Origin of the sequence: Nostoc sp., from assembly GCF_036917755.1 — a bacterium.
GTDB lineage: Bacteria > Cyanobacteriota > Cyanobacteriia > Cyanobacteriales > Nostocaceae > Nostoc.
Genome location: NZ_JBALFC010000015.1, coordinates 1 through 57,671, shown reverse-complemented (window position 1 = coordinate 57,671; position 57,671 = coordinate 1). Strand labels below are relative to the sequence as shown.

59 protein-coding genes (1 of these 59 running past the window's edge) are annotated in these 57,671 nt (G+C 41.9%); 38 read left to right on the top strand and 21 right to left on the bottom strand.

Annotated elements, in window-relative coordinates:
* The 4 genes from V7L05_RS05305 to V7L05_RS05290 form a co-directional block, all read left to right on the top strand.
* Positions 1-231, top strand: the 3' portion of a protein-coding gene (locus V7L05_RS05305) for an element excision factor XisH family protein (RefSeq protein WP_335162475.1). It extends 189 nt beyond the left edge of the window; the window shows 231 of its 420 coding nt (coding positions 190-420); the start codon falls outside the window, past its left edge; the stop codon is at positions 229-231.
* Complete coding sequence (locus V7L05_RS05300; RefSeq protein WP_335162473.1) at positions 219-554, top strand: XisI protein; 336 nt, start codon at positions 219-221, stop codon at positions 552-554. The genes V7L05_RS05305 and V7L05_RS05300 overlap by 13 nt, the downstream gene beginning before the upstream one ends.
* A 73-nt stretch (positions 555-627) precedes the next feature.
* Complete coding sequence (locus tag V7L05_RS05295) at positions 628-2,004, top strand: DNA cytosine methyltransferase (protein ID WP_335162471.1); 1,377 nt, start codon at positions 628-630, stop codon at positions 2,002-2,004.
* Positions 2,005-2,012: 8 nt separating this feature from the next.
* Entirely contained in the window at positions 2,013-2,852 is an 840-nt protein-coding gene (locus V7L05_RS05290) for a TdeIII family type II restriction endonuclease (RefSeq protein ID WP_335162469.1), read from the top strand.
* Between the two features lie 89 nt (positions 2,853-2,941).
* Here V7L05_RS05290 and V7L05_RS05285 read toward each other — a convergent pair whose 3' ends face one another.
* The gene (locus V7L05_RS05285; protein WP_335162467.1) at positions 2,942-3,145 is read right to left on the bottom strand and encodes a hypothetical protein; all 204 of its coding nucleotides are present in this window, start codon (positions 3,143-3,145) and stop codon (positions 2,942-2,944) included.
* A gap of 79 nt (positions 3,146-3,224) precedes the next feature.
* On the opposite strand from V7L05_RS05285, the gene V7L05_RS05280 reads away from it, so the two are divergent.
* Positions 3,225-3,800 (top strand): Uma2 family endonuclease, encoded by a 576-nt coding sequence (locus V7L05_RS05280; protein WP_335162465.1) that lies wholly within the window; start codon positions 3,225-3,227, stop codon positions 3,798-3,800.
* A gap of 57 nt (positions 3,801-3,857) precedes the next feature.
* On the top strand, positions 3,858-4,160 hold the full coding sequence (locus V7L05_RS05275) for a HigA family addiction module antitoxin (RefSeq protein WP_335162463.1): 303 nt from the start codon (positions 3,858-3,860) through the stop codon (positions 4,158-4,160).
* On the opposite strand, the gene V7L05_RS05270 is transcribed toward V7L05_RS05275, so the two are convergent.
* Entirely contained in the window at positions 4,087-4,458 is a 372-nt protein-coding gene (locus tag V7L05_RS05270) for a hypothetical protein (RefSeq protein WP_335162461.1), read from the bottom strand. The two genes, V7L05_RS05275 and V7L05_RS05270, sit on opposite strands and share 74 nt — an antisense overlap.
* Before the next feature lie 140 nt (positions 4,459-4,598).
* Complete coding sequence (locus V7L05_RS05265) at positions 4,599-4,796, bottom strand: hypothetical protein (protein ID WP_335162459.1); 198 nt, start codon at positions 4,794-4,796, stop codon at positions 4,599-4,601.
* A gap of 67 nt (positions 4,797-4,863) precedes the next feature.
* Here V7L05_RS05265 and V7L05_RS05260 point away from each other — a divergent pair, with 67 nt between their 5' ends.
* Both V7L05_RS05260 and V7L05_RS05255 read left to right on the top strand, forming a co-directional pair.
* Positions 4,864-5,064: a hypothetical protein gene (locus tag V7L05_RS05260; protein ID WP_335162457.1), complete on the top strand. Its 201-nt coding sequence runs from the start codon at positions 4,864-4,866 to the stop codon at positions 5,062-5,064.
* Positions 5,064-5,324, top strand: a complete 261-nt coding sequence (locus V7L05_RS05255; protein WP_229462057.1) for a ParE family toxin-like protein — start codon at positions 5,064-5,066, stop codon at positions 5,322-5,324. The genes V7L05_RS05260 and V7L05_RS05255 overlap by 1 nt, the downstream gene beginning before the upstream one ends.
* A gap of 336 nt (positions 5,325-5,660) precedes the next feature.
* Here the strand turns inward: V7L05_RS05255 and V7L05_RS05250 are convergent, their stop codons facing one another.
* Together V7L05_RS05250 and V7L05_RS05245 are read right to left on the bottom strand one after the other, a co-directional pair.
* On the bottom strand, positions 5,661-5,885 hold the full coding sequence (locus V7L05_RS05250) for a hypothetical protein (RefSeq protein ID WP_335162455.1): 225 nt from the start codon (positions 5,883-5,885) through the stop codon (positions 5,661-5,663).
* Positions 5,886-5,939: 54 nt separating this feature from the next.
* Positions 5,940-6,461 carry a hypothetical protein gene (locus V7L05_RS05245; RefSeq protein ID WP_335162453.1) on the bottom strand — a complete coding sequence of 174 codons (522 nt, stop codon included), beginning with the start codon at positions 6,459-6,461 and terminating at the stop codon, positions 5,940-5,942.
* 160 nt (positions 6,462-6,621) lie between these two features.
* Here V7L05_RS05245 and V7L05_RS05240 point away from each other — a divergent pair, with 160 nt between their 5' ends.
* Positions 6,622-6,840, top strand: coding sequence for a hypothetical protein (locus V7L05_RS05240; RefSeq protein ID WP_335162451.1), 219 nt, complete (start codon positions 6,622-6,624; stop codon positions 6,838-6,840).
* A complete protein-coding gene (locus V7L05_RS05235) occupies positions 6,824-7,153 on the top strand; it encodes a type II toxin-antitoxin system PemK/MazF family toxin (RefSeq protein WP_335162449.1) in 330 nt (109 codons plus the stop codon). The genes V7L05_RS05240 and V7L05_RS05235 overlap by 17 nt, the downstream gene beginning before the upstream one ends.
* Before the next feature lie 37 nt (positions 7,154-7,190).
* Here the strand turns inward: V7L05_RS05235 and V7L05_RS05230 are convergent, their stop codons facing one another.
* Positions 7,191-7,583, bottom strand: a complete 393-nt coding sequence (locus tag V7L05_RS05230; RefSeq protein WP_335162447.1) for a hypothetical protein — start codon at positions 7,581-7,583, stop codon at positions 7,191-7,193.
* Positions 7,584-7,718: 135 nt separating this feature from the next.
* Between V7L05_RS05230 and V7L05_RS05225 the strand changes: the two genes are divergently transcribed.
* The 5 genes from V7L05_RS05225 to V7L05_RS05205 all read left to right on the top strand — a co-directional run bounded on the left by V7L05_RS05225 (position 7,719) and on the right by V7L05_RS05205 (position 13,401).
* Positions 7,719-7,982 (top strand): XisI protein, encoded by a 264-nt coding sequence (locus V7L05_RS05225; protein WP_335162445.1) that lies wholly within the window; start codon positions 7,719-7,721, stop codon positions 7,980-7,982.
* 648 nt (positions 7,983-8,630) lie between these two features.
* A complete protein-coding gene (locus tag V7L05_RS05220) occupies positions 8,631-9,185 on the top strand; it encodes a DUF2808 domain-containing protein (protein WP_335162443.1) in 555 nt (184 codons plus the stop codon).
* Positions 9,186-10,249: 1,064 nt separating this feature from the next.
* The gene (locus tag V7L05_RS05215) at positions 10,250-10,456 is read left to right on the top strand and encodes a hypothetical protein (RefSeq protein WP_335162441.1); all 207 of its coding nucleotides are present in this window, start codon (positions 10,250-10,252) and stop codon (positions 10,454-10,456) included.
* A 167-nt stretch (positions 10,457-10,623) separates the two neighbouring features.
* Positions 10,624-11,691, top strand: coding sequence for an NADPH dehydrogenase NamA (gene namA, locus V7L05_RS05210; RefSeq protein WP_335162439.1), 1,068 nt, complete (start codon positions 10,624-10,626; stop codon positions 11,689-11,691).
* Positions 11,692-12,030: 339 nt separating this feature from the next.
* On the top strand, positions 12,031-13,401 hold the full coding sequence (locus V7L05_RS05205) for an MFS transporter (protein ID WP_335162438.1): 1,371 nt from the start codon (positions 12,031-12,033) through the stop codon (positions 13,399-13,401).
* A 105-nt stretch (positions 13,402-13,506) separates the two neighbouring features.
* On the opposite strand, the gene V7L05_RS05200 is transcribed toward V7L05_RS05205, so the two are convergent.
* From V7L05_RS05200 to V7L05_RS05185, 4 genes are all read right to left on the bottom strand, one after another.
* On the bottom strand, positions 13,507-14,331 hold the full coding sequence (locus V7L05_RS05200) for an ABC transporter permease (protein WP_335162435.1): 825 nt from the start codon (positions 14,329-14,331) through the stop codon (positions 13,507-13,509).
* 5 nt (positions 14,332-14,336) lie between these two features.
* Complete coding sequence (locus V7L05_RS05195; RefSeq protein WP_335162434.1) at positions 14,337-15,119, bottom strand: ABC transporter ATP-binding protein; 783 nt, start codon at positions 15,117-15,119, stop codon at positions 14,337-14,339.
* 4 nt (positions 15,120-15,123) lie between these two features.
* Positions 15,124-16,119 (bottom strand): ABC transporter substrate-binding protein, encoded by a 996-nt coding sequence (locus V7L05_RS05190; protein ID WP_335162432.1) that lies wholly within the window; start codon positions 16,117-16,119, stop codon positions 15,124-15,126.
* Between the two features lie 638 nt (positions 16,120-16,757).
* Positions 16,758-17,753 (bottom strand): ABC transporter substrate-binding protein, encoded by a 996-nt coding sequence (locus tag V7L05_RS05185; RefSeq protein WP_335162430.1) that lies wholly within the window; start codon positions 17,751-17,753, stop codon positions 16,758-16,760.
* 613 nt (positions 17,754-18,366) lie between these two features.
* Between V7L05_RS05185 and V7L05_RS05180 the strand changes: the two genes are divergently transcribed.
* The 5 genes from V7L05_RS05180 to V7L05_RS05160 all read left to right on the top strand — a co-directional run bounded on the left by V7L05_RS05180 (position 18,367) and on the right by V7L05_RS05160 (position 22,885).
* Positions 18,367-20,175, top strand: a complete 1,809-nt coding sequence (locus tag V7L05_RS05180) for a vanadium-dependent haloperoxidase (protein ID WP_335162428.1) — start codon at positions 18,367-18,369, stop codon at positions 20,173-20,175.
* 262 nt (positions 20,176-20,437) lie between these two features.
* Positions 20,438-20,608, top strand: a complete 171-nt coding sequence (locus V7L05_RS05175) for a hypothetical protein (protein ID WP_335162426.1) — start codon at positions 20,438-20,440, stop codon at positions 20,606-20,608.
* Positions 20,605-20,772, top strand: a complete 168-nt coding sequence (locus tag V7L05_RS05170) for a hypothetical protein (RefSeq protein WP_335162424.1) — start codon at positions 20,605-20,607, stop codon at positions 20,770-20,772. The genes V7L05_RS05175 and V7L05_RS05170 overlap by 4 nt, the downstream gene beginning before the upstream one ends.
* Positions 20,769-21,779 carry an aldo/keto reductase gene (locus tag V7L05_RS05165; protein WP_335162422.1) on the top strand — a complete coding sequence of 337 codons (1,011 nt, stop codon included), beginning with the start codon at positions 20,769-20,771 and terminating at the stop codon, positions 21,777-21,779. Before V7L05_RS05170 ends, V7L05_RS05165 begins: the two co-directional genes overlap by 4 nt.
* Before the next feature lie 119 nt (positions 21,780-21,898).
* Complete coding sequence (locus V7L05_RS05160; protein WP_335162420.1) at positions 21,899-22,885, top strand: aldo/keto reductase; 987 nt, start codon at positions 21,899-21,901, stop codon at positions 22,883-22,885.
* A 290-nt stretch (positions 22,886-23,175) separates the two neighbouring features.
* On the opposite strand, the gene V7L05_RS05155 is transcribed toward V7L05_RS05160, so the two are convergent.
* The 3 genes from V7L05_RS05155 to V7L05_RS05145 all read right to left on the bottom strand — a co-directional run bounded on the left by V7L05_RS05155 (position 23,176) and on the right by V7L05_RS05145 (position 26,696).
* Entirely contained in the window at positions 23,176-23,631 is a 456-nt protein-coding gene (locus V7L05_RS05155) for a GNAT family N-acetyltransferase (RefSeq protein ID WP_335162418.1), read from the bottom strand.
* A gap of 54 nt (positions 23,632-23,685) precedes the next feature.
* The gene (locus tag V7L05_RS05150) at positions 23,686-25,134 is read right to left on the bottom strand and encodes a PQQ-dependent sugar dehydrogenase (protein ID WP_335162416.1); all 1,449 of its coding nucleotides are present in this window, start codon (positions 25,132-25,134) and stop codon (positions 23,686-23,688) included.
* 218 nt (positions 25,135-25,352) lie between these two features.
* Positions 25,353-26,696 (bottom strand): DVUA0089 family protein, encoded by a 1,344-nt coding sequence (locus V7L05_RS05145; protein WP_335162414.1) that lies wholly within the window; start codon positions 26,694-26,696, stop codon positions 25,353-25,355.
* A gap of 1,023 nt (positions 26,697-27,719) precedes the next feature.
* On the opposite strand from V7L05_RS05145, the gene V7L05_RS05140 reads away from it, so the two are divergent.
* From V7L05_RS05140 to V7L05_RS05130, 3 genes are all read left to right on the top strand, one after another.
* Entirely contained in the window at positions 27,720-28,205 is a 486-nt protein-coding gene (locus V7L05_RS05140) for a lasso peptide biosynthesis B2 protein (protein ID WP_335162412.1), read from the top strand.
* Positions 28,206-28,348: 143 nt separating this feature from the next.
* A complete protein-coding gene (locus V7L05_RS05135; RefSeq protein ID WP_335162410.1) occupies positions 28,349-29,962 on the top strand; it encodes a nucleotidyltransferase family protein in 1,614 nt (537 codons plus the stop codon).
* Between the two features lie 22 nt (positions 29,963-29,984).
* Positions 29,985-30,737, top strand: a complete 753-nt coding sequence (locus tag V7L05_RS05130; protein WP_335162408.1) for a class I SAM-dependent methyltransferase — start codon at positions 29,985-29,987, stop codon at positions 30,735-30,737.
* Between the two features lie 216 nt (positions 30,738-30,953).
* On the opposite strand, the gene V7L05_RS05125 is transcribed toward V7L05_RS05130, so the two are convergent.
* Positions 30,954-31,181, bottom strand: a complete 228-nt coding sequence (locus V7L05_RS05125; protein ID WP_335162406.1) for a Nif11-like leader peptide family natural product precursor — start codon at positions 31,179-31,181, stop codon at positions 30,954-30,956.
* A 45-nt stretch (positions 31,182-31,226) separates the two neighbouring features.
* On the opposite strand from V7L05_RS05125, the gene V7L05_RS05120 reads away from it, so the two are divergent.
* The gene (locus V7L05_RS05120; RefSeq protein WP_335162403.1) at positions 31,227-33,053 is read left to right on the top strand and encodes an ABC transporter ATP-binding protein; all 1,827 of its coding nucleotides are present in this window, start codon (positions 31,227-31,229) and stop codon (positions 33,051-33,053) included.
* A 154-nt stretch (positions 33,054-33,207) separates the two neighbouring features.
* Here the strand turns inward: V7L05_RS05120 and V7L05_RS05115 are convergent, their stop codons facing one another.
* The 3 genes from V7L05_RS05115 to V7L05_RS05105 form a co-directional block, all read right to left on the bottom strand.
* Positions 33,208-34,014, bottom strand: a complete 807-nt coding sequence (locus tag V7L05_RS05115) for a pentapeptide repeat-containing protein (RefSeq protein ID WP_335162401.1) — start codon at positions 34,012-34,014, stop codon at positions 33,208-33,210.
* A 10-nt stretch (positions 34,015-34,024) separates the two neighbouring features.
* Positions 34,025-34,666, bottom strand: coding sequence for a hypothetical protein (locus V7L05_RS05110; RefSeq protein WP_334780948.1), 642 nt, complete (start codon positions 34,664-34,666; stop codon positions 34,025-34,027).
* 69 nt (positions 34,667-34,735) lie between these two features.
* Positions 34,736-34,999: a hypothetical protein gene (locus V7L05_RS05105; protein WP_335162399.1), complete on the bottom strand. Its 264-nt coding sequence runs from the start codon at positions 34,997-34,999 to the stop codon at positions 34,736-34,738.
* A 453-nt stretch (positions 35,000-35,452) separates the two neighbouring features.
* Between V7L05_RS05105 and dnaK the strand changes: the two genes are divergently transcribed.
* Complete coding sequence (dnaK, locus tag V7L05_RS05100) at positions 35,453-37,357, top strand: molecular chaperone DnaK (protein ID WP_335162397.1); 1,905 nt, start codon at positions 35,453-35,455, stop codon at positions 37,355-37,357.
* A gap of 280 nt (positions 37,358-37,637) precedes the next feature.
* On the opposite strand, the gene V7L05_RS05095 is transcribed toward dnaK, so the two are convergent.
* Positions 37,638-39,518, bottom strand: coding sequence for an ABC transporter ATP-binding protein (locus V7L05_RS05095; protein ID WP_335162395.1), 1,881 nt, complete (start codon positions 39,516-39,518; stop codon positions 37,638-37,640).
* Between the two features lie 494 nt (positions 39,519-40,012).
* Here V7L05_RS05095 and V7L05_RS05090 point away from each other — a divergent pair, with 494 nt between their 5' ends.
* The 9 genes from V7L05_RS05090 to V7L05_RS05050 all read left to right on the top strand — a co-directional run bounded on the left by V7L05_RS05090 (position 40,013) and on the right by V7L05_RS05050 (position 49,439).
* Positions 40,013-40,546, top strand: coding sequence for a GNAT family N-acetyltransferase (locus V7L05_RS05090; protein WP_335162393.1), 534 nt, complete (start codon positions 40,013-40,015; stop codon positions 40,544-40,546).
* 302 nt (positions 40,547-40,848) lie between these two features.
* The gene (locus tag V7L05_RS05085; protein ID WP_335162391.1) at positions 40,849-41,871 is read left to right on the top strand and encodes a tetratricopeptide repeat protein; all 1,023 of its coding nucleotides are present in this window, start codon (positions 40,849-40,851) and stop codon (positions 41,869-41,871) included.
* Between the two features lie 169 nt (positions 41,872-42,040).
* On the top strand, positions 42,041-42,259 hold the full coding sequence (locus V7L05_RS05080) for a hypothetical protein (RefSeq protein WP_335162389.1): 219 nt from the start codon (positions 42,041-42,043) through the stop codon (positions 42,257-42,259).
* Positions 42,260-42,368: 109 nt separating this feature from the next.
* Complete coding sequence (locus V7L05_RS05075; protein WP_335162387.1) at positions 42,369-43,538, top strand: pyridoxal phosphate-dependent aminotransferase; 1,170 nt, start codon at positions 42,369-42,371, stop codon at positions 43,536-43,538.
* A 197-nt stretch (positions 43,539-43,735) separates the two neighbouring features.
* The gene (locus tag V7L05_RS05070; protein WP_335162385.1) at positions 43,736-44,173 is read left to right on the top strand and encodes a secondary thiamine-phosphate synthase enzyme YjbQ; all 438 of its coding nucleotides are present in this window, start codon (positions 43,736-43,738) and stop codon (positions 44,171-44,173) included.
* A gap of 303 nt (positions 44,174-44,476) precedes the next feature.
* On the top strand, positions 44,477-45,550 hold the full coding sequence (locus tag V7L05_RS05065) for an aromatic ring-hydroxylating dioxygenase subunit alpha (RefSeq protein ID WP_335162383.1): 1,074 nt from the start codon (positions 44,477-44,479) through the stop codon (positions 45,548-45,550).
* A gap of 72 nt (positions 45,551-45,622) precedes the next feature.
* Complete coding sequence (locus V7L05_RS05060; protein WP_335162381.1) at positions 45,623-46,336, top strand: 2Fe-2S iron-sulfur cluster-binding protein; 714 nt, start codon at positions 45,623-45,625, stop codon at positions 46,334-46,336.
* On the top strand, positions 46,333-47,328 hold the full coding sequence (locus tag V7L05_RS05055; protein WP_335162379.1) for an FAD binding domain-containing protein: 996 nt from the start codon (positions 46,333-46,335) through the stop codon (positions 47,326-47,328). The genes V7L05_RS05060 and V7L05_RS05055 overlap by 4 nt, the downstream gene beginning before the upstream one ends.
* Positions 47,325-49,439: a xanthine dehydrogenase family protein molybdopterin-binding subunit gene (locus V7L05_RS05050; protein WP_335162377.1), complete on the top strand. Its 2,115-nt coding sequence runs from the start codon at positions 47,325-47,327 to the stop codon at positions 49,437-49,439. Before V7L05_RS05055 ends, V7L05_RS05050 begins: the two co-directional genes overlap by 4 nt.
* A 35-nt stretch (positions 49,440-49,474) precedes the next feature.
* Here the strand turns inward: V7L05_RS05050 and V7L05_RS05045 are convergent, their stop codons facing one another.
* Positions 49,475-50,152, bottom strand: coding sequence for an SDR family oxidoreductase (locus V7L05_RS05045; RefSeq protein ID WP_335162375.1), 678 nt, complete (start codon positions 50,150-50,152; stop codon positions 49,475-49,477).
* Positions 50,153-50,181: 29 nt separating this feature from the next.
* Positions 50,182-51,162, bottom strand: a complete 981-nt coding sequence (locus tag V7L05_RS05040) for an alpha/beta hydrolase family protein (protein ID WP_335162374.1) — start codon at positions 51,160-51,162, stop codon at positions 50,182-50,184.
* 298 nt (positions 51,163-51,460) lie between these two features.
* Here V7L05_RS05040 and V7L05_RS05035 point away from each other — a divergent pair, with 298 nt between their 5' ends.
* On the top strand, positions 51,461-51,856 hold the full coding sequence (locus V7L05_RS05035) for a hypothetical protein (RefSeq protein ID WP_335162372.1): 396 nt from the start codon (positions 51,461-51,463) through the stop codon (positions 51,854-51,856).
* A 529-nt stretch (positions 51,857-52,385) separates the two neighbouring features.
* Positions 52,386-54,149 (top strand): WD40 repeat domain-containing protein, encoded by a 1,764-nt coding sequence (locus V7L05_RS05030; protein WP_335162370.1) that lies wholly within the window; start codon positions 52,386-52,388, stop codon positions 54,147-54,149.
* Between the two features lie 398 nt (positions 54,150-54,547).
* On the opposite strand, the gene V7L05_RS05025 is transcribed toward V7L05_RS05030, so the two are convergent.
* Positions 54,548-55,993: an alpha-L-fucosidase gene (locus V7L05_RS05025; protein ID WP_335162368.1), complete on the bottom strand. Its 1,446-nt coding sequence runs from the start codon at positions 55,991-55,993 to the stop codon at positions 54,548-54,550.
* A 166-nt stretch (positions 55,994-56,159) separates the two neighbouring features.
* On the opposite strand from V7L05_RS05025, the gene V7L05_RS34610 reads away from it, so the two are divergent.
* Positions 56,160-56,438, top strand: a complete 279-nt coding sequence (locus V7L05_RS34610) for a hypothetical protein (RefSeq protein ID WP_442937076.1) — start codon at positions 56,160-56,162, stop codon at positions 56,436-56,438.
* A 694-nt stretch (positions 56,439-57,132) separates the two neighbouring features.
* Positions 57,133-57,561 carry a hypothetical protein gene (locus V7L05_RS05015; protein ID WP_335162366.1) on the top strand — a complete coding sequence of 143 codons (429 nt, stop codon included), beginning with the start codon at positions 57,133-57,135 and terminating at the stop codon, positions 57,559-57,561.
* Positions 57,562-57,671 lie beyond the last annotated feature (110 nt).

The window sequence follows — 57,671 nt, the reverse complement described above, 5'->3', positions numbered from 1 at the left end:
GAAAGGTCGTCTGCTATTTCAGAATTTCATACAGCATTAGGACAGTTTATTAATTATAGAGGTGCATTACGACGGGGGCAACCAGAGCGTGTTTTGTATTTAGCAGTACCTTTAACAACTTACAAAACATTTTTTAAACTTGATTTTCCTAAAGAGATGATAGCAGAAAATCAAGTGAAAATGCTTATTTATGATGTAGAACAAGAGGTGATTTTCCAATGGATAAATTAACTCGATATCGCCAGCTTGTACAACAGATATTACATGATTATAGTGAGCAAAAACCAGCTAACGGAAATATAGAAGTTGAAACAATTTTTGATACAGAACGTGACCATTATCAAATAGTTCATGTAGGGTGGGAAGCTCAAGACTGGGTACATAGTTGTATTATTCATATTGATATTAAAGGTAGTAAAATTTGGCTTCAGTGGAATGGTACAGAAGATGATATTGCAGCTAATTTGGTAGCTGCGGGAGTTTCCAAGGAAGACATTGTGTTAGGTTTTCAGTCTCCTTTTATGAGACAGTTTACAGAATATGCAGTGAGTTAGGAGATGTTTTGAAAATCTCCAAGTACTACTTAATGAATGTTAACCTTGGTAACTGAATAAAAAAACAAGAGTTATGACAAATGTTTATGCTCAACAACTAGAATTATTTCAATTATTTGAACCTGCAAGTATCATAATTTCTCACTCAAAATTTACATTTATAGATTTATTCGCTGGCATAGGTGGATTTAGAATTCCTCTGCAAGAGTTAGGAGGAATATGTCTAGGCTATTCGGAAATTGATAAAGAAGCTATTAAAGTTTACCAAAATAATTTTATTCGTGATGTCAATACTAACGAAGCATATTTAGGAGATATTACTCATTTAAATAAGCTCCCATTTGAGATAGATTTGCTAGTTGGCGGTGTTCCTTGTCAACCTTGGTCAATAGCTGGTAAATTACAAGGTTTAGACGACCCCAGGGGGAAGCTATGGATTGATGTTTTTAGAGTCGTCAAAGCTAACCAGCCCAAGGCATTTATATTTGAAAATGTTAAAGGTTTAACAGAGCCAAGAAATAGAAATAGCCTGGAATATATACTTAATAATCTTACAGCATGTGGTTATGTAGTTAAATACCAAGTGCTTAATTCCTACGATTTTGGTTTACCTCAAGATAGAGATAGAATATTTATTGTTGGAATTAGAAATGATATTGATAAATGCTGGGCTTTTATCTTTCCTCACTCCTTAGATAAACAGCTAAAACTTTATGATGTAATTGCTGGTATTCAACATAGTAATTTTGCGAAAAAGAAATTTCCACCAGAAATTTTATTTTCTGATGGTAAAATCCCAGCATCTAGAGGTAGATTTCAAAAAATAGATGAATTAAATGATTTTTTCACTTTTGCTGATATCAGAGATGGACATACTACTATTCATTCTTGGGACTTAATAGAAAAAACTTTGAGAGAAAAACTCATTTGTCAAACTATATTGAGAAATAGAAGAAAGAAAATTTATGGACTTAAAGATGGTAATCCTTTAGAGCTTAAAGTATTACAAGCTCTCATTCCTAGTTTACAGATTGAAGAAATAAACACTTTAGTAGCTAAAGAAATTCTACATCTTGTCGAGGGTAAAGGCTATGAATTTGTTAATTCTAAAATTTCTTCAGGAATTAATGGAATTTCTAAAATATTCTTGCCTCATGCTGAGGCTATTGCAACTTTAACAGCAACCGGAACTAGAGACTTTGTTGCAACTATATCTATAGAATGTCAGGAGCCAGAAGCATATAAGCAAACTTTTATTCAAGAAATTTATATCAAAAATAAATATAAACCTTTAACAGCTAAAGATTATGCTATATTACAAGGATTTCCAGAAACTTTTAAAATCGCTGAGAGTGAGAGTACAGCGAAGCATCAATTTGGTAATGCGGTTTCCGTTCCTGTCGTTTACCATTTAGCAAAAGCTTTGTTAAATATAATTCTACAGGTTTAATTTTCAATATGGCAGCTATTAGTTTAAACACTCACGTAGCAATTAAAGGTTATTTAGAGGGTTTTCTTCAGGGTCTGATAGATGAATATAAAGGACGTAAAATTTTAAAGCTTAATAGTGCAGTAGAGTATCTATCAAGATATTCATCTAACGGAGAATTAAAGCCATTTCAAGCGGCACTTATACCACCAGAATTAATACGTATCAATCAATTTGAACGTGGCTTGAGTACCAGATTGGGAAATTCTCTAGAAGAATGCGCTCGCTTAATTGCTCTAGAACATCACCAAGATGTACGTCGAGGTTATGATGTTAAAGCGGAAGTCAGTAATGCTGCTTTTGCAGAAGCTGAACTGCAAAAACAAAATTACGAATCTGCTGCTAAAAAAGAACAAGCAAAGCCAACTTTTGAACAGATGATAACAGCAGTCTTGAATGCTAGACGCACTGATGATTTAAAAACAAAGGTGGTTCGCGCTGACCTTTACATTATGGAGAAAGATGGCACAGAATTATTATTTGAAATTAAAGCTCCTAAACCAAACAAAGGACAATGTTTAGAAGTCTTGCAACGTCTACTTAGATTTCATTTACTGCGCGGTGTAAATCGTCCCCAATTACAAGCTTACTATGCTATGCCTTATAATCCATATGGTGTAACCAAAGCTGATTATAAATGGACACAGGCAAAAAGTTATTTACCTTTTGAAGAGGCTGTAATTATCGGAAATGAATTTTGGAATATTGTAGGGGGAGCAACTGCTTATGAAGAATTATTAGAAATCTATCTGGAAGTGGGACGGGATAAAAGTAAATATATGTTGGATGCTTTAGCTTTTGGGTTTTAAGAGTTGTTTAACAAACACAACCAGGGGTAAAAACTTAATCAATATCATAACAGGCGATGTCTAACGATAAGCCGCTGCGCGTCTACGCTTTATTTTTGAGGTTTTCTGCAAAGCGATCGCTCACTCTTCCATAACAGGCGATCGCTTTGTTTTTGGGGTTTTATGTAAGGCGATCGCTCACTCTTCCATACAAGCGATCGCTTAGTTTTTGAGGTTTTCTGCAAGGCGATCGCACACTCTTCCATACAAGCGATCGCTTTGTTTTTGAGGTTTTCTGTAAGGTGATCGCTCACTCTTCCATACAAGCGATCGCTTTCTATAATATCATCATAAAATAAGTGTAACCTCTAGGCTCCATTGCCTATCCTGCTTATGAATGCCCTAACAGTCAATCTTAAACCTGTGCTGGAATTGACAGATGAGCAGTTTTTCCAGCTATGTCAAGCAAACCGCGATTTGAGGTTTGAACGCACTGCAACCGGAGAACTAATTATCATGCCACCAACCGGCGGAGAAACCGGAAATCGTAACGCTGGGCTAACTGCTCAACTTTGGATTTGGAATGAGCAAAATAAACTGGGTATTGTCTTTGATTCCTCTACAGGTTTTAAACTTCCCAATGGTGCAGACCGTTCACCTGATGCTTCTTGGATAAAGTTAGAACGATGGGATGCTTTAACTGAAGAAGAAAAACAAAAGTTTCCACCCATTTGTCCTGATTTTGTTGTTGAGTTACTTTCGCCAAGTGATAGTTTGAAAGTCGCTCAAGAAAAGATGAAGGAATACATAGATAATGGTGTGCGTTTGGGTTGGTTAATTAATCGTAAATCCCGGCAAGTGGAGATTTATCGCGAAGGTCAAGAGGTTAAGGTGTTGGAATCGCCTGTTACTTTGTCAGGAGAAGATGTTTTACAGGGGTTTATTTTGAATTTAGCAACGATTTGGTAATGATTACCCGACTTTTGGGATATCATATCAAGTCCGGGTGATTAAAGACTATTGATTATGCATAATTGGCAAGATATTACTGATGATAGATTAGTAAGACCAATACATCCCGGCGAAGTAATTGCAGATATTTTAGATGATTTAGATATTAATACCGCAAATTTTTCAGAAATTTTAGGAGTATCTAATCAAAAAATTCAGGAAATTATTAATGGTCAAAAATCAATCACAGTAGATATAGCAATACGTCTTGGTAAAGCTTTAGGAAATGGCCCAAGTCTTTGGCTCAATCTTCAGCAAAAAGTTGATCTTTGGGATGCTTTGCAGAGCCATAAAGAAGAATATGAGCAAGAAAAGTAACACGCATTCCTTCTGGTAAAGAAACAGGGTAAAAATTATTTGTTGCTGATAAGTATTCCCACTCTATCGCTTTTGGATCTTTGCTAATACTCCATTCAGACAGATTAGGTTTTAATTTCTCAGATTCAATAATACTTTCTTCTAACCCTAATCTTTCAGCCAGTTCAGCAATTGTATAACAAGCGTTATCTTTGTGGATATAAACTTCATTACCGTCTTCACGCTTGATAAAACCAAAATTAGTTTTCGGATTTCTTCGTTTCTTGCCAAAAAACTTAATTACACCTGTTTCTCTCATACAATATATTATTCAAAAATAAACTTTGTGATAATTATCCCAAAATCATTATCTATAATTATTTATTGTCCTGATTGTATTTTGCACAATCTAATAATATATTTGTTAACCGTATAATTACGTAAAATCATAAAAAATCGTTAATGAAATTGCCTAGAATGCGATCGCTGTTTGGGAGTGTGGGGTGTAATTGTTCTTGGGGAGATTTTGGGAATGTAATCGCTCACTCTTTGACAACAGGCGATCGCTTTATTTTTGAGGTTTTCTGTAAGGCGTAGGCGTAGCCCGTCGTAGACATCGCTCACCCTTCCACACAGGCGATCGCCACATCGCCACATTAGTTACAACGCAAGAACAATCGGTAGGCAAGCTATAATTTATTCAAAGTGAAACTGATATCCCTTTATGTTAACGCTTGAGCAAATTGAGTCCGCCATTCTTCAACTGTCACCTGATGAGTATAAAAAACTCATCGAGTGGTTTGCTGATTTGGACTATCAACGCTGGGATAAGCAATTAGAGAAAGACATTGCTGATGGAAAATTGGAAGCTTTAGCACAGGAAGCGATCGCTGAATTCAATGCGGGTCACTGTCGGGAAATCTGATGCACTATACAACGCGCCGTTTCTGGCAATGTTACAATGCTCTGCCTGAAAATGTGCAACAGACTGCCGATCAATGCTATGAGTTACTGAAAACAGATCCGTCCCATTTATCACTCCATTTCAAAAAGATTGGCAACAAGTATTGGTCAGTTCGAGCAGGACTAAATTACCGAGCTTTAGGTGTCGAGGTAGAAGGTGGAATTTCGTGGTTTTGGATCGGTACACATGCAGAATATGACAAGTTGATCGATAAGTTGTAACTCTGCATAACAAACCCTTTTATTGCCAAATTTTTGGCTGAGGCGTAGAAGGTGAGTTTGTCTTGTCTATAACAGGCGATGTCTAACCACAAGCCGCTGCGCGTCTACGCTTTGTTTTTGAGGTTTTCTGAAAGGCTAACGCTTAGTTTTTGAGGTTTTCTGCAAGGCTAACGCTTAGTTTTTGAGGTTTTCTGCAAGGCTAACGCTTTATTTTTGAGGTTTTCTGCAAAGCGATACCTACGGTGAGCTACGCTAATGCACTCACTCTTCCATATAGGCGATCGCCTACAATCCCATCATACAATCAGCGATCGCAACATACAAAAAAGACTCAAACTATGAATCTGTGATAGTCAAAACTGATGTGATAACACTAAATTCACCATCAAACATCGCTTGAAAAAAAGCATCTGTAACATCTAAATAATTAGGATTTTCTTCAATCAAGTAAATCGCTATACGAGGTATTTTATTGTTGTTAAATGTCCAATCGCCTAAATTAAAAGCTGCTATAAATAAAGGGTTTTGATGAATCCTTAATTCATTTTTTGCTCTAGGCACTTGAGAACCAGTTAATGTAACTTTTAGAGTTTTTAGTTGTGCAAATTTAACTGTTTATTCTGTTAGTATAAGAATGTCTATTCCTTTAATTTTAATTCCAAATTCAAATTCAGGTATAATTACATAAGGACTAATATCAGCTATTTCTTCCCAGAGTACTCCCATTTTTGTACTAAGGCTTCTTGTCACGGAGTTGCTAATTACTAGTAATTTTGCTCCACAGAGTTCAAAAAGATTTCGCGGGTTAGGATGATGCTCAAGTATTGCACTTTTCTTTTCAAAATTAGCTTTTAACCAGTGAATAAAATTATCTGCAAATTTATCAGTTTTACTGCTAATTAACTCAGATTGTCTCTCTAATTCTAGAACTGATAAATTTTGGTGATCTTGTGCAATTTGATATTGAAAATAAGCAGGTGCTATTGAAGAGATAACTTTTCCGTACTTGTACGCTGTATGCAAATCTTCATCCGCAATATGAGTCACATCAATTAATAAAGTATGATTCAAAATTATTACTTTACGTTCTTGGATAGAAAGAGGTAATAGAGTCTCAACCGTTAACTCAGTAGGCATAAAAGCTATATTGAACTCATTGGGTTTTCTTAGTGTTCCCCAAATTATCCACTAAACTGCAACATCTACATTTTTAAGGTTTTCTGGGCGATCGCTTTATTTTTGAGGTTTTCTGCAAGGTGATCGCTCCTCATAAACTATCGAAGCATAAAATTAAAGCATGACTATTCATAAAACGGATATGCTAAAAACGTTTTGGGCTACTGTTCGGCATGGAAAAATCGAATTGCTGGAGTCAGAGGAATTACCGGAAGGAACAAGAGTGCTAGTGACGCTGCTTCCTGATGATGAAACTGAATTTTGGCTTCAAACCAGTCAAACATCACTCTCATCAGTTTGGGATAATGCTGAGGATGATGTCTATGCCCAACTACTCTAAAAATGACATCATTTTGGTTCAGTATCCCTTTTCAGATTTGTCCAGTTCAAAAGTTAGACCTGCTGTTGTTGTAAGTGCGCCACATGTTTCTCAAGACATCCTAATTACACCCTTGACGAGCAAAACTGGAGCATTGCTAGAAGGTGAGTTTGTCTTGTCTGAATGGTCAGCAGCAGGGCTAAACGTGCCTACAGCAGTCAAGAGAGGTTTATACACAGTGCATAAAAGCTTGGTTGTAAAAGTGATCGGCAAGTTAGCTAATGCTGATGCTGAACTGTTAGAACAATCTTTGCGGTGTTGGCTGGGGTTGTGATAGTATTGGCAACTTTGCAAAATTGAGAATTGAATGCCTAAACAAAGCGATACCTACGGTGAGCTACGCTAACGCACTCACTCTTCCATATAGGCGATCGCTTAGTTTTTGAGGTTTTCTGTAAGGCGATCGCATTTGGTATTTCGGTGACAGCATTTAGTATTTCGGTGACAGCATTTGCTATTTTGGCGACTACATTTGCTATTTCGGTGACTACATTTGCTATTTCGGCGATGCCTACGGCGGGCTTCGCCAACGCATTTGCTATTTCGGTGACAGCATTTGCTATTTCGGCGACTACATTTGCTATTTCGGCGACAGCATTTGTTATTTCGGCGACAGCATTTGTTATTTCGGCGACAGCATTTGTTATTTCGGCGACAGCATTTGTTATTTCGGCGATCGCTGTTACATAAATGATTGAGTTCATCCCGAAACAACAGACAAATACAGGTGGATGAATTAGTAAAAATACAGAGAAACTCTCAATATTAACTCAAGCAGTGGTTAAACTTCAGCAAATTGAATTTATTATTTTTAATAATGAAAGGGAGGAAATTACTTTATGGATAAATTAACAGCATATCGAGAGTTAATTAAGCAGGTGCTAACTGAATATGATAATTTATCTCGTCAATCACCTGATAAAAATGCTGAAAATTGCTTAGTGTTTGATGAAAATCACGATCATTATCTCTGGTTAACTGTAGATTGGCAAGGTAGCAAAAGACTTAAGTATACTCATGTTCATATTCGGATTAAGAATGAAAAAATTTTCATAGAAGAAGACTGGACAGAAGAGGGAATAGCGACTGAATTAATGAATTAAAGATATTCTAACAAATAGAGGTTTGATGCTCACTATTATACTTTTTTTGTCTTTAAGTCAAATATACACAGCGATCGCTTATGTCTAACGACAAGTCCTACGGGTTCGGGGGTAACGCTCCTAACGTCGCTAACGCTGCGCTATCACTCTTAGTGTCTCCCGCGACCCCCTCACTACTCTGCGTCTACGCTTTGTTGGGGAATTAAATCATCATAAATCAGTGTATTTCCCTCTCTCAGTATAATTATCTAATTATAAATTCAGTAACATTATTGATATGTAATTCAATTGATCAATTTACTGCCGTGTAAAATTATCGATTTTTCAGATAATTTACTATTTTAAACTACGGCAAACTTATCAATATACGGGTGTTTATGTGTAGTCAAAGTCCGGTAAAATCATCGACTTGTGAGGAAATTTATTAATAAAAATTCCGGCAAAATTATTAGTTAAATTAACTTTTTTTATTCCTATACAACTTGAAATCGCGTGCTAGAATTACAGCAAAACTGCCTTATGAATAGTCGGTAAAGTTGATTATAGTTGCTGTGGTAATTGATTTTATCAGGCTTAAGTATGGGGATTTGAAACAAGACTTAATAATTTAAGTCCCAGAGAAAAATCATTGGGGTAAAACTATAAATTATGAAGGACGTTACTAGTTTTTTTAGTACTCTATTTGTTGTTAGCGCTGGACTATATTTACTACCTCATTCGGTAGCCGATGCAGTTGCCTTAAGCAATGGCACAATCGCCTTTCTCAAACCACCACGTTTAGTTAGTGCCAGCACTCCATACAGCAATACAAGTGTTCCGAATGCGAGGTACTATTTCACTCTGGAAGTGCCAGCGACGGCTGGGGAACCGTTGCAACAGGTTACTTTTAACCAGATTGAGGGGACTGAAGATATTGAATTCAATCAGAAAGATACTTTTGCTTTTGAAGGTACACGCAATCACCAAGGTTCAAAGTTGGCACTCAAAGCCGTAAAAGGCGGCGACAAACAACAGACTTTCACAGTAACCTTTGATACTCCTGTACAGCCAGGTAAGACGGTTACTATTGGTCTGCAAACTTATTACAATCCTTTTAATGGTGGCGTCTATTTATTTGGCGTTAAGGCTTTTCCCTCTGGTGAGAAAACTGCTGGCCAATTTATCGGCATTGGACGCTTGCAATTTTACGGAAACATGAGGTAAAGAGAATTAATTTCATCTTACCTATTCGACGCAGAATCTGTTATTTTATAGCGTTCCCTAATCTACTGAGGTACAGCTTAACCTCATCCCCAACCCTCTCCGAACTCACGGAGACGGGTTAGTGGGTGAGGTTTTGATTTTGATTAGTAATATCAATAAATTTTAATAGCCTCTTGTTTTTTAGCACAATCTATGTAACTCTCATAATTATATATTACGGCAATCCGATCGAGTTACCGTATAATTAGTAGCAAATTAGCTAGGTTAGCCAATAAACTCAAAATTTAATGCCAAGCAAACTTTTAGCGTTTATTACAAGGGTTCTTGAAGGCTATGTCTGAGCCACGCTACGGGATCTGGATTCCTGTTTCCGGCAACTGCGGTGTAGTCAACCACCCTCTTGAACCTCGTGATGCCAGTTACAAATGAGCCAAGGATCTCCTCCAGTTGGTTGAAGGGTGCGGGTTTACTACAACTTTGATTGCAGAATACATCATTAATCTCAGAAATCAACAATTAGATTAGCTGGAAACTTGGATTAGTATCCTTTGAGTCTTTATCCAGAAAAACCCTTCACTGAGGAAGGATTGAAACTTTTGGACTCGACGAAACAGTTTCTCGCTGATCAAAAGTTGTTGAAGTCTGACTTTTACTGCAAACATAAACACTTCAAACTAAAAATTAGGTGATGCTCCTTGTTAGTCACTATATATACTAAAACCAAATATTTAATAGTCATTCAAATCGGGGTGATAGGAATCATATCTAAAGATATTTTGAAGTTTTTAAATAGCAAGCTAGCATCTCAACCAAGCTTAGAAGTAAAAGTTGTTACTTTTAACATTGAGCTTTCATGAATAATACTATAAAGGAATTCAAAATCAATTTAGTACGATTAAACCTAGTTTCCTTAAGGACACTCTTATTAACAACCAGTATCAGGGGCGAATAGTACCTGTATTTTCAAGACTGCGAAATAATGAAGGATGATATTTTTGCTACTTCATCCTTCAGAAATTAGGATTTACTAAACTGAAACTGTGACATTACTGGAGAAGAAAGCAATGTTTTTCGGACAAATTGAAAAAGAATTATTTTGTGGAGAAATTTGGTCAATTTGGCAAAACAATAAATTACCAGATCATCTACAGTTATTAGTGGATCAAGAACTAGGAAAACGGGATATCTGGGAACTCCAGAGCCAAGAGCCTGATAATCAGCCTATCCATCCAAGTCTTAATGAGGATTCTAGTCATTCAACAAGTATTTAACAACAGAGGTAGGTTGTGACAGTGAAACAGCGTTTGTACCTTGGGATTCTTTTTATTGGCTGTGGCATTTATCGCTCATTTCAGTGTATGTAAGAGAAAATCTACAGCCGTTTAATGCAAATTCGTCCACAATTTCTTTTACCTAGCAAGCCAAGGAATCAATATTAATGGCACATCTGTTTGAACCATTCAAGATTCGTGAAGTTACCTTTCGCAACCGCATCGCCGTTTCACCGATGTGTCAATATTCCAGTACAAATGGATATGCTAATGATTGGCACGTGATTCATCTGGCTTCTCGCGCAGTGGGCGGTGCAGGTATAGTGCTAACAGAAGCAGCAGCTGTAGAGTCGCGTGGGCGCATTAGCCCCCAAGATTTAGGAATCTGGTCAGATGCACACATAGAAACTTTGGCCAAAACTGTGGCATTGATTCATAACTTTGGCGCTGTTGCAGGTATTCAACTTGCTCATGCAGGCAGAAAGGCCAGCACTGCCAAACCGAGTAAGGGAGGGAAAGTGCTGGATGAATCTCAGGAAGGTTGGCGTCCCTTGGTTTCGAGTAGTGCGATCGCTTTCAGCAAAGATAGCCCAATTCCAGAAGCCCTCAGTCTTGAGGGAATTCAACAAGTTATTAACGCCTTTGTCGAAGCTGCTAAACGTTCTCTGCAAGCTGGCTTCAAGGTAGTGGAAATTCATGCTGCCCACGGTTATCTACTGCACCAGTTTCTCTCACCCCTTTCTAACCAACGGCAAGATGATTATGGTGGCAGCTTTGAAAACCGGACTCGTCTGCTTAGAGAAGTTGTTCAAGCAGTCCGAGAAGTTTGGCCCCAGACAAATCCCCTCTGGGTGCGTATTTCTGCCACCGATTGGGTAGATAAGGGTTGGGACATTGAGCAAAGTATCGCTTTAAGTGACAAACTCAAGTCTCTAGGAGTTGATCTCATCGATAGTTCATCGGGGGGCATTATACCTAGCATCAATATACCAATTAAACCTGGTTATCAGACTCAGTTTGCCGAACGCATCCGCCGTGAAGCCAATATTCATACAGGAGCGGTGGGCTTAATTACATTCCCTGAACAAGCTGACGAGATTATTCGTACAGAAGTAGCTGATATAGTGCTGTTGGGACGTGAACTACTCCGCAATCCTTACTGGCCGCATCTGGCAGCCAAACAGCTGGGACACGATAAACTCTGGCCTGTTCAATACGACCGAGCTTGGCTGTGATTTCACCTATGCTTCATTGAGCATCAACCACTTCAAACCCTTGCTGCTTGGCGGTAGGGGTTTTGGGTTGATTTGCAAGAATTGTGGGTATTCGGCTAGACATGGTAGAGTACGTACTCTAGTCATACTGCCGCGATTTTTTTGAGATAATAGTAAGTATACAAAATTTATGCTTTACTAACATTAAGTATTGCTAACACTCTTTCAGGAATGTTGAGACGTTACAAAAGCTCGTAGTAAGCGGCTCTAGCCCTTGAAATTGAGCGATAAATCGCTCACTACGAACCACTAGTTCATATTTTCAAGTGAAGTCTATTTTGACAAAACAGGGAAACGCTCATGCTACCAAGTAATAGAGAAAACTTCCAAAAAGACAAACTAAAGTTTGTTTCTTTTGAACTTCCGTCTGCGCTTAAATCGTTGAATTTCTCTTGTTTCGTTATCGGAGAAAGCTTATCTTTTTTTGGGTCTTGGATGACTCAAATTGCTTTGGTATGGTTAGTTTATCAATTAACTAATTCGGCTGTATTAGTGGGTGTGGCTGGATTTACAAATCAAGCTACGGGTTTGATTATTACACCTTTGGTAGGAGTATTGCTAGATCGCTGGAATTTACGATATGTCCTATTAACTACTCAGCTAGTATCTATTGTGCTATCTTCTACCCTAACTTTTCTAACTCTTAGTGGTAACATCAATGTTGCATGGATTATTGCCATTGGCACACTTCAGGGAACGGTAAAAGCTTTCGATTTACCAGCCCGTCAGGTAATTATTCCCAGACTTTTGGATAAGAAATCAGATACTTATAGTGCGATGGGTTCCCATTCATTCTTGATTAATACAGCGAAGTTTGTTAGTCCGATGATTGCGGGTTTACTGATTGCTCGATCTGGTGCAGCTTCCTGTTTTTTAGTAGATAGTATTAGTTATCTACCATTTGTATCTGCAATCTTAACTGTCAAAATCAACCCAGTTATAAATAATTTATCTACTCAAAAATCAGAAATTTGGAAAAACCTTAAAGAAGGGTTTGTTTACGCATACGAATTTTTGCCAATTAAATATTTATTATTCTTGCAAATGGTTATCTGTTTTATGGGAATGACTCACGTCAATTTAGTCCCCATTTTTGCCCAAGAAGTTTTGAAGGGTAACGCTGAAACTATGGGTTTTTTGATGACAGCTTCGGCTCTTGGTTCTATAGTTTCAGGTATTTATCTGATCTCTAGAAAAAATGTTATAGGATTGGGAAAGATTATAGCAAGTTCTGCCGCAATTTTAGGTTTAGGTTTAATAGTTTTTTCTCGCTCAACCAGTTTAGAGATTTGTCTAGTATTCATGTTTATCATCGGCATGAATAATAGTCTAACTTTGGCTTCAATTAATAACTTTATGCAATCAATTCTTCTTGAGGAAGATAAAAGAGGTAGAGTAACTAGTATATTTACAACTGGTTTCTTAGGAATCCTACCTTTTGGCAATTTATTTTTCGGAGCATTAGCAGGTCATCTAGGTGTTACTAATGCTTTATTATTTGGCGGTATTTGTTGCATTTTAGGAGCATATTTTTTTAGTAGACAACTGCCCCAAATAAGAAAGATAGTGCATCCAATTTACGCAGAGTTGGGCTTACTTCCACAGTCAACGAAAATCGGCGGAAATCCCATCCCTTCAAGGGGTGGGAGGAATAGCCGCCCGCCGATTTAGTCATTAGAGACGCGATTAATCGCGTCTGTACTGTCATTGGTTATTGGTACTAATGACTAATGACTCGAAATCCCCCGGCTTCAAGCCGGGGGATGAGTTAACTGTTTAACTACGTTTCATACCCCATTTTTGCACTGTTCTGATTTCAATTAATCGAAAAATATAATCGACAGCTAAACCCAAAATTGCAATCACCACTAATCCGGCAAATACGCGATCGGTTTGCAGGAAGTAGCGACTGTTATTAATCTGCCATCCCAAACCGCTAGTAGCACCCCCTGAACCAAACACTAACTCAGATGCAATCACGGTGCGCCAACCAAAAGCCCAAGCAGTTCTCAAGCCTGTTAAGATGTGAGGCAATGCAGCAGGGAGCATAATTTCTCGAATCAGTCTAAAACCATCTAGACCCAGGTTTTTCCCCACCATCAGAACCGTTGGGTTGATGGTACTGAGTCCCATTTCTGTATTTAGGGCAATCGGCCAAGTTGTAGCATGGGCAGTAACTACGATAATCGAAACAGAAGTGAACCCAAACCAAATTATCACTAGGGGTAAAATAGCGATCGCAGGTAAGGGATTCAGCATCGAACTCAGCACAATTAGCAAATCTTGACCAAAACGAGAAACTTTGGCGAAAGCTGCTAAAGTCGTACCCACAATCACACCCAAGACCATACCAGTACATAACACGGACAAAGTGCTGAGTGTTGCTTGCAGCAGTTTTTGACTCAATAAATCTTGCCACAGTACTTCTAGGACTGCTATTGGGCCAGGAATTAGTAAGGCGGGAACTTGGGAAACTGATACATACAATTGCCAAAAAATCAATAGACCACAAAAAATCACTCCGCGCCTGAAAGTACTACTGGCTTGGAGTGAAGCATATAACTTCTCAAATTTATCGGAATTTGCTGTTGTTCGAGTCACAAATCTCATACTCGAAAAGCCTCACGACGGGAATCATTGCCGAGTAAACTTTCTAAATAGGCAGCAACTTCGACAAACTTATTAGTGTTGATCTCATTAATCTCTGCGGTATCTACAATTTCTTTGACAGTTCCAGGTACTGGTGTCATCACTAAAACTCGATGTCCCAGGTAAACAGCTTCTTGTATGGAATGGGTGATTAAAATGATTGTCAACCCTGTATTCTGCCAAATAGTATTGAGTTCGTATTGCAGCTGAGTCCGTGTCAGCGCATCCAAAGCGCCAAAAGGCTCATCCATTAGGAGAACTTGAGGTTTTACAGCTAAAGCGCGGGCGATCGCTACCCGTTGTTTCATCCCGCCTGATAACTGATGGGGATACTTATTGACAGCTGCTGAGACTCCCACTAAGTCGAGATATCTTACAGCTTCAGCAATGGCAGCTTTCCCAGCAGCTTTACCTGTAGTCTCAAGGGCATAAACAACGTTTTCCACCACAGTCTGCCAAGGTAGAAGTTGTTCAAAATCCTGAAAGACAACGATCCGATCTGGGCTGGGAACAGAGATGCGTTTACCTGCCATCAGTAATTCTCCGCTACTGATAGACTGAAAACCAGCGATCGCCTTTAACAGCGTACTCTTTCCACAACCCGATGGCCCAATAATTACAAACTTTTCTCCTGGTTTGACAGCAAAGCTAACATTTTCTACAGCCAGAAATTTATTCTTACCTTCGCTGTAGGTGATTTGTACGTTTTTTGCAAGGATTAATGGTTCTAAATCTGGCATAAATTTAATCTCCCCCAGCGCCTTTGAGCGTTGGTAAAATTAATTCATCAATTGATTTAGGCTGCTTGTCTAGCATACCTATTTCATGCATAAATTTTCCATACTTTAAGAAGGCTCTAGGCTCAAGTCCGTATTCTACTGCTTTATCAGTCAGCCATTTTTTATATTGTTCTGCTGAGACTTTACCACCATCTATTTGAGAGAGGACTTTTGCAGCTTCATCAGGTTTTTCATTCACAAGTTTGGTTGCATCAGCGATCGCTGTGTACAAAGCTTTACCAAACTCAGGATATTGATTGTAAAATTTCTCTGTCGTAAACACACTTGCAGCACTAATCTTACCAAAAATATCAGAACTTTTAAGAATTACTCTACCACCTTTTTCCACTTCTTGAAATTGAAAAGGTGGTGTTGTAAAATGTGCATCAATTTGACCATTTAACAGAGATTGTAAGCCTAATTGGTGAGAAATTGATTGGACATTTTGGTCAAGAGCAGTAGCATTTCGTAATTCTTTTTGTGCTGCACGACGTAATACAATTGCTTGGAGAGAATCGGGTGAAGGCAAACCAATTTTAATTCCTGGTCTAAAGTCCTTCAGGCTTTTAATATTAGGATTTTTTGTAACTAACCAAAACTCACTATGATTAAGTGAAACTAAAATTTTCCAACCGACACCTTTATCCCAGCCTACAAGAAATGGCCCTGGGCCACCTGCACCGACTTGTATTTGATTTGCAATAACTCCATCTCGAATTGCTGCACCATTAGCTAATTCTTTCCATTCAAATTTTGTCTCGGTAAATTGCTTTTCTAAAATTTGCTGTTGCTTAACAATCAGTAAATTAGCGTAATTAATTCCAGGTTGGTAGGCAATTGTTACTTTTTCTGGTGCTTGTGAAGCAGTTTTATTACCAGAAGCACAAGCGACAAATATAAACGTCAATAATGCCAATCCAATCAAGAAACCCCACGGTCTCAATCGCTTAAATCTCATCATGTTTATGCTTTTCCTCTCTAGTTAACATGTCTAAGTAATTTCAAAAGAGTTACTCAACAATAAATCTTGATATTTTTTAAAATACGGTAACTTGATAGAAATACGATATTTTAGAATTTAAACGCAAGTATCACACAGCCAGAAGCAAAAAACAAGGTCTTTATTTTTCTTTATGATATTGAATTCAACCAAACATAGCTGTTGTATTTAGATTTTCTCAAATAAAAATCTTATAACGACACAAACGATAAGCTAAGTGCAAAATGTCCTTCAGACTGGAAGTCTGGGGCTACACAAACAAAGTCCGCCTTCGCGAATACATCATAAATAGCCTGCGTTCGCCCTTGGCGTTCCCGTACCCCTACGGGGAAGCAAGCTACGCGCAGCGTCTCCGTCAGGAGAAGGGTAGCCAGGCTTTGTTCGTGTAGCCAAGCCACTGCGCCCTTGCGGTTTCCCGACTTGTACCGCTAAAGCGGAACCCGCAGGGTAGCATGTGGCGCGCGACTTTAGTCCTTTGGCATTTATTTGTGCAAAATTGGGATGCTCCCGCTTTCTCTCCTCCATCTTCTGAACTTGATTTAGCAGCAGCTTAGGAATGTACTTTGACGACGACTTGACACCTGCGATCGCCAGTATATTTAATCTCCCCCAGCACCTTTAAGCGGTGGTAAAATCAATTCATCAATTGATTTGGGCTGTTTGTTTAACATACCGATTTCATGCATAAATGCTCCACATTTGAGGAAGGCTCTTGGCTCAATTCCGTATGCCACAGCCTTATTCGTGAGCCACTTTTTATATTGCTCCTGTGAGACTTTTCCACCATCTATTTCTGAGAGAATTTTGGCCGCTTCATCAGGTTTTTCATTCACGAGTTTAGTAGCATCTACAATTGTGGTATACAAAGCTTTACCAAACTCAGGATATTGATTGTAGAATTTTTCAGTTGTAAATACACTTGCTATGCTAGTCTTACCAAAAATATCAGAGCTTTTAATAATTACCCTACCACCTTTTTCAACTTCCTGAAATTGAAAAGGTGGCGTTGTAAAATGTGCATCAATTTGACCGGTTAACAGAGACTGCAACCCTAGAGGGTGAGCAATCACTTGCAGGTTTTGATCAAGTGCTGTGGGATTTCCTAAGTCTTTTTGTGCCACCTTCCGCAGTACAATTGCCTGTACCCCATCTAGAGATGGTAAACCAATTTTCATTCCTGGCTTGAAATCTTTGAGACTTTTGATATTGGGGTTTTTCGTGATTAGCCAAAACTCACTATAGTTAAGTGAAGCTAATATTTTCCAGCCCACACCTTTATCCCAACCTACGAGAAACGACCCAGGGCCACCTGCACCAACTTGTATTTGATTAGCGATAATTCCATCCCTAATAGCTCCACCATTCGATAATTCTTTCCATTCAAATTGTGTCTTGGGAAATTGTTTTTCTAAAATTTGCTGCTGCTTGATGATAAGTAGATTAGCGTAATTAATTCCAGGTTGATAGGCAATTGTTACTTTTTCTGGTGCTTGTGAAGCAGTTTTATTACCAGAAGCACAAGCTACAAATACAAACGTCAATAGTGCTAATCCAATCAAGAAACCCCACGTTCTAAATCTCTTGAATCTCATCATTTTTTGCCTTTTGTAAGATATTTATGTTATTTTCTAAATTTAACGAAAGTATCACACAGCTAGCAGCAAAAAACAAGGTCTTTTCAAGCTAGACTCTCACGGACGCTTCGCCCACAACCAGGGCATAAAAATTTCTCCCCCCACTCCCCATCTTGCACTGCCGTAATTTCTCCAGGGCTTTCACAATCTTGCTAAGTTTATTGTAAAAACCTCTTGATTTTCATCACCAGTTGTGAGAAAGTCTGATTTAACAGCTATAAAATACGGTAAATCGATAAATTTACCGTATTTTATAGCTTGAGTGGAAGTAAGCGGTGGTTTTAGCTGTGCTTTAACCCCGGCAAGATGCTATCAGACTGATTACAACTACAGAAGTCTAACAGCCATGTAATCAAGGCATCATATCAGCACTAAATACCTACATGACTTTCAGGAGAATCACCTCCTGTGCAAGTTACCTTCCACAAATTTCATCCCAAATCCGGTGAGATTACCCTGTTTCTCTGGAGGTGGGTGTCTCGTATGTGACGCAAAGTTATTCTAGCTTTTAGCTGCTCATGTACTCACTCATGACTAAATTTTTGGATTATTTTTTGCCAGTGGAGAACATCTCATGCAAGCAGATCCTAATTCTGATCAAGGCTTCGAGCAAGATGCTCAGGCTAATAACGAAATAGATAAACTGAAACAACCTTATGTAGCTAGCAAACATTTTTTTGGTAGTCACGCCAGTAGACGCTCATTTCTCGGTCGCGCTGGTTTATTTAGTGCCGCTAGCGTTGTTGCAGGCGTTTTAGGTTCACCTTTCTCCTCAAAAAAGGGAGAAGATATTGTACAAGCCCAAGATATCAACAGGCGCTATAATCGATCCTTCGACTACAACAGCTTTGTTAATAAAGCTTATCGAGTACGTGTTGAAGCAGCCAGACTTGAACGGAGTATTCCCATTCCGCCGCATCCAACCAACGGCGATGAGGAGCGTTATCCCAACAAAATCGGCTCTGACAGTAGGGGACTACCGCATAACGGGCGAGGCGAAGTCAACCTGCAAGCTTACAACTCTTTAACCAAAGCACTGACAACGCAAAACCCGAATGATTATGAAAATATTATCTTGGGTGGCGGCAGAAAGCTGGTCAATCCTCAAGGACCCCTGGCAATTAGCCTAGAAGGAATCAATGCAGCGCAAATAGCTGTGCCGCCACCACCAGCTCTAGCTAGTGCAGACCGCGCTGCTGAAGCAGTTGAACTCTACTGGCAAGCTTTACTCCGAGATGTACCTCTTTCTAAGTTCCAAAACAATACTGACAACCCAAAAGTCTTGGCAGCCGTCGAAGACCTCAACAAGCTTTCGGCGTTTCGAGGGCCAAAACAAAATGGCCGTGTCACCCCTCAAACTCTATTTCGTGGTAGCGTCAACTACGTCGGTTCCGGTTCAAGTACAAAATATGTGACTCCGCCAGGGGTACTAGATGGGCCTTACATCTCACAATTTTTGTTGCAAACTATTCCTTGGGGAACTCAGTCTGTTTCGCCATTGATTATTACTGCTCTTCCTGGTAATGACTTTCTCCTCAATTTCCCGGAATGGTTGACTATTCAGAATGGAGGTAGTTCAGGGAAGTCCATTAAATATGACCCCAAAAACCGTTACATAGTCACGGTTCGGGATTTAGGTGAGTATGCCCATGTTGGCGGTCCTACATACCTGGGAGCCTCCTTGATTCTTAATAGCAATGGTACACCTTTGAATCCAGGCAATCCCTACGTCAGATCGAAGACCCAAATTGGTGCTAATGCAACGTTTGCACTGGGACATTTCCAAGCCTTGCTTAACTTGGCTAGCTCGCGTGTGATTAGAGCCTCATACTGGCAGAAGTATTATGTACACCGCACTCTGCGCCCGGAAGCCTATGGTGGGCTAGTCTACAACAACATTGTCAATAAAACTCACTATCCGCTTAATTCTGAGGTCTTTAATTCTAATGCTTTGGCTCAAACCTTTAGCACCTTCGGCACCTATCTATTGCCCCAAGCATATCCCGAAGCAGCGCCAACCCATTCCTCCTATTCAGGTGGTGCGGCTGCTACTGCTGGCGTCAATGTCACACTGTTGAAAGCATTCTTTGATGAAAACTTTGTTATCCTCAATCCAGTAGTGCCTGACCCCAATGACCCCACAAAAGTAATTCCTTACAGTGGACCACCACTAACTGTGGGTGGAGAGTTGAATAAACTGGCAACTAACTATGCCATTGGTCGCGGTCACGGCGGTATCCATTGGCGTTCGGATGGTTCAGCTGCTCTAGCTTTGGGAGAAGAGGTTGCTATTAGTCTACTCAGGGATGAGAGACTGGGTTACAACGAAATATTTAATGGCTTCACCTTCACCAAATTTGACGGTACAAGAGTCACAGTGTGAACCGATTTTCGGTATTTATACTGCTTCTTGGAATACAGACCTAACAAGAACAGCCCCTTAAGAGCTAGTGTTGGGGAGTAAGCCTCAAGTTATGGCATGCGATCGCCTATTTCCCACCGAAGGCGATCGCCATAACAGTATATTTTGTACGAAATTCTTAATGTAATCATTGTTAACTACGATAACACGATTGAGTTACAGTAGTTTATAGCCTAGCTTTTGCAAAGTAATGCTTGTCGCAGTGCAATGCTCTGGGAAACCAATGGTAAAAGATTTATCTGGACTGGAAATTACTAGTGATTCATCAGCAACGGTAGATGCCATTGATCGCTTTGTCGATGAGTTATTGGGCGTTGGTAACGATGCCCAAGTTATTCTCAAAGCAATTGAAGCTGATCCGGGTTGTGCGATCGGCAGTATCACAAAGCCTTGAATGTCTTAGAAAAGCACAATGCTGCCCGTGGTAATATTCCCGTGATTCACAGGGAATTAGCTAATACCTACAGCCAGCTAGGACACATTAATGAAGCACATCGAGCTTGTCAACTTGCATTAAAACTTTCACAACGTTATCAAAAAGTAGAGCAAACACTATGACGACATACGTAAATCTCGGAAAAAGTGGACTGAAAGTATCACGCCTGGCTCTGGGTACTATGACTTATGGTTCTCGTAAATTGCGAGAATGGGTGTTGGAAGAAGAAGAGAGTCGCCCGTTTATTCAACTAGCTTTGGAATTGGGGATAAACTTTTTTGACACCGCCGATGTTTACTCTTTAGGTGCAAGCGAAGAAATTTTGGGACGTGCGCTTAAGGATTTTGCAAAAAGAGATCAGGTCGTCATTGCTACCAAAGTCTTTAGTAAAATCGGTGATGGCCCCAATGACCGTGGACTATCTCGCAAACATATTTTTGACAGCATTGATGCCTCATTACGGCGGCTACAAACAGATTACGTCGATTTGTACCAAATTCACCGTTGGGACTACGAGACACCAATTGAGGAAACCCTAGAGGCGCTGCATGATGTAGTCAAATCAGGTAAAGTTCGTTACTTGGGAATCTCAAGTGTTTACGCATGGCAGTTCGCCAAAGCTCTTTACACCGCAGACAAACACGGCTGGACTCGCTTTGTATCTATTCAAAACCATTACAATTTGGTTTATCGAGAAGAAGAGAGAGAGGTGATACCCTTATCTCTAGATCAAGGAATTGGGATTATTCCTTGGAGTCCCTTAGCGCGGGGCTTTCTGGCAGGGAATCGCAGCAAGGAAAGCTATGGCGAGACACTACGGGCTAAAACCGATGAATTTGCTCACAATCTCTACTATCAAGATTCGGATTTCCAAATAGTCGATCGCGTCGTAGAATTAGCCCAAAAACGCGGTGTTAAACCAACACAAATCGCCCTAGCTTGGTTGTTGCATCAACCGGGTGTGACGGCTCCAATTGTTGGTGCTAGTAAGATAGAGCATCTCAAAGAAGCAGTGGAAGCTGTGGATTTGAAGCTTTCCGATGAAGAACGCAAATTCCTTGAAGAACCTTACACACCTCATCCCATCTTAGGACATCAGTACCCATCCGCCTCCACCAGTCGTTCATAGCAATATCTGGTTACTAGGGAAGAAGCAAGGGAACAGGGGAGCAGGGAGAGAAAAAACTAATGCCCCATGCATGCCCCATACCCAATGCTCAATGCCCCATGTCCAATCCCTAAAAACTTATGACATACGTAAATCTCGGCAAAAGTGGATTAAAAGTATCACGTATTGCCCTTGGTACTATGACCTTTGGCTCTCGTAAACTACGAGAATGGGCATTAGAAGAAGAAGAAAGCCGCCCCTTTATCAAACTGGCTTTAGAGTTGGGAATTAACTTCTTTGACACTGCTGATGTTTATTCACAAGGCATCAGTGAAGAAATTTTAGGACAAGCACTCAAAGACTTTGCTAAAAGAGATCAAGTAGTAATTGCTACTAAAGTTTTCAGTAAAGTTGGTGAAGGCCCTAATGACAGAGGACTATCTCGCAAACATATTTTTGATGGCATAGATGCTTCCTTGCGGCGGCTACAAACAGATTACGTCGATTTGTACCAGATTCACCGTTGGGATTACGAAACGCCAATTGAGGAAACCCTAGAAGCACTTCATGATGTAGTTAAATCAGGTAAAGTGCGTTATTTAGGAATCTCTAGTGTTTATGCTTGGCAGTTTGCTAAAGCTCTTTATACGGCTGACATACACGGTTGGACTCGCTTTGTGTCCATTCAAAACCACTACAACTTGCTTTACCGCGAAGAAGAACGTGAGATTATACCTCTATCTCTAGACCAAGGGATTGGGATTATTCCCTGGAGCCCCCTAGCACGAGGCTTCCTGGCGGGAAATCGCAGTAAAGAAGGTGGTCAAACAGTACGGTCAAAAGCCGAAGATTTAGAGGGGAACCGCCAGTATCAAGATTCAGATTTCCAAATAGTTGCTCGCGTCGCTGAGTTAGCCCAAAAACGCGGTGTGAAACCAGCACAAATTGCCCTAGCTTGGCTATTGCATCAACCAGGACTTACAGCCCCAATTGTTGGTGCAACCAAGATAGAGCATTTTAAAGAAGCAGTTGAGGCTGTGGATTTGAAACTTTCTGATGAAGAGCGCAAATTCCTAGAAGAGCCTTACCAACCTCATCCCATCATTGGACATCAGTACCCAACATAGCAGGTACTTAAGCAAGTTTGTAGTAGGAACTTCAGTCCTTATTTTTTAAGCACTAAAGTGCTTACTACAAACCCTTTATTACTAGCTTGACAAAGTACTATTAGTTTCTAGGTTGGGTAATAAAATTTAACTCAGATCACTTAACTGAGTTGCAAAAAATAACTCACAAAAGCACTCATCCTGTCGGTTACATTTCTCCCCTTGCTACGTTTCTACCAGGACAAAATCCTGCCTGTACGGATCGAGGTGCGTTCTATCGCCGACCAAAGTATCTGGATGAAATGACGCATTTAGTCAAAGCGATCGCACTCAGGTATCCAGTAATATTCCACATTCGGTTGACCGTTGATTTTGTTTGTTGACAGTTTGCCCACTTTGAAACCGTGTCGTTCGTAAAAAGCACAAGCTCGGATATTCGCTTGTAATGTGTGAAGCTCTAAACCTTGGGGACAAATTGCTTTAGATTTATCAAGTAATGCTGAACCAATACCCTGATTTTGGTAAGTCGCATCTACAAACAGCTGGCTTAACCATTGTTCCTGTTTGATGACTACAACAAAACCGACAATCTGATTTTCAACTTCAGCCAGCCAAACATCCCCGCGTGCAGCAAGGTCATCACGAAATCGAGCTTTCCATAAGGAATATGGCTGTGGATGTTTAATATGAGAAAATGTTTCATGCCAAGTTCGATACCACAGCTGAACGGTATCTTCTAAATCATCTAATTGATAGAGACGAATCATCACCACGATATGGCAAGTTAGTTTTAAAGTACTACTTTAAAGTTTGCAGATCGTTTACTTAGTGGGCATAGAGATTTCCCAAATTCCTTGATTTCCACCATATTCCAAAACATAAATCTTATTGCCGATAATCTCATCATCAATGGGATTACTAAAACCTTGGACAATGCGCGTGGCGTTAAGTTTATAGTTGGTAGTTCCTACTTTAGTTAACTTTAAATGCAGTAGGTCTTGACCGGCATCTTTAAAAGGGCCTGGTACTGTATCGCCAGTAGGGTCGCCTATCGTCCAACTCAACATGAATCCATCTCTCTTAAATTCTGGACTCATTACTCCTTGTATATCAAAAACTAAGCCCAAAGGAGAACGGTGTGATGTAAAACTGCTCAAACTTTGCCCCAGAACACTGGCGTCTTTTACTTTGCCATCTAGAGGATCACGGAAATTGTCTGCGTCCGGCCCAAAATTAGGAATTGGTTCAATTAAGTTTCCAGTAGGCCGAACAGGAAAGGTTGGATCGTTACGATAGTAGCCTTTTGTGACTGCGCCAAATATGGGGTTTAACAAACGGTCAGTAGCAGGATTATAATTGGGGAATTGTTGGGGATTATCTGTCCCACCAATACGCCAAGGAAAGCCGTAATTACCACCTAGACGTAGCCAATTTAATTCTTCTGACATGTCGCGATCGGGGCCATTTTCTGTGCCAAATAAATCCCCATTGGGTGCAAAAGCCATATCGAAAGTATTACGTGTTCCTTCTGCAAAAATATAGCCAGCTGTTTTTAAGGCGGCTCGATTATTTGCCAGAAAGAGATTTTTGCCATTAGTAGGAAGACGCAGTATACAGGCGGTTAATCCTACTTCGCGAGTATTGGGATATAGACCATCAGCAGACTGAACCTCACCATGATCAGTACGAGAACCGCTATTCACATAGATAAAGTTACCATCCGGGCTAACAACCACGCCGTTGAAGCGATGGTCATAGGCTGTTTTGCTTTTGGGATAGGCTGCACTCTTAGCTAAGATAGACCAGATACGTTGTCCTGTACTCGAATTAATTACACCTTTAACAATAATAGCTTTCGTCTGGCTATTCCCAACGTCTGCATTGCCAACCAAATAAATTGTACCGTTAGAACCAATGGCCATACCTTCAGTCTCAGCTAGACTATGATTACTAGAGTTGTAGACAAGTGTACTAGTAGAAGCCGCTAAATTGACTTGATAAATCTCACCATTTTGTTTGAGGTAATAGAGGGTATTATTTCGTGGATCTTTTGCAATCCGAACAGAAGGAGAAACCGATAACGTATTGATAATGTTGCGAATCTTAATATCAGGACGCAGGGCTTGAGGTGCAGCATTTACTTCAGTAGTGCCATGATTTAATAGAACTATTGTAAATAACAGTGTTTTGGCAGCGAAAAAGCAGCTTTTTAGAGCGAACCTACCGATAAGTCTGCATTGAACTTGGTTGGATGATTTAGTGTTATTCATTATTTCCTTCGTAAAATAGTCAGATGATTTTGTTGCTAAATCTTCTTGATTAGGGAAAAATTTTAGACATTAGGAGGTGAAATGAGCAATAGGTACTAGCTTATAAATAGTTTCTTGTTGGGTAAGGGGGAACACGTTGTTGTCTCCCTGTACCCAGCAGCAAAAGTATCCTTCAATCAACCTTCTAATGTCACTACTCCCTGAAGTTGATAACGTTCTTATGTCAAACTAACTTTTAGCGTATAAGGAACAGAGTTGCTGTCACTAGAGCCAGAGAAAGTTCCGCCATTTTGAGGGAAGAAAGCATATTTACTCACTGAAATGGAGTACGTTCCAGCACCTAGTGAAGCGGTGATTAATGACCCAAAATCGGGGCCACTATCGTCGTCACTTTGCAGTAAAGTCCCAGCATTGTTAAACAGTCCGATAACTGTATCATCGGTTGTCACCGTACTGATGGTGACAATTTTGGGATTTGCTAGAGAAAATGTAAAAAAGTCGAAATCGGGATTGTCCCTCGGTTGAACTGTTACTAACTCACCTGAGAGATTAACATCTGAGCCTGATGATAAAGAACCCAATCCTTCAGCGCTAGCTAGTGTATTATTTGTAGCTTGTCCAGCATTTTCCCGCTCATAGAAAAGGAAGTCGTTACTATCAAGTCTAAGGTTCACTCTCCCTTGGACAATGCCTATAATCTCATCTGGCTCTGTTCCAGGTTTGTCTAAGAATATTTGTGTGTTGGCTCCAACAGATTGCAGGCGGTAGTCTTTTTGAGAGCCTTTGAGTTCTATTTGATCTTCATTAGGGTTGAAGTCAGTAATAGTAGCCAAGTCCCCAAAACCAGCATTCGTAGTGTTTTTATCGTCGTAGTAGACATTTCTAGCGTCCCCAAGGACAAATCTATCTAGCCCAACCCCGCCAGTTAAGATATCAGTCTCCCCTAATCCAGGTGGGAGTGGACTACCAGGATAAACACCGATGAGGATATCGTTTCCAGACCCCCCATTCAGTATGTCATTGCCGGGCCCACCCTGTAGACTATCATTGCCGTCACCACCATTGAGGGTATCATTGCCGAAATTACCATCTAGGGTGTCATTGCCTCCTCCGCTATTCAGAGTGTTGTTAGCCCTATTACCAAAGACGAAGTTATTAAGATTGTTACCTATGCCGTTGATGCCGCTAGTTCCGGTCAACGTCAGGTTCTCTAGATTGATACCCAGTGTGTAGGTGACAGAAGACCGGACGGTATCTGTGCCTGAATTAGCAGCCTCTATAATGGTATCAGCAGCACTGTCAATGATGTAAGTGTCGTCGCCTACTCCCCCATTTAAGCTGTCGGTACCCAAGCCGCCATCAAGTGTGTCATTGCCAAGGCCACCGATTAAACTGTCGTTTCCCGTCCCGCCAAACAGATTATCATTACCAGCCGCACCATTCAGGGTGTCGTTACCAGACGAACTATTAGCATTACCACCATTAGCCCAACCATATATCGTGTCATCTCCCGAAGTCCCATTTCTGGTATCAGGAGCTGTACTACCGTAAATAACTGCCATATTATCTTTCCTGAATTTCTAGCTAATGCCTAAGTTCGGCCTCAGTCAAAGAACTGCTAGATAAGTTCAATTTGGATTACTTAAAACTCTAAGTTTAAATACAGATGCCTTTGTTAACCTCACTAATACAAATAGTACTTAGGAAATATTAATTATTGATTTGGCTAGTTGATTATGCAAATGCTAAGTAATTGAGTCATAATTCATTTATTTTAATTATTTTCCCCATATTGTTTCCTTTTAAACTCACCTGATAATTATTTAATTATCATGAAGCACAAGGTTACATCAACTTCTTTACCAAATCTTCAAAATATAAAATTTGTAATTTTTAATACTTAATTAAAATTTATAAACATTTCATTAAGTATTTTTTGAAACATACTGTTTTTTTGAGTAAAGGTTACAAGATTTTTCAGCTTAATACGGTATTCTCGTTAAGTTAGATTTCAATATTATTTTTTGTTGGCAAAAAAAATACTTTTCTATTAAAGAAATGTATTTTAAAATACATAAGTTAAATTGATAGATTATCCAGAGCGTTTTTGAGCTTAATAAGAGTTAAGCTTTACATAAATTTTATATGCTTCCTTTAAGTACTAAAGCTTATTCTGGCAAGGGATACTCCAAAAAGTATGGTGCTAAATTCAAATTAAACCCTGTTGTAGATGGCAAAAAATATATTTTCTTCCTGTCTCCTGCCCTCTGCCTTTCTTCGGTAAATGGGTAGGGCTGGCAAAGAACCCCTTTTAAAACGGTGAAAACCTCCCTATAAAAGCCACTCATCAATTTGCTCAGAACTTATTTCCACCCTTTCCTCGTTCTATACCCACACCAAAATTCAGCTTGCTTGCGATCGCTATTCTCTACAGTTCTCTACACTACGGGGAAATGATGTTAGTAATGGGATTAGGTTGAAAAATCGTCCTATTCCTTTCCCCTCAAGGTATTAATTCCTTTTCACATCTCAAAATCAGCGAACCTACAGTATAGTAGGCGACATAAGCGTAATTAAATAGAAAAATGGGTGGTTTAAAATCGCTAATTGAGAAAGGGCGAATTTGGATCAAGCTTTCAAATAAAGAACGCTCACTCTTCCTGCAAGCCCTAGTTCTACTGCCTTTGGTCGCTCTATTGTTGCGGCTGTGTGGACTCCAACGCACGCAAGCAGCTTTGATGCTGTGGACTGAATCTACGTCATCTGAACCGTCAAAAGTACAAGTTCCTCTAATTAGGGCTACAGCCCAGATGGTTCAGAGTGCTGCTCGATATAGTAAATTGTGGACGAATTGCCTGAAAAAATCCCTAGTGCTGTGGTATTTGCTACGCTGTCAGGGGATTGCGGCCCAATTACAGATTGGAGTGCGACTGGAGCAAGGACAGTTTCTTGCTCATGCTTGGGTAGAATATCAGGGATTTGTGGTGGGAGATTACCAAGATGTGAAGCAGCATTACACCCCACTTGACCGCCTCAATACCGAACTTAATAGCTACATTTCGTTGCTTTAAATTTCGGTCTGTGCTAAAACCTGACCAAAAAGAGGCCGCTAATTTAAAAAGGGTGCGTTAGAGCAAGTTCTACCGTAAGACGTGCAACACGACCCGACATTTAGATTGCTCAATTTTCAACTCAACCATCATGTCTTCTACCAATGACCTTACAATTACTCCCACAAGAGCGTATCAAATATAAAACTGTCAGCCCAATTGCAAATCTGCGCCCCGAAATCAATTTACTGCTGTGCTGTACCCGCATCGACATTGACACGTCCACAGCTTCCCAAATTCACAAGCTACTGCAAACAGACCTCGATTGGGATTATCTTCTGCAAAAAGCCTATCAACACGGAGTTCTCCTCCTCTTGTACGAAAGCCTTCAGAAAACTCACCCAGAACTAATACCTCAAAATATCTCCGATCAACTACATGCCTATTCTCAAATAAAAACGGCTCGTAACCTATTTCTTACCAAACAACTCTGCCAAATTCTCGACCTACTTGGCACTGATAATATCAGCGCCATTCCCTTTAAAGGCCCCACCCTGGCGACATTAGCCTACGGCAATCTGGTACTACGAGAATTCAGCGACTTAGATATCTTAGTTCGCAAAGATGACTATCTGAGAGCTAAAGAGTTATTGATTCGTCAAGGATATCGGCACAAATATTTTCCCGAACATGAAGTTGACTCCTATCAAGCTCAACTAATTCGGGATGATGGCAAAGTAGGAATTGATTTGCACTATGAGATGGTGACAAAAGATTCTTGTTTCCCACTGGATTCCACGCCTTTTTGGCAGCGTTTACAGCCCCTATGGATCGCAGGTCAAACAGTTGCTACCCTACAACCAGAGGATGCGCTGTTAGTTGCTTATATTCACGGAAGTAAGGAAGATTGGCGATCGCTCAAACGAGTCTGCGACCTTGCAGAACTAATTCGCGCTTATCCGCAGCTGAATTGGGAGCAAATCCTTGAGCCAGTTGAGCGTTTGGGCAATAAGCGAGGATTTTTGTTGGCTCTGCTTCTAGCTTGTAATCACTTAAGCCTACCACTACCAGAGGCAGTGTCCCAAAAATTCAAAGTTCCACCCCAGTTGCGATTTATAGCAGAACAACTTTACCAGGAGCTTGTTTGTGATGCTGACTTGGAAAACCAGCTAACTCCCTCTGATGGACTTAGCTTCTTTATTGGCGGACTCAGCTTAGTTCGGATAGCGAATACAGACAGCTTCCGGGTGAGAGTGCGAGTACAGAGGTACTGGCAACTACAGCGTTGTCTGCCATTAATTCGTTACCAGCGTCCAGAAGAGTATGTCGAGCATTTTTACCACCTGTTTGAGCAAGCAATAAGCGATCGCGTCAGGACTGACAAACTCTCGACTCATTTGAGTGGGGGGATGGACTCAACCAGCATTGCGACGGTAGCACAAAATATTCTGGCTGCTAGGGGGAAGCCGTTTGACTTTCAGGCGTTTACCCTAAGTTCTGAGCAAGAACAACAGGAAGATAGTTATGCGGGTTTAGTAGCAAGAGAAATCGGGATTCCACACAATTTTGTAGCCACTGATGCTTATGTGCGTGCGGTTCCGTCAATGCAACGACAAATGTGTTTACCCGAACCGTGTCTTAGTATTCCTGAACGAGAATTTAGTATTTTTGAACGCAAAGTTAGCCATATTAAAATTGTAAATAAACCATCTTACCAACTAGAAGCTAAAGCTTACCTCTGGTTCCAACATAAATGGTTACCAGTCGCAGAAAATTAAATCTAGTAAAATCAAAAGCAATATGAAGTGCAATATTGATAAATTATATTCAGATGAATCTGTTGAACAGTGGAAACAAATTATTGGTGAAGAATTACACTATCATAATGGTTACTTTATAGGTCAAGAAGATTTGTCAACAGGTTTACGCCAAACAGTAAGAAATTTTTATCCCTATATTTCTCCTGGTTCTAAAGTTCTAGATGCAGGATGTGGCTGGGGAGGGCCAGCTAGAATGCTAATCGAGGAACATAATTGCTTAGTCCAAGGAATTACAATTAGTAAACTACAGGCAGAATATTGTCAAAGTATTGGTTTAAATGTGTGGCAACAAGACTTAGAAAAAGATGAAATTCCAGGCGAATATGATGTAATTCTATCGTTAGAAGTTTTATCTCATATCTATGACAAAGCTATGCTTTTACATCGCTTCCGACAAAATGCTCCAAGGTTGATCCTCTCTGTAAATTGTGTGTCGGATAATTTCCTTGGAGAAAGAACAACTTTTAATGATTCAATGATATTGTGCTCAACTTCGGAACTGGTAAGATATTTAACAAATGAAGGTTGGCGCATTCAGTCATTAAAAAATCGTCGATTTTATTCAATTCCCACTATTAAGTATTGGAGAGAAAATCTGGAACGTGTGTATGGAAATCATACACCACCAGGTCAGTTTAATTTACTTCGTAATTTAACAGATGCAGCTTTTAAATCAATTGGTGCGTGGTGTCAGGCGTTTCCTTTGATTGATATTATAGCAGATAGGGTTTAACTCATAAGTGGAGTAAGCAATGTTAGCCTACAAGAGATCAGTATTCAAGGTTTCAGTTTTTATCTGGCGACAGTGCGATCGCATGAGAATTACCGATTAGCGATCGCACTCATGCCATTGTTCCTCTATCATTTAACAAATGGCTTCATCCATAACTCTTGTAGTTTCCATGCAGTGACAAAATTAAAATTATTATTTATTTATACACTGCTATTATTATAACTTTACCTCTGTTTCCATCAATCCGTAACGGAGCGATCGCATTATCCAATCGTGTTTAAAAGCTGTTTGCAACTCCGCTTCAGTATAATCAAATCCTGCATCTCTACCAATTTGCACCAATTCTTCTCCACTCACCGGATATCCTAATATCTGAATTTGATTTTTCAGATTCTCATTTTGTCTCACCGCTTGAATAAATTGTGATGCTGCTTGTATAGACATACTCTATATAATTCTTCTAATTTACTCTACTCAATGAATGTAATCTTGATTAAATTCGCTTCTAAACTCCGCAAACTCTTACCGCAACTTGTTTACATACCACAAACCCTAAAACTGGTATGGACAGCCGCCGGATACTGGACACTTACCTGGGCAGTTCTGATCGTACTACTGGGAATCTTACCCGTAGCACAAGTATATCTTTTCAAAACAGCGATCGATAGCTTTGTTGCCGTCTTGGGCACAGGTATCCACTCAACGCACTTTTGGGCTTCTTTAACTATAATTGCCCTACTTGTCGCACTGCTGCTATTAATGGGCATATTGGGCAACCTCAACAACTGGGTACGTACCATCCAAGGCGAATTGACTGAAGATTATATCAGTTCCCTGATCCATGAAAAAGCCATTTCTCTAGACTTAGGTTTTTTCGATAGTTCCAATTATTATGATCGCCTACATCGCGCTCATTTAGAAGCTAGAAATCGCCCCATTTCTTTACTAGAAAATCTGGGAGAATTCATCAGAAGTATTCTTACACTCCTTTCAATGGGAATTGTTCTATTTTCCTTTGGAATTTGGCTGCCTCTAGGACTCCTTCTGAGTACCCTTCCCCCTTTCTATCTCGTCCTTAAATTCAATAAAATAGAAAATCAGTGGCGACTGCAAAATACTTCTGCCCAACGATACGCCGATTACTACAGTACCCTGCTAACGTCCCGCGATTCCGCCGCCGAATTACGCTTATTTGAATTAGGAATGCATTTTAAAACATCTTACGAAGCTATCCGTGAACGCCTACGTCAGGAACGAATGCAATTAATGCGTCAGCGTACTTTCGCTCAATTGATTGCCAGTTTCATTTCTTTATTCATGGTTGGCATAGCTTTAAGCTGGATGGTTTGGCAAATGGCTAAAGGAAAGCTCACTTTAGGCGATTTAGCTCTATTATTTCAAGCCCTCTGGATTAGCCAAGGTCTGTTGCAAACTCTTTTAACAAATATCAATAATACTTATCAAAATCTGCTATTTCTCAAAGACTTATTTGAATTTCTATCACTGCAACCGCAAGTTACTAATCCCGCCGTTTCCATTACTCCTCCCTCAGTCCTGCAAAAAGGAATAAGTTTTGAACAAGTTACCTTTCGCTATCCTGATAGTCAGCAACTCGCTTTAAATCAATTTACCCTTTTTATACCGGCTGGACAAATAGTAGCGATCGTCGGTGAAAATGGAGGTGGAAAAAGCACCCTTGTCAAGCTGTTGTGTCGTTTTTATGATCCTGAATTCGGTCGAATTACCTTGGATGGAATCGATTTGCGTGACTTCTCATTACCAGAACTGCATCGTTTAATAACCGTTCTATTTCAATTCCCTATTCACTATCACGATACTGCTGCTAACAATATTGCTTTAAGTGCTTTGGCCTTTCAACCTACTAGTATAGAGATTGAAACCGCAGCACAGGGTGCAGGTGCAGATATTCCCATTCAACGATTACCATTCGGCTACGATACCTTACTCGGCAAATGGTTTGGGGGAGCAGAACTCAGTGGGGGAGAATGGCAGCGTGTAGCACTTGCACGGGCATTTTTACGCCAAGCTCCGATTATTATTCTAGATGAACCCACCAGCGCGATGGACTCTTGGGCTGAAGCTGACTGGTTAGCCCGATTTCGCAAGCTAGCAGAGGGACGAACAGCAATTATAATTACCCATCGCTTTACCACTGCTATGCAGGCTGATATTATTCACGTCGTTACAAATGGTCGGGTAATTGAATCGGGGACTCATACGGAATTGTTAGCTCAAGGCAGTTTTTATGCACAATCATGGCAAGCGCAGATGAGAAATTGCATGATATTGGGGTAGATTAAATAACCAGGGCGGGCAAGAAAGATGCCATTGGTGTCAAGTTAAGGAACTTCCAAATAAAAAAATATCCCAAAAATAACGCAAAAATCCTCTCTATTTCTCCTCTCTGTGTTCTCTGCGTCTCTGAGGTTCGTTTACTTTTTCTTGTAAACTAATTGTGCCTTGAAGCGTCAGGCATAATTGCCTCCTGAAGATTTACGCCGCTGAGGTTAGCTAACCTAATGTCAGCTCCTCTAAGGTTAGCTCCTCTGAGATTCGCTCCTGCCAAATTCGCGCTTCTAAGATTAGTCCAACTCAAATCAGCTTGACTCAAATCAGCTTCACTTAGGTTAGCCCGCAGCAGATAAGCACCAGTGAGATGAGCCTTGTTCAGATTAGCTTTGTATAAATCAGTTTTATAAAGATAAGCCCCCAACATTTCCGCCTCGTATAAATTTGCCTCGCTGAGGTCAGCCGCAATCAAGTTAGCTTCGGTGAGGTTGGCAAAAGAGAGATTAGTCCGTATTAGCTTCGCTGCACCTAAATCGACATCTCTCAAATTAGCGCCTCTTAAGTCAGTTCCAATTAGATTAGCATGAGCGATCGCAGCACCTCTAAGATTCGCCTCACTCAAGTCAGCTCCAATCAAATTGGCATGACTCAAATCTGCCTGCGTAAGTATAGCACCACTCAAGTTAGCAACACTCAAGTTAGCATCACTCAGGTTAGCTTCAACGAGGAAGGCTTTGTGGAGGTTGGCACTACTGAGGTCAGCACCACTAAGGTTTGCTCGCACAAGTAAAGCATTACCCAAATCCACCTTGCTCAAGTTTACCCCCTGGAGGTTTGCGCCTCTGAGGTTATACCCTTGCAGGTTTGCGGCGCTGAGGTCTGGTTCAATCTGGGGATTTTTCTTTCTCCACTCAATCCATGTAACTGCACCTGCTTTCAGTAAAGCTAGATGCTCTCGATTTGCCATTTTCTCTCCTTTACTCCTGACGCCCACCCAGAGGATTTACCCGACCAGCTACATTTTCAATCGCCGTTAACGCTCCCGCCGCACCTGCGAGAATATCTTGTTCTTTTCCACCTAAGTAAAGCCGTCCAAAGCTACCTACAGCTTGAACTTCAAGAATATTAATCGCCGCCGCTTTCTCAGCTTCATTCGCGGCGAGTGCGGCGTAAGCAGCAGGTTCCACTTCTAATACATACAGCGTTTGCCCTGCTAGTAGTAGCTGTCCCCGGCGGGTGCGATTAATAAGTTGTGTTTGGTAAGCATCGATGTTGCGGATAATCTGGCTAGAAACAACACGCGGTTTCAGACATTCCTCTCTTCGGACTCCCAGTAACTCCAAAATTGCTTGGCCAGCAGCTCGCGTTTCGCCTTGGGAGCTAGAATGAACTTCTAATAGTCCGTACAGTCGTTCAACTACCTGTACTCCGGGACGGACAGAGGCAGCTTTCAGGGCTACATCCGTAATCTTATTAATTTCGATACCAGGAGAGATTTCAATCCACAGTGATGTATCCCCTGGTAATGGTAAGAAGCCTTGAGCTACTGTTCCCATATATGCTGCATGTTGAGGTTGCAGGCTGTCGAGAAATACGAAACTGCGTAGCTCTATTCCCAAGATTTTGCTCTCCAGTCATAAGGGTAAAAGTTATCTATTGCAAGATATGAGCGCCTAACTTGAGGCATTTTAGCCACAAGTGAAGGATGGAAAAACATAAAGTAGAAAAATTTTGCTGTCGATAAATTTTACACCTGAGAAGTACTCTAGCAGTAAAAACCGCCTTGACAATTGTACAAGTTTTATTAGGCACAAATCGAGCCAAGCACTGCTGGATTTACTGATAAAGTTGATGTTACACTTAGTCTTCTGGCGTGATATTGAGTTAAGTGCGATCGCTCCACCATGTTTTTTTACCACAATTTGACGAGCGATGTCTGATGAGTCTTTCAAAATACAGTGTCTTTAAAGAATTACGGGGGCGATGTCTGGGTTTGGCTACACCTACGCGCCTGTTGAACTAGTCGCATTCTCAGTGTTTCTGTAGTTTGTTGCCTCTAAAGACGGCAAACACCACTCTAACGTTACGGTTCACCCTAATTACTGAAAGTATTAATTCTCATACATTAGACAAAGTGAAGGCAAATTAATCCATGAACCAACTAAAAACACAATTTAGTTAATTTAACCGTCCCAAGCAAGGTTCGGGAAACCACCCTTCATGGACTGGCTACCACTAAGCTTCAGTATATATATCAGCATAATCTGGAGTTTTAACCCCAGGAAAGCCAAACCAAAGGTATTCATGCTGAACTGGCTGATTTATTGACCCTGAAAGTTGGTTCAAAATTTAGTCCTTTATATTCTCATTCATTCATTTGTAGTTATACGGAGCCAGCACCTAAAATGGCAAAAGTAGTTGGAATTGACTTAGGAACAACAAACTCCTGCGTGGCAGTGATGGAAGGTGGTAAACCCACAGTAATTGCTAATGCTGAAGGTTTTCGGACAACGCCCTCAGTAGTAGCATTTGCCAAAAATGGCGATACCTTGGTTGGGCAAATCGCCAAACGCCAAGCGGTGATGAACCCCGAAAATACGTTTTACTCAGTGAAACGCTTTATCGGACGCCGCTACGACGAAGTGAGTAATGAAGCTACGGAAGTTTCTTACAAAGTCCTCAGCAGCAACGGCAATGTCAAATTAGATTGTCCGATAGCTGGTAAACCGTTTGCTCCTGAAGAAATTTCGGCAAAAGTTCTTCGCAAACTAGTTGAAGATGCCAGCAAATACCTGGGCGAAACCATAACCCAAGCTGTAATCACCGTTCCGGCATATTTCAACGACTCCCAACGGCAAGCGACAAAAGACGCTGGTAAAATTGCCGGGATTGAAGTTCTACGGATTATCAACGAGCCGACTGCTGCTTCTTTGGCTTATGGGTTTGACAAGAAGAGTAACGAAACCATTCTCGTCTTTGACCTTGGTGGTGGTACCTTCGACGTATCCGTGCTGGAAGTAGGAGATGGAGTTTTTGAAGTACTAGCCACATCTGGTGATACTCACCTCGGCGGTGACGACTTCGACAAAAAAATAGTTGACTTCTTAGCTGAGAAGTTCAAGAAAGCCGAAGGTATTGACCTGCGGAAAGACAAACAAGCCTTACAACGTCTGACTGAAGCCGCAGAAAAAGCCAAAATTGAGCTTTCTAGCGTCACCCAAGCAGAAATCAACCTACCATTTATCACCGCTACCCAGGATGGGCCTAAGCACCTGGATACAACCCTGACTCGCGCCCAGTTTGAAGAACTTTGCTCTGACTTAATCGACCGTTGTCGTGTTCCTGTGGAAAACGCTCTCCGGGATGCCAAGTTAAGCAAAGGTGATATTGATGAAGTGGTGTTAGTTGGTGGTTCTACCCGGATTCCTGCAGTCCACCAGATTGTGAAGCAGGTATTGGGTAAAGACCCTAACCAAAGCGTCAACCCTGATGAAGTTGTAGCAGTTGGTGCAGCCATTCAAGCTGGGGTACTGGCTGGTGATGTAACTGGCATCTTGCTGTTAGATGTAACACCGCTATCTTTAGGTGTAGAAACATTGGGCGGCGTAATGACCAAAATTATCCCCCGCAACACCACAATTCCCACCAAAAAATCCGAAGTTTTCTCCACGGCTGTGGATGGTCAAACCAACGTAGAAATTCACGTCCTCCAAGGTGAACGCGAATTCTCTAACGATAATAAGAGCTTGGGAACCTTCCGTCTCGATGGTATTCCTCCTGCACCACGCGGCGTCCCTCAAATTGAAGTCGTGTTCGACATTGATGCCAATGGTATCCTTAACGTCACTGCTAAGGACAAAGGCACTGCTAAAGAACAGTCTATCAGCATAACTGGCGCTTCCACTCTGGATAAATCTGACGTTGACCGGATGGTAAGAGAAGCTGAACAAAACGCTTCATCTGACAAAGAACGGCGTGAGAAGATTGAACGCAAGAACCAAGCCGATTCTTTGGCATACCAAGCTGAAAAGCAGTTACAAGAATTGGGCGATAAAGTTCCGGCTGCTGACAAGACCAAAGTCGAAGGTTTGGTAAAAGAAGTGCGGGAAGCAGTTGCTAAAGAAGACGATGAGCAAATCAAGAAGCTCACCCCAGAATTGCAACAAGCGCTATTCGCCGTTGGTAGTAACATCTATCAACAAGCTGGTGGCGGTGCTGCACCAGATGCTGAACCTCAAAATGGTGGTTCGACATCTAGTTCTAGTAGCGGCGACGATGTGATTGACGCTGATTTTACAGAGAGCAAATAATTCCTTTACATCTTTTGGGAAGATTGTTTTGTCCCACCTCATATTACCCATCCAAGCTTTTGCCTGGGTGGGATTTTTTTTAGGAGTTATATCATGTCCGGGTAATTAGTTACGATATAAAATTTCCAGAGTCGTTATATTTGAACATCTCAGCGTCATTTTTATCATTTTCCCTTCATACTTAAGCCAATCCTATTTTAGCAAAACTCAAAAGTGATAGCGATGTCTACGACAGGCTGCGCCTACGCTCTTTTCCACCTGGGATTATTCGGAAAATATCCTAACTTCCTAACATCTGCAAGTTATGTAAAGTAGCGTAAAGCCCTCCTTCTCGCAATAGTTGATCGTGACTTCCCTGTTCGATTAATTCGCCACGCTTCAGCACAAAAATCCGGTCTACATTGCGAATCGTAGACAGGCGGTGAGCGATAATAATCGCGGTACGTCTGAGCAAAAGCTGGTTTAATGCCTCTTGAACTAAAGCTTCTGTCCCAACATCCAAACTAGCAGTAGCTTCATCTAGTACCAAAATTTGGGGATTGCGAATGGCAGCCCGCGCAAAAGCTAAAAGTTGCTTTTGACCACTAGAAATATTTGTACCCCGTTCTCGAAGTTGAGTATTATAACCTTGCGGTAGTTCTTCGATAAACTGGGCAATGTTGGTTTGCTCTGCTGCTTGTTGAATCTGTTCAATGGTATAGCCATCTCCTAATGAAATGTTGCTTTTAACATCGCCAGCAAACAAAAAGCCTTCTTGGAGAATTACTGCCATGTAGCGCCGCAGTTCTGCCTGTGGTACCTCCCGAATATCGACACCATCGATGAGAATGCGTCCTTGGGTGGGTTCGTAGAGGCGGCACAAAAGACGGATAATTGAAGTTTTACCCGCACCTGTGGGGCCGACTAATGCCACTTTTTCACCAGGATGAATGGTGAAATCTAAATCTTTAATTACGTAATCATCGTTTTTGTAAGCAAACCAGACGTGATCAAAGCGAATTTCTCCCAGTTCTGGCGGGGAAGTCACGTCTGGGGATTCTAGATTTGCAACTATCTCGTCTATATAGCCGAATTTAGCATCAAATATTGAGAAGCGGACATTGGCGCGATCGCGGATTTCTATCGGTTCATCTAATATATCGCCGACGCGTTCAATGGCAGTGAAACCAGCTTGAATTACTGTAAATTTTTCGGCAAAATCCCGTAAAGGGTCAAATAATCGCTGGGCATACAAGATAAATGCAGATAAAGTCCCAAAAGTCAATCTTTTTTCTAACAGTAACCAACCACCCATACACAAAACAGCTGCGATCGCAATCAAACCAATCCATTCCAAGGTTGCTGAAATAAATGAATCATAAAAGATGGTTTGATCCATTTGCTGAGTGTAGCGGTTGTTCGTGGCGCGAAACAATTCGGCATTAAATTTTTCCCTGCGGAACAACTGCACTACGTTAATGCCAACCACATTTTCTTGTAGCTGTGAGTTGAGAATAGAGAGTTCTTCCCGGCCTTTGTAATTGGCCTTGCGGTACTGTTGCTGAATGTAAACAGTTAACCAGGTAATTGGTAACAACATCAATAGCAGCAAGCAAGTGAGTTGCCATTGGATGGAAAACATTAAACCCAAAATCACCAGCATGGTAAACAAATTGGACACGATGCCAATTGCTCCAGTAGAAAAGACATCGCCTAACACTTCCACATCGCTGGTGATTCTGGTAATTAACTTACCTACGGGCGTGCGGTCAAAAAACCGTACTGCTAGAGATGTCACATGCTCGAATAAGTCTTGGCGAATTGCGGCGGTGATTTGTTGCCCTAGCTTCTGTACTACATAACCCTGGTAGCCTGTCAAAATCAATCGGATAGCGATCGCAATTACCAATAATCCCTCTAGGATATTTAGCCCTTGCGACAAGGGGCGATTCCTGAGAAATTCGTAAGCGCTTGGTTCATTGCGAATCAGGGAGATCAGTTGGCCAATCAACAACGGTTGTACGGCATTAGCTAGCGCGATCGGTACGAGTAGGCACATCGAGAGCGTTAACAGTCGTCGGCTACGACGGGCATAAGGCACTAAACGCAAAAACAACCGCCAGTCATTTTCAGGGCGACGGTCTTGCGTATAAGATTTTTTGAGAAATTGGTAGATGCTCATAGTAAGAGCATTATAGTGAACTACTCCGCCGTAAGACGGACGGAGCTTCCCAATTCATCGGGAATAGCTTCCAGAACTCCATAGTACTAGAAAGTCTGACATTCCCTCCTCTTGTCAGGAGTCCTGGTTCCCAAGACCCAAATCTTTCTCTTGCGACATATACCTGAAAGCTAATGGTTTTCGCTTATGGCATTGATGGTGAAAAACGCGGTCTTGGGGTCTCCCCAAGTAGAGCGATTTTGAACCCGGAGGGTCAAGAGCAAATAATTCTATCAGAAAATTCTGGGGATTCGTCATACATCTCATATTTGTTAATGCTTGGCAATAAATCAATATCAGATGCAATCCTCATCCCCCGTGATCACTGAGCGCGGTCGTTGTGCTCCCTATCCCCACCTTATGAGTACATTGAAGGTGGGGACTTGGGCGACACGTTAATGTTTGTAAAAAAATACGCTTGTTTAAAGTAGCATTTGGACTCCTACTCTGATACCATGCCTAAGATAGAAACTGCTCGGCTGCAACTAAGGCACTTTTCTCTAAACGACTTTGATTACCTATTTCGTCTCTACAGTGATGCCGAAATCATGAGGTATCTGTCGCCAAGAACAAGGGAACAAACCCAGGCAATTTTAAGCAAACATATCCAACAGTGGCAACAACACAACTTTGGAATGTGGGCAGTAATATATAAAGAAACTGGTACAATGATTGGCCGTTGTGGACTTGGTTTTCTGGAAAATACACCGGAAGTTGAGCTTGGCTATGTGTTTGACAAGTCCTATTGGAACATGGGACTGGCAACTGAAGCCTCTGTTGCAACTTTAAAGTTTGGATTTGGCGAAGTGAAGCTAGATCGGATAGTGGCGGTCGCTCATCCAGAAAACATCGCTTCAGTGCGTGTGATTCAAAAGGTAGGGATGAAGTACCAAAAGAATGCTAGCTATTACGGCCATGATGTCGTGTATTACGCTATCTCACACACAGAATGGCAGCCGGATGATTCCCTTTACATTTTGCAATCTTAAAACTATCAGTCCTCTATCCAGAAACCTCTACCCAGAAATGTTGCTGCTATTGCGATCTGTAGAGATTAAATGGTTTAGCTCTTTGGTAGGGGCGTATAACTGTGCGCTCCGACTAAAAAATCTGTATTAATCGCTTCATAAGATGTCCCTATAAGTATGAGACAATACCATACTTCTCTCTTTACGTCTTATATCTAAAGGTAGAAGATAAAAGTTAACTCAATTTTGGGAAACCTAACCTAAGAAGGGTTCATTTCCAAAAAATGTCCTGCCCATTTATTGCAGAATGTAACTGAGGTCAGATGACGCAACCTTTAAATCAACTCAAAGAGTGGGAACAACGTCGTGATGAAGCAAACCGCTACTACCGGAAGGGGAAATTTCAAGAATCTCTCGATCTGGCAACCAAGAATTTAGACTTGGCTAGAGCAATTCCAGACCGAGCCAGGGAAGGTTATACATTAAACGACCTCGGTTTAGCTCACCTCAGTTGCTGGCAAACTCAAAGAGCATTAGAGCGCTTTCATCAGGCGCTTTCGGTTGCTGTTGAAATTGCCAACGTGCCAGCACAAGCAACTGCACTTAGCAATCTGGGTTCTACCTACAGCCGTCTTGGACGCTTTTCGCAAGCCTTGGAATATTTTGACAAAGCACTGCCAATCTTTAGGCGATCGCAAGATACTGAAAGTGAAGTTTCTACTCTTAATGATGTAGCGCTAACTTATACCCGCTTAGGAGAACCGAAACGCGCACTGTTGCTACAACACCAAATTTTGAGGATGCGGCGATTGTTAGGTGACTTTTCTGGTGAGGCAACAACCCTAAATGGCATTGGGTTTGCTTATAATGTCTTAGGCAAGTTTGAGCAAGCTCTAGAATTTTTTCAAGCAGCACTTCCAATTCAACGAGCTGTCAAGAATTTGGTTGGTGAAGCAACCACTTTGAATAATATTGCCTCAATCTATAGTGATTTAGGAAAACCGAAACAAGCGCTATTGCTCTACTCTCAAGTTCTTTTGACACGTCGAGCAATCAGCGATCGCTCTGGCGAGGCAACAACCCTTCACAACATTGGTTTTACCTACAGCACCCTGGCAGAGAATCGGCAGGCAATGAAGTTCTACAAACAAGCCATTGCGATTTATCAACAACTAGACGATGGTCTCGGAGAAATTTCAACTTTGCTGAACATGGGAAACCTTTACGCCACAACAAAACGCAAAAAATTGGCGCGATCGTGCTATCAAAATGCCCAAGAGTTAGCAGAACAAATCGAACATCAGCCACTTCTGGAAAAAGTACAGCAGTTTAGAGATTCTCTGTAGTTAGATGCAGTAGGGGCAGAGTATTGCTCATTGGTGTCAACTTAGAACCAGGGCGAATAAAATTCGCCCTTTTAATTGTATTTTCTGTTACCATCAGCCAGATATTGCTCAACAGGTTACGATCAATTAAGAAGTAATAATTTTTTATGGCACCGCCAGGAGTCTCTTAATGTTCATTGATGAATTGTCACCTTTATTCAGAGAATTTATCCAGCATCCAGTCTCATTTGTGGGTGGGTTATTCTCTGGTGTGCTTCGGCTCAATCTTGCAGACGATCCAGTTAAAAGCTGGCTGGATAAACAGATCCGCTCAAATAGTTACACCAGCAGCACAACAGACGCACATAATGGCAAAGGCATTGGGCCTCAACAGATTTCGATTGACTAAATTTTGGGGCGATCGCAAATCCGGTTAATCATTTTGGTAAAGTACCTACACTGTACCGTTCGCGGTAGCATTCCGCAGGAAAGGTCAGTGTAGGCTTACAAAAGGAAATATGGAATCTCTAACCTCTCGGATGCAGGGGGTACAGTCGCCAATTATTCCTGTGGTTGGGGAACTGATTAAAAACTCTCCTGGAACAATCTCTCTAGGACAAGGTGTTGTTTATTACAACCCACCACCGTCAGCTAGAGAATTTTTAGCCAAATTCTTCGCCGAACCCGCTAATAATTTATACAAATCAGTTGAAGGAATTCCCCCGTTGCTGACAGCACTTGCAGAAAAATTGCCAGCCTTCAACGGCATTGAAATCAATGGGGAAAACTGTATTGTTGTGACGGCGGGAAGCAATATGGGATTTATGAATGCCATTCTTGCGATCACTAGCCCCGGCGATGAAATTATTCTGAATACGCCCTACTATTTCAACCATGAAATGGCGATCGCAATGGCTGGTTGTCGTCCAGTGTTAGTAGCGACGGATGAAAATTACCAACTGCACCCAGAAGCGATCGCTCAAGCAATTACACCCAAAACACGGGCTGTGGTGACAATTTCACCAAATAATCCGACTGGAGTTGTCTATTCAGAGGCAGCATTGCGCCAAGTAAATCAAATTTGTGGTACGCGCGGTATTTACCACATCAGCGATGAAGCCTATGAATACTTTACCTATAACGGGGTAAAACACGTTTCCCCTGGTGCATTTGGGAGTAGTAGCGAGTACACTATTTCTCTCTTTAGCCTTTCCAAAGCATACGGTTTTGCCAGTTGGCGCATTGGCTACATGGTAATTCCCAAACACTTATTTGTCGCCGTCAAAAAAGTCCAGGATACGATTTTGATTTGTCCGCCAGTGATTTCCCAATATGCAGCTTTAGGGGCATTGCAAGCAAAAGAGGAGTATTTGAATAGTAATATAGGTGCGTTAACCCAAGTGCGGCAAGTAGTACTCGATTCCCTTAACCCTCTACAAGGTTTATGTAGCATTACACCCGCCAATGGCGCTTTCTATTTTTTCCTCAAAGTTAATACCGAGATGGATGCTTTTGAGTTAGTTAAAAGATTAATCCAGGAACATAAAGTAGCAGTCATTCCAGGTACAACCTTTGGCATGGATCATGGATGCTACCTACGCGTTGCCTATGGTGCGCTGCAAAAAGAGACGGCAAAAGAAGGTATAGAGAGATTAGTGCAAGGGTTGGAAACTATAGTTAGGAGTTAAGAGTCATTCAATTTTAGATTTTTCCTTAAATTTACAGCAGATTTCAAGGAAAGTGAAGTACACAACGATTCGTTCCAAAGTGAGGTATAAACCCTGTTTTACTTCTGAATTCTGGATTCTGAATTCTGAATTCTGCTATATGAGGGCGTTAGGCTGTGTTCGTATACCTCATCTGCAATCCCTATAAAATTGAACAGATGCCAATTATTAATAAGCTAATTGAAATTGAAACTGAACCAAAAATTAATATTCATGATATAACGCCACAAATCCAATATTTTCTGGCTTCAACATCAATTAAAAAAGGACAAGTTTTAGTATTTTATCGACACACAACAACAGCTTTAGCTATTAACGAAAATGAAGTCAGATTGTTAGAAGATATAAAAGTGTTCTTGCAAAAATTAACACCTGAATCAGGCTATTATTTGCATAATGACTTGCATTTAAGAGATGTCCCGGAAAATGAACCGATTAATGCTCACTCTCACTTAATGGCAATGATGTTGACCACTAGTGAGATAATTCCCCTTGTGGATGGGAAATTAGCTTTGGGAACCTGGCAATCTGTGTTGTTTTTTGAGTTGGATGGCCCGCGCAAAAGAACAGTATTTATCCAAATTTCTGGCGAATAATCCAACTTCAAACCTGCAATACTTCCAGAAGAACCCAAATCTGAGATAATTACGAACACGACCAAAAACTGTATCAGTTGAATTTACTTAGGGACTTCCAAGAAATAAATTATCCCTCTTGTGGGGTGGGCATCCTGCCCGCCCTGAATATAGGACGGGTGAGGACACCCATCCCACAAGATAATTTGGGATGTTTTTTTATTTGTCAGTCCCTTACAGCAATTAAAAACCTGAAAGAATGTTTTCAACTTTCCTTTTTACAAACCAGGACTTTCGTTGTGTCAAAGGCAGACGCAATTAGTGATGAAAAATAACGATAACTTTCTATTACGTAATACTTGGTACTATGCTCTGCCTAGTAATCAGATCAAGCCAGGTATGATGATCAGCCGCATTTTCTTGGGAGAACCGGTGCTGTTAATTCGTGACCAGGATGGCAAAGTGTCTGCGATGACAGACATTTGTCCTCATCGTGGTGTCCCCTTGAGTTGTGGTAGATTCGATGGGCAGGAAGTGGAATGCTGTTACCACGGTTGGCGTTTTAACTCGGCTGGGCGCTGTACTGCGATCCCGTCTCTTGTGGAAGAACAGCAGATGGATTTGAGTCGCTTCGACGTACAATCATACACAATTCGGGAAGCTCAAGGGAATATCTGGATATATATGGCTGATGCCGATAACCCTAAACCTGCTTCTGAGATGGAGATTCCGGTAATTCCAGGATTTGATGAGCGATCCCTACGGGGGGCTTCGCCAACGCCCCAGTTCGTAGAGGTGATGAAATTCCCCTGTTTTATAGATCATGCAGTAGTAGGTCTGATGGACCCTGCTCATTCACCCTATGTTCATAAAGCTTGGTGGTGGCGAAATGAGCAACTGCATGAAGAAGTGAAGCAATTCGACGCTTCGCCCTACGGCTTCACGATGCGACGACACCGATTGCCAGCGAATGGGGGTCGATTATACTGGCTGATTGGCGGTGGTGTGCCGGAAACCGAGATTTCTTTTCGTTTACCTGGAGTCAGAATAGAAGAAACCACCATTGGCAACCATCGAGTCGTTAATTTAACAGCAGTTACACCCATTTCAGACACAGAAACTGAAGTAACTTTTGTTCTTTACTGGACACTTCCTTGGGTAGGATTTTTCAAGCCACTGCTACATGTGCTGGCGCGGACTTTCATTGGTCAAGACCGGACGGTTGTGGAAAAACAGCAGATTGGTCTGAAATATAATCCCGTGCTGCGACTGATTAAGGACTCAGATATGCAGGCGCAGTGGTATTACCAATTAAAGCGGGAGTATGCTCGGTCTGTCACTGAAGGACGAGAATTTGTGAACCCTGTCAAGGGTCAGATACTCCGCTGGCGTGCTTAAAATTGAGATTTAAGCTATGCATATCCCTAAGTTCTCAGAATTACTGCATTATTCAATTTAGAAGGACGAATTATGGAACACAAAAAAAGGGTGGAAAAAACATCCCAACCCGATTTTTTGGGACAAGCACAGACTGCTGCCGGAACAGCTATAACCACTCCCTCATTACTCAATCAGGCAACTATAGCAAAGGACGCTAGCCAAAGTAACCCAGGTGAGATGAACGTGAAACTTACTGTTAACGGTGAGCAGCAAACCCTCGACCTTGAGCCGCGTGTCACACTCTTAGATGCCCTGCGCGATCGCCTGGGGCTAGTGGGCAGCAAAAAAGGATGCGATCACGGACAGTGTGGGGCCTGTACTGTTCTGATCGATGGTGAGCGAGTTTATTCCTGCCTGACTCTGGCAGTGATGCAGGAAGACAAAGCGATCGTCACCATTGAAGGGCTGGCGAAGGGCGATACTCTCCATCCAGTGCAGGCAGCATTCATTGATAACGATGGCTTCCAGTGCGGCTATTGTACCCCAGGACAGATTTGTGCTTCTGTTGCCTTACTTGATGAAGTCAAACGGGGCTGTGCCAGCGTTGTCACACCAGATTTGGCTAGTCCCCCACAGTTGGCTGAACTCTCTGAAGCTGAAATCAAGGAGCGACTGAGTGGTAATCTCTGTCGATGTAGCGCTTACAACGGCATTGTGGCAGCAGTCCAGCAGGTAATAGGACAAAAACCGCCCTCTGCTGCCGCAGTTGTGATGGTCAATGAGCCCCAGGAGATGCTCACATGAACAACTTCACTTACACCCGTGCTACCTCTGTGAAAGATGCGGTTGAACGGGCAACGAATGACCAAAATGCGATATTGATTGCAGGCGGTACGAATTTGGTTGACCGTCTCAAAGTCTTTCTGGATGAGCCATCGCAACTTATCGACATTTCTCGATTAGAGATGAAGCGTATTGAACGGACAAGTGAGGGTGGTCTGAGCATTGGAGCGCTGGTAACTAACACAGCAGTGGCAGACCATCCTGATGTTCGCCGCGATTATCCAATACTGTCCCGGGCGATTCTTTCTGGTGCGTCTCAGCAAATCCGGAATATGGCAACCGTAGGGGGCAACCTACTGCAACGCACTCGCTGTCCTTACTACTATGATACCGCCTTCCCTTGCAACAAACGGCAACCGGGAAGCGGCTGTCCGGCAGCAACGGGCATCAACCGGATGCACGCCATCCTTGGGGCCAGTGACCAATGCGTGGCAGTTCAACCCTCGGATATGTGTGTCCCTCTTGCTGCTCTGGATGCTGTTGTTGTTGTGGAAGGTCCCAAGGGTAAGCGGCAGATACCATTGATAGACTTTCACCGACTACCAGGGAACACACCCCAGCGAGATACAAACTTAGAGCCAGGTGAGTTGATTACCTCTGTGGTTCTGCCGCCAGTGCCGTTTGCCAAATCAGGGGTTTACCTGAAGTTACGCGATCGCACTTCCTATGCCTTTGCGTTAGTCTCTGTGGCAGCTGCGATTGACTTGGCGGGCGAGCAGATTCAGAATGTGCGCTTGGCAATGGGTGGTGTAGCCCATAAACCTTGGCGCTCAAAGGAAGCAGAAAAGTTTTTGATCGGCAAGAGTGCCAATACTGCAACGTTTCAAGAGGCGGCAGAAATTGCACTTCAAGAAGCTAAACCATTAACTCATAACAGTTTCAAAGTTGACTTGGCAAAGCGGGCAATTCGTCGCGCACTCACGGTGTCAGCCAAAGGAGGAGGCGTAGTATGAACAAAGTAATTGGGACTGCCATCAACCGCAAGGATGGACGGGCAAAGGTTACGGGCACGGCAACCTACGCCGCAGAACATCAAATTCCAGGTCTGGTTCACGGTTATCTAGTCACCGCCAGCATTGCCAATGGGCAAATTAAAAGCATCGACACCAGTGTGGCAGAAAAGACAATAGGTGTCATAGATGTTTTCACGCATAAAAACTTGCCTAAAGTGTTTACGCCAGCCAACGACTTTATGACCTCGAAAATCTACGAGGCTCGTCTGCCGTTGTCGGATGACAAAATTCACTATGCAGGGCAAATTATCGGCTTGGTAGTAGCAGACACCTTCGAGCGGGCGCGTGATGCGGCGCATTTGGTCAAGGTGGAATACATAAGCCAAAAGCCAGTCGTGGAAGCTGCGAAAGCCACCTTCAAGGAGGCACCACCGCAGATGGGTCAAGAGCTAAAGTTTGAAAAGGGGAATTTTGCGGCAGGGGTGGCAAGTGCAACAACGAAACTTACAGCCACCTACAAGACAGCCACCGAAATGCACGCGGCGATGGAACCCCATGCCATCATTGCCCACTGGCAAGATGCAAATTCACTCACTGTTTACGAGCCGTCTCAGTGGGTGTTGGCAACTCAGCGCACCTATGCGGAACTCTTCGGACTGCCATCTGAGCGGGTTCGTGTCATCACACCTTTTTTGGGTGGAGCTTTCGGCTCTAAAGCCTTCCCCTGGCCCCACGGTATTCTCTGTGCTGCGGCTGCCCGTGAACTTCAGCGTCCTCTCAGAGTCGTCCTCAGCCGACGGCAAATGACAGCGAACGCCGGACACCGCTCCGAAACCGAGCAAACTATGCGCTTGGGAGCAACTGCTGATGGTAGTTTAACTGCGATCGCCCATGAGGTTAAATCCTGTACCTCACCAGTGGATGTCTTTACAGAACCCTGTACCTCGGTCACGCCAGTTATGTATACAGCGCCGAATTTGCAACTGAAGCAGGAACTAGGAGTACTGAACATCGGTACACCAACATTCATGCGCGCGCCAGGAGAGAATCCTGGGATGTGGGCGTTAGAGTCAGCGATGGACGAACTGGCCTGGATGCTAAAGATTGACCCGGTAGAACTGCGCCTAAAAAACGAAGCTAAAGAACACCAGCGCAAAGGTCAGCCATTCTCAGCCAAACATTTTGCTGACTGTTTGCTCTTTGGTGCGGAGCAATTTGGCTGGAAAGACAGACCAAAACAGCCCCGTTCTTTGACACGCGATGGTAAACTCCTTGGTTGGGGGATGGCGGCAGCAACCTACCCTGGCTTGCGGGCGAAAGCATCAGTCAAGGTACGGCTGCTAGCAGATGGTACTGCCCATCTTCTCACCGCCGGGAATGACATGGGCACTGGCGCATATACAGTTGTTGCAGCCACAGCAGCAGACGCATTGGGGCTACCCGTCGAACAGATACAAGTAGAGTTGGGCGACTCCTTGCTACCAGATGGAGGCATGGCGGGTGGTTCCATGATGACAGCATCTCTCGTCCCGGCGGTCATGTCAGCTTGTCAGCAAGTTCTGAAAACTGCTCATGCTAAGACCGCACAAGAGGCGTTTGCAACTCTGAATCAGTCCGGCCAGGCAGCAATTGAGGCCACAGCATCCTCCGCTCCTGGCGATGAAGCCAAGAAATGGGCGTTCCAGTCTTGGGGGGCACATTTTTGCGAAGTCAGCGTGGATGAAGAAATCGGACGTTTGCGGGTGACGCGCTGGGTGTCAGTGATGGATATCGGGCGAGTTATCAACTCTAAAACAGCAGCCAGTCAAGTCCGTGGTGGCGTGATCATGGGTATTGGGCAAGCCTTAATGGAGGAGTGCCAAGTTGATCCAAACATCGGCTATCCCGTGGTTTATGACCTTGCTACCTATCACTTCCCAGCCCATGCAGATATTCCTCGCATTCAGGTGGCCTTCGTCGGCGAACCTGACCTCAACTTCAACCCAGCAGGTGTACGAGGTGTAGGCGAAATTGGGATCACAGGTGTCTCGGCTGCGATCGCCAATGCAGTTTACCATGCCACAGGTAAGCGCATCCGTGATTTACCCATTACACCTGACAAGTTGATCTAAAAGGCATGGGACGTTGAAAAGAAGCTCCAGGGGCACTAACCCAAACTAAATTCTGCAAATTCTCTTTGCCCAAACAGCATGTTTCGGTCTACGGCTGACAAAATTTTATTATTGGCACGCTCGCTATTTAAACAGCGACCAACTAACTGCGCGACATCTGCACGATTGATGCTACCAATAATCTGCGGATCTTCAGTCAAAACGCCATTACCCGTTGCTGGTTCTGACTTTAGTCCACCTGGACGGATGATTGTATAGGTGAGTCCACTGGCAATTAAGTGTTGTTCAGCTTTGTCTTTCTCAGCTAAAACTTTTCCCAGTACCGCTAAAACTTGGGGTGACGCAGCAACAACACTATTGCCAGCACCTATGGAAGAAACAAGAATAAACTTTTGCACCCCAGCTTTAACTGCTGCATCAATCAGATTTTTATTACCAGGGTAATCCGGCCTTTCTACATCTGTTGGCAAACCGCCAATTGTACTGATAACGGTGTGAATAGGTTCATCTGTCACCATTGCGCGTTCTACATCCTCAACATTCAAGGCATCTCCCAGAACTACCTCAATACCAATTCTTTCTAGTTCAGTAGCAACTGCTGCTGTTCTCAGCAGTGCTTTGACCTTTAGCTGTTGCGCCCTCAGATATTGGGCAATTTCTCGACCAACACCGCGACTTGCTCCAGCCAGAAAAATATAAGATGCACTTGTCATATTGATTTTGGATTACCTAATAAGCTTAACTACTTACGCTCAAAGGATTTTATCAGAGAATTGACAGTAGTTAATAATTGCTCAAGCTCCTGGGATGCTTCTGCTTGGTGGCGAACATAAGTGTCAATAAATAGACCAATAATTTCACTCATTAGCAAACGCAAGTTTTCTTCGAGTTGAGTAGCTTTTAAGTCGAGAGAGGGTCTAACTGTAGTGGAGTCTGGCTGATCAACTATCGAAAAGTGATTTGCTCCCTCTAAGATTATTAGATAGCTGTCATTTCGTCCCCCAGCAATTGCTTCTTGGAATGTACGTATGACTGGGGTGGTAGCATCCCCAGGACTTAGACCATAGGCTTCGCTACTGTTAAGCATGAATCCATCACGGGTTCCTCCCATCAATAGCAGTGGTAGGGAATCTGGTAAAGGCAAGATGGTTCCTGGTTCATACCCCATCATTAAAAGTCCTCTGCTACTTGCGCCATAAGCAAAAGATGCAGCAACTCCAGGGAAAAACCGAGGGTCAGCATTTTGGATAGATACCATACCACCCGCAGAGTGTCCACCGAGAATGATCCGTTTTAAATCCAGCATTCCTGCTAAAATTCCTTGATTTTGTAACTGTTCGAGTTTAGCTAGGAGTGCTGGCAAAGCCGAAGCTGTGGGAGCAGTACGATAAATTGTGGGTTTCATCTTTTCCAAATCAATCCCAGGTGTGAGGCTAATTACACCTGATAGACCCTCAGCAATCCAATTAAAGAGAACGACTACCAATCCACGTTCAGCCAATTTAACTGCTAACCATTGGTATTGTTGGGCATCACAGTTATAGCCATTCAAGAAAATCACTACTGGAAAAGGTGCCTTTTCTGGATTAGCAGGCTCAATTCCGATACTTTTTTCTAACTGATCCGGTATCTGTCCTGGATAGAGAATTTTTAGATGGATGGTATCGTAAGGTGACTCGACACCCTCAACTTTGGCAGCTTCAAAAAAAGCACGAACTGTCATCTGTACCTTCCTAACTTTGACTTCAAGAAAATCTTCCCCTCAGTGTACAACTGTTCCTCGCAAGCAAAATCTAATGATCTAAAATAACGATAGTAACTAAGTAGAAAGCAGAAGTCAGCAGTAAAGACGTGATTAATTGCGTCTGTATAGGAGTCAGGAAAATCATTTCGCTGATTGGGATTCTACCTACTGGTAATTAAAAAATATTACTACAAGAATTATACTTAACCTAGTTGTAGGAAGTATTTCGGTTAACAATTGTGGCAATCTAGCAAATAACTCTTCAAGGGATTTACTTATGGCTAAAAAATCTCAAACAAATCTAGAACAATATCAAGATGTCAGATTATCTGCCACTACAAGAATTTGGGTAATTACAGTAGCCATTCTCGGAGTTTGTGTCCCGCTTTCAGTCGTTACGAGAAGCGGTGCTATTCTTCCTTTAGTTGCAATTGGTGGCGCAGCTGTTGGTACAGTTGCTATTTGGCGTTCTGATGAGCGGAAATCAAAAACTAACTATTTGCAACAGCAGCAAATAGAACTGTTAGAGCAAAGATTAGCAAATTTAGAAACAATTGTTAGCAGTGATGACTTGAACTTGCAAATGAAAATTAAACAGATTGAGGCCAGAGATACTTTTGGCGACCCCTCTGATGTAAGTACTACACCCAGACAACCAAAACGCAAAGATTAAAATTAGCTAATCTTCGCCATTTATACGATTTTCAGATGATCTCCCCTAGAATCAGCCACAGGAGATTATTTTTGTGCAAGTAAGTGGGCAAGAATAAATCAAACTATGCTACGCAATGTAAATTTATTTAAATTGTCTGTAGTAAGGACTTCAGCACTTACTATAAACCTTTACTTATTCACGCCCACTTACTTAGATACTTATTGACTTAACGTTCCCACAACATTTGAAATCGCTCTAAGATTAAACTTTCCTTTGTAGCTAGAACTGTTTCTAGGGAAACAGTATCTCGTTCTCCATGTCCGTTAGAATTGATTGACATGATTTAATTCTCTATACTTCAGCTGCATCAGTTAATGAAATGTCTAAGTGCTATCCATCTATATCTTTCCCGCAAATATATGCCAATGGCTGTGTTTTATTAGACTGCTAACATTACGGAATTTTTAATTAACTAAGGTTATAAACTTGAGTAATTGCATTGGTATAGCTTACCGTAGGTATGCAACAGTTTGCCGCAGGAATGCAGATGGATTGGATTAGCTTACTCAAAGCTCAACAAACTGATTTCCTTCAACGTGTGAAAAAACCTAAAACTCATGACTTATCTTTGCTGGAAAGTCAAGTCAAAGGTTGTCACACTGAAATTATAGGATTTTGGGGCGAGCCTTTGGCTAGACTCCAAGAACTTTCTCGCCAACAAGCAGAAGTTCTCGCCAAAAATCCGCCGCCTACCCCGCCTGAATATCCTGAGCCTCCCGACTGGACGATACCTTTTCCCAAATACTTCCAGCAACAAGCCCAAGATTATCTTTTGCGGGAGCAAATCGTTGACCGGGTGATAACTGAACGCTTGGGGAAGTTGGTAAAAAAGGTGCCACAAGATACCCTGCAAAACATGATTTTAGATGATGAGGGAAATTTGGGTGGTGAAAGTAAATTTGCTTATGTACTTAAAGATTATCCTCAAATAAGTGTTCAAGTTTATGTTGCTGATGGAGAAAGTTTTAATGGTATTAAGAAAGACAAAATTAGGTGGTCGGTTACTCAAGAAGATTTAAAAAATCACCAAGTATTAATTTTTCTATGCTTGTTTTATCCATATGCAGGTAAGTTAGGATACGAAAAACAGAGCATAATTACAGGCTTTTTACCTGCAAATCAAATTGAACTTACTGAACCAAAAGTGTACATTACTCCAAGCAAATTGTTGTATGCAGGGGGGGTAAGTTGGTATTTAGAATCACTTATTGGTAAAAAAGAGGCGTTGCCATTAATTAATGAGAGCGCGATCGCAGATACAATCCAAACTCTACCATCAGAGCATTGCCTTAAGAATATAGTCGGTGACTGGGAATGCTGGCAGACTTTGAAAGGACACAACAGAGGCATTAATTGCCTAGCTTTCAGTTCTGGGTGTGGGAATGGCAAAGCCTTACCCATATTGGCAAGTGGTAGTCGTGGAGAGACGAAGCTCTGGGATTTAAGCAAGGGTGAATTAATAGATACATTGTCAGAGTATCCTTGGGTAATATCTGGGCTGGTGGATGAAGTGAATTCTCTAGCTTTTAGTTCAGATGGACAGACTTTAGTGAGTTGCGGTGCAGATTCCACAATTAAGCTTTGGCACGTAGGCGCTTTAGACTTGATAGATATTTTGCACAAACATAATGGGGTAGTGCGGTGCGCTGCCTTTACCCCAGATGGCAGAATGTTAGCGACTGGCGGAGATGACAGAAAAATTCTGTTTTGGGATTTGATGCAACGTCAGGTTGCGATCGCACTCTCTTTAGATGATACAGCTGCTCATTCCCTAGTTTTAAGTCGAGATGGGGAAACTCTGGTGACAGGTAGCTATCGCAAAATTAAAGTCTGGCGCACCTTACCCCAGACGGGGATAAAAAGTTTAAAGGACGCACAACCACTGCATACCCTGATGGGTCATTCTCACATCGTCCGTTCCTTGGCGATTAGTGCAGATGGTAAAATGCTGGTGAGTGGTAGCTGGGATCAAACGATTAAAGTTTGGCAATTGGAGACTGGAGAATTACTTCATACTCTCAAAGGACATAGAGATAGAGTATATGCGATCGCTTTAAGTCCCGATGGACAAATTATCGCTAGCGGTAGTGCTGATAAAACCATCAAATTGTGGCATCTACAAACCGGGGAATTGCTGGGTACTTTTACAGGTCATACTCATATAGTCACAGCGTTAGCTTTCACAGCTTCCGGTGAGATGTTGGTAAGCGGGAGTTTGGATAAGACAATTAAAATTTGGCAACGAAGTTAATGGTAATTCGTAATTCGTAATTCGTAATTAATTGTTGAGTTTTTGAGATTCGTGGATGAAACTCAAAACTCCGTTAACGAGTATTTGAAGTGGATGCATCCACCTCTGAACTCCGTTAACGAGTATTTGAAGTGGATGCATCCACCTCTGAACTCCGTCAATGAGTATTTGAACTGGATGCATCCACCTTTGAACTCCGTTAACGAGTCTTTGAACTGGATGCATCCACCTCTGAACTCCGTTAACGAGTCTTTGAACTGGATGCATCCACCTCTGAACTCCGTTAACGAGTCTTTGAACTGGATGCATCCACCTTTGAACTCCGTCAATGAGCTTTTGATACTCCTGAACAACAAACTTTAAAAACTCTCTGCGCCAACAGAGTTAATATCCGAGCTTCAGGAAAGAGGTATCTGGCTGATTTTCAACGTGTAGGCTGGTGATTTTTTCCCCACACACATATCCGGTAGCGTGACAACTAAATTCTGTCCGTACTGTTGCCACTCAAGTTTACCTTTTGCCCCTAGCATTGTAATCTTTGCATTTTTCGGCAGAATTAGCCCTGGGATTGTCAGCGTCTGACTCATAGGAGTATCAAGCAAGACAGCATACAAATTACCTTTATTTGTGGTGTAGCGCACTCGGATGCCTTGAGTGGATACATCTTCTGAGCGTATCCAATAGCGCGAACCAAAGATGGCTTCACAATTTACATCTAGCCACTTGCCTAAGCCTAGCAACCGTTCAGTTTGCAGTTTAGAGATTGAACCATCGGCATTTGGGCCAATGTTGAGCAGTAAGTTGCCGTTTTTACTAACAATGTCTACGAATGAGTCTACTAGTTCATCTACTGAAATCATGTTCAAGTCGGTATCATTCTGGTTGTAACCGAACGAGTAACCTAAACCTCTTGTGCTTTCCCATTTTTTTGGTTCGATTTGTTTGAGTTGACTGTATTCAGGTGTGGAGAAGTCGAAGTGTAAACCCAATTGCCCACCTAAATCAAAGCGGTCATTAACGACACCGTTAGCTACGTGATTATAAAAGTAAGCCATAATCCCGTTCGCCTGACCAACAGGGTAGCCAAGGTCATTCCATAAGATAGACGGCTGATAGCGGTCAATAAGTTCGCGCCAGTCAGCGTTAGCATATTCAGCGTAAGCTTTTTCTTGGATAATGGCTGCAACCAAGCTGTTAAAGTCTGTCACCGTTGTATCTTGTTTAGACCAATCAATACCGCCGGAGTAGTACAGACCCATACGCATACCTTGTTTACGAACGGCTTGTGTCAGTTCGCCCACAATATCCCGCGCCGCCACTCCTCTTGACTGGTTTGTGGTTTTGCTAGGCCATAACAGGAAGCCATCATGATGTTTGGTCGTCAGCACAACGTACCGCGCACCTACTTTAGAAAACAGTTTTGCCCATTGGGATGGATTCCACTTTGTAATGGCTGCGTTGAAGGTGGGGATGAAGTCGTCATAGGTGAAATTTTTACCGTAGGTCGCACGGTGATAGTTATAGGTATCACTGCCCTCAAGTTTCATCGAGTTGTAGTACCATTCAGCATAAGGGTTGTGCTGGAACCAATATTCCCAACCGCGTTCTGCAACTACCTTGTTCTGTTCACCAGTCAGTGGTGCCCAAGCAGGTACGGAGTACACGCCCCAGTGAATGAAAATGCCGAGTTTAGCATCTTTGAACCACTCTGGAACTTCATGCTTTGATAGCGACTCATTTGTTGGTTCATATATCTGTCGTGCAAAGGCAGTAGAAGCTGTCAGATTCAAAAAGCTACTTAGAATTGTTGTAATAATTAATATGCGTAGTAGATACCTAAACATCACAATGCTCTTGATTAGGGGACATATAATTTTATAGCTGTATCTCGTCAGTGGGGAATGGGGAGTAGAGAAGTAATTAGCAGTAGCAGTAGGGTGCGTTAGCCTTCGGCATAACACATCCTGAATTTTTGATGCCGTACTCTCGGCGATAACACACCCTACTGACGTGGCAAGACAAAAATATTTGTCAGTTAACGATCGCACTCTCTGCAAAAATCTTTGTAACGAGTGCGATCGCAGTAAAATCAAACTAAAGCGATTGTCGAAGCGATCAAAAAAGGCGGCTATGACGGTAACTACCTATAAATGGACAATTGAACGCTATCACCGAGCAATAGAAGCAGAGATTTTTGATGACCAACCTATTGAACTATTGCGCGGCGACCTCATAGTTATGTCCCCAGAACTTGAACTGGATGAATCCACCTTTGAACTCCGTCAATGAGTCTTTGAACTGGATGCATCCACCTTTGAACTCCGTTGAGGAGTGTTTGAACTGGATGAATCCACCTCTGAACTCCGTTGACGAGTCTTTGAACTAGATGAATCTACCTCTGAACTCCGTTGACGAGTCTTTGAACTAGATGAATCCACCTTTGAACTCCGTCAATGAGCTTTTGATACTCCTGAACAACAAACTTTAAAAACTCTCTGCACTTCTGCGCTTCTGCGTGAAACTTAAAACTGTGTTAACAGCGTTTCCGAGTAGCGAGTGAAATTATATACAATAGCTTATCAGTTGCCTACACTCAATAATACCAAGTTAGAACTGACAGTTAAACAAGTTTTTAGGTGGCTGACTATGAGTTAAGTAATATAGCGGTTCTCAGTTGAGTCCAATATGGTCAACTCGATGCTCTATAAGCATTGTATATATTTTGAAAAACTTTTCATATCTCAGTGCATAAATATTAAAAGCCATCGTAAAGAATCATAGTACAGAGGTTCACCTAGTAAGTATCACAAAAAAGGTGCAAATTTGTGGTGTTGTTGAATCATCAGATGATTTGTTCCAATAGGAAACGAAGTTTTAATGGTTACAGTTGCCGATTCATCTCGCAAATATGTCATGCCAATTTAGGGAATTAAAACTTACCTAATTATCTCTGTATGCACTTAATTAAAAAAGGAGAAAAACCATGCTAGGCATCAACAAAAGGACTTCTAATTCTGATCTTGCTTGTATCGATGACGAACAACTATTCGCTCAATTGACTCCTGAAGAAGGGGCTGTCATAGAAGGAGGCGCATTCCTTCTTATAGATCAACTTCAGGCTATCAAAGCTGATGCAGATACATTCGGCGATGATGATACCTATATCACAGTCAATGGCAGTAAGCTCTGGGGACCTGGTAGTTTTTCTACCGGACAGACATCTGGAGTTAACCGAGGTTTAGGCGTTGATTTCCCTGCAAGGATCGAACTTTTCGATGAAGACGGCGGTTTCAACGGCTCTGACGATTCTCTAGGTGGTTTTACTATCAATGGGTCAACAAATGGCGCGGCGGCAATAGCGCGTGTGTCTGGAGGTGGCTCTATATATGATGTGTATTACCGTGTTTTTTGATCAAGAGGATCGTAACTTAGTACACGTCACCGTAAAAAAGGGTCGGAAATTATGCGGCAATCACGAGGTCACTTGGAGTCATATTCTTGGAGTCTTGTTTCAAGCATTTT

Bases quoted from the DNA above. Each gene is read 5' to 3' on its own strand.
- V7L05_RS05125 (WP_335162406.1), bottom strand. From the start codon at position 31,181: ATGTCTATACAAGCAGCATCACAATTTATTCAAGCGGTGAGACAAAAT.
- namA (WP_335162439.1), top strand. From the start codon at position 10,624: ATGGCACATCTGTTTGAACCATTCAAGATTCGTGAAGTTACCTTTCGC.
- V7L05_RS05160 (WP_335162420.1), top strand. From the start codon at position 21,899: ATGACATACGTAAATCTCGGCAAAAGTGGATTAAAAGTATCACGTATT.
- V7L05_RS05155 (WP_335162418.1), bottom strand. From the start codon at position 23,631: ATGATTCGTCTCTATCAATTAGATGATTTAGAAGATACCGTTCAGCTG.
- V7L05_RS05050 (WP_335162377.1), top strand. From the start codon at position 47,325: ATGAACAAAGTAATTGGGACTGCCATCAACCGCAAGGATGGACGGGCA.
- V7L05_RS05065 (WP_335162383.1), top strand. From the start codon at position 44,477: ATGAAAAATAACGATAACTTTCTATTACGTAATACTTGGTACTATGCT.
- V7L05_RS05015 (WP_335162366.1), top strand. From the start codon at position 57,133: ATGCTAGGCATCAACAAAAGGACTTCTAATTCTGATCTTGCTTGTATC.
- V7L05_RS05275 (WP_335162463.1), top strand. From the start codon at position 3,858: ATGCATAATTGGCAAGATATTACTGATGATAGATTAGTAAGACCAATA.
- V7L05_RS05055 (WP_335162379.1), top strand. From the start codon at position 46,333: ATGAACAACTTCACTTACACCCGTGCTACCTCTGTGAAAGATGCGGTT.
- V7L05_RS05295 (WP_335162471.1), top strand. From the start codon at position 628: ATGACAAATGTTTATGCTCAACAACTAGAATTATTTCAATTATTTGAA.
- V7L05_RS05085 (WP_335162391.1), top strand. From the start codon at position 40,849: ATGACGCAACCTTTAAATCAACTCAAAGAGTGGGAACAACGTCGTGAT.
- V7L05_RS05255 (WP_229462057.1), top strand. From the start codon at position 5,064: ATGCACTATACAACGCGCCGTTTCTGGCAATGTTACAATGCTCTGCCT.
- V7L05_RS05270 (WP_335162461.1), bottom strand. From the start codon at position 4,458: ATGAGAGAAACAGGTGTAATTAAGTTTTTTGGCAAGAAACGAAGAAAT.
- V7L05_RS05180 (WP_335162428.1), top strand. From the start codon at position 18,367: ATGCAAGCAGATCCTAATTCTGATCAAGGCTTCGAGCAAGATGCTCAG.
- V7L05_RS05245 (WP_335162453.1), bottom strand. From the start codon at position 6,461: ATGCCTACTGAGTTAACGGTTGAGACTCTATTACCTCTTTCTATCCAA.
- V7L05_RS05175 (WP_335162426.1), top strand. From the start codon at position 20,438: ATGGTAAAAGATTTATCTGGACTGGAAATTACTAGTGATTCATCAGCA.
- V7L05_RS05225 (WP_335162445.1), top strand. From the start codon at position 7,719: ATGGATAAATTAACAGCATATCGAGAGTTAATTAAGCAGGTGCTAACT.
- V7L05_RS05030 (WP_335162370.1), top strand. From the start codon at position 52,386: ATGGATTGGATTAGCTTACTCAAAGCTCAACAAACTGATTTCCTTCAA.
- V7L05_RS05135 (WP_335162410.1), top strand. From the start codon at position 28,349: ATGACCTTACAATTACTCCCACAAGAGCGTATCAAATATAAAACTGTC.
- V7L05_RS05035 (WP_335162372.1), top strand. From the start codon at position 51,461: ATGGCTAAAAAATCTCAAACAAATCTAGAACAATATCAAGATGTCAGA.
- V7L05_RS05045 (WP_335162375.1), bottom strand. From the start codon at position 50,152: ATGACAAGTGCATCTTATATTTTTCTGGCTGGAGCAAGTCGCGGTGTT.
- V7L05_RS05070 (WP_335162385.1), top strand. From the start codon at position 43,736: ATGCCAATTATTAATAAGCTAATTGAAATTGAAACTGAACCAAAAATT.
- V7L05_RS05185 (WP_335162430.1), bottom strand. From the start codon at position 17,753: ATGATGAGATTCAAGAGATTTAGAACGTGGGGTTTCTTGATTGGATTA.
- V7L05_RS05300 (WP_335162473.1), top strand. From the start codon at position 219: ATGGATAAATTAACTCGATATCGCCAGCTTGTACAACAGATATTACAT.
- V7L05_RS05195 (WP_335162434.1), bottom strand. From the start codon at position 15,119: ATGCCAGATTTAGAACCATTAATCCTTGCAAAAAACGTACAAATCACC.
- V7L05_RS05220 (WP_335162443.1), top strand. From the start codon at position 8,631: ATGAAGGACGTTACTAGTTTTTTTAGTACTCTATTTGTTGTTAGCGCT.
- V7L05_RS05060 (WP_335162381.1), top strand. From the start codon at position 45,623: ATGGAACACAAAAAAAGGGTGGAAAAAACATCCCAACCCGATTTTTTG.
- V7L05_RS05265 (WP_335162459.1), bottom strand. From the start codon at position 4,796: ATGTGGCGATGTGGCGATCGCCTGTGTGGAAGGGTGAGCGATGTCTAC.
- dnaK (WP_335162397.1), top strand. From the start codon at position 35,453: ATGGCAAAAGTAGTTGGAATTGACTTAGGAACAACAAACTCCTGCGTG.
- V7L05_RS05075 (WP_335162387.1), top strand. From the start codon at position 42,369: ATGGAATCTCTAACCTCTCGGATGCAGGGGGTACAGTCGCCAATTATT.
- V7L05_RS05215 (WP_335162441.1), top strand. From the start codon at position 10,250: ATGTTTTTCGGACAAATTGAAAAAGAATTATTTTGTGGAGAAATTTGG.
- V7L05_RS05140 (WP_335162412.1), top strand. From the start codon at position 27,720: ATGGGTGGTTTAAAATCGCTAATTGAGAAAGGGCGAATTTGGATCAAG.
- V7L05_RS05260 (WP_335162457.1), top strand. From the start codon at position 4,864: ATGTTAACGCTTGAGCAAATTGAGTCCGCCATTCTTCAACTGTCACCT.
- V7L05_RS05150 (WP_335162416.1), bottom strand. From the start codon at position 25,134: ATGAATAACACTAAATCATCCAACCAAGTTCAATGCAGACTTATCGGT.
- V7L05_RS05205 (WP_335162438.1), top strand. From the start codon at position 12,031: ATGCTACCAAGTAATAGAGAAAACTTCCAAAAAGACAAACTAAAGTTT.
- V7L05_RS05095 (WP_335162395.1), bottom strand. From the start codon at position 39,518: ATGAGCATCTACCAATTTCTCAAAAAATCTTATACGCAAGACCGTCGC.
- V7L05_RS05040 (WP_335162374.1), bottom strand. From the start codon at position 51,162: ATGACAGTTCGTGCTTTTTTTGAAGCTGCCAAAGTTGAGGGTGTCGAG.
- V7L05_RS05190 (WP_335162432.1), bottom strand. From the start codon at position 16,119: ATGATGAGATTTAAGCGATTGAGACCGTGGGGTTTCTTGATTGGATTG.
- V7L05_RS05115 (WP_335162401.1), bottom strand. From the start codon at position 34,014: ATGGCAAATCGAGAGCATCTAGCTTTACTGAAAGCAGGTGCAGTTACA.
- V7L05_RS05025 (WP_335162368.1), bottom strand. From the start codon at position 55,993: ATGTTTAGGTATCTACTACGCATATTAATTATTACAACAATTCTAAGT.
- V7L05_RS05280 (WP_335162465.1), top strand. From the start codon at position 3,225: ATGAATGCCCTAACAGTCAATCTTAAACCTGTGCTGGAATTGACAGAT.
- V7L05_RS05145 (WP_335162414.1), bottom strand. From the start codon at position 26,696: ATGGCAGTTATTTACGGTAGTACAGCTCCTGATACCAGAAATGGGACT.
- V7L05_RS05090 (WP_335162393.1), top strand. From the start codon at position 40,013: ATGCCTAAGATAGAAACTGCTCGGCTGCAACTAAGGCACTTTTCTCTA.
- V7L05_RS05240 (WP_335162451.1), top strand. From the start codon at position 6,622: ATGACTATTCATAAAACGGATATGCTAAAAACGTTTTGGGCTACTGTT.
- V7L05_RS05130 (WP_335162408.1), top strand. From the start codon at position 29,985: ATGAAGTGCAATATTGATAAATTATATTCAGATGAATCTGTTGAACAG.
- V7L05_RS05080 (WP_335162389.1), top strand. From the start codon at position 42,041: ATGTTCATTGATGAATTGTCACCTTTATTCAGAGAATTTATCCAGCAT.
- V7L05_RS05235 (WP_335162449.1), top strand. From the start codon at position 6,824: ATGCCCAACTACTCTAAAAATGACATCATTTTGGTTCAGTATCCCTTT.
- V7L05_RS05165 (WP_335162422.1), top strand. From the start codon at position 20,769: ATGACGACATACGTAAATCTCGGAAAAAGTGGACTGAAAGTATCACGC.
- V7L05_RS05230 (WP_335162447.1), bottom strand. From the start codon at position 7,583: ATGAACTCAATCATTTATGTAACAGCGATCGCCGAAATAACAAATGCT.
- V7L05_RS05290 (WP_335162469.1), top strand. From the start codon at position 2,013: ATGGCAGCTATTAGTTTAAACACTCACGTAGCAATTAAAGGTTATTTA.